The sequence below is a fragment of the Nocardia macrotermitis genome, from assembly GCF_009604405.1.
GTDB lineage: Bacteria > Actinomycetota > Actinomycetes > Mycobacteriales > Mycobacteriaceae > Nocardia > Nocardia macrotermitis.
This window is the reverse complement of the sequence record NZ_WEGK01000004.1, coordinates 230,687-288,357: the sequence shown is the minus strand read 5'-3', so window position 1 is coordinate 288,357 and position 57,671 is coordinate 230,687. Positions and strand designations below refer to the sequence as shown.

Below are 57,671 nucleotides of genomic sequence, written 5' to 3'. Positions count from 1 at the left end.
GGCGCGGGAACCCACCGCCCGCGGCGGGTGAGGTGTGCGGCGGCATCGATGGCGGCGACGGTCCGGCGCTCGATCTCCGCTGGATCGTCGAGCTCGTCCCAGGTGTACCGGACCGGGACCCAGCCCAGGGCGCGCAGCCGGTCCTCCCGCAGTTCGGTGGCGAACGCCGCGCGCCGCGCCGCCTCGGGCCGGTCGGGACCGATCTCCGGGCCGGGGTCGAAATCGATCGCGACGCCGAACTCGGGCAGCAGACAGTCGACGCGGGCCACGAAACCGTTGTCGGGACTGAGTATTCGGGCCTGCACCTCGGGCGCGGGCAACTCGGCCGCGGCCATCACCACGCGCAGCCGGGACTCACCGATGCCCGAACTGCGGCCGTCCAGGAAGGTCAGCACGTGTGCAGCCTGCCGGTAGCCGGGACGCGCGCGGGCCCGACGCACCTGTTCGCGCAGCTGCGAGGTCGTCACCGCGCCGTGGTGCAGCGCCGCGTCGCCCGCCACCACCGCCGGCGCGAACTCCTCGGTGCGGGCGATATCGATGATCGTGCGCGCCGCGCTGGTGTAGCGGATGCCCGCCACCGTGACGATCTCGTCGGCCGCGAGCTGCCCGGCGTGCAATACCAGCAGGCGGCCGATCCGCGCGCCGTTGCGGCGGGTGCGGGTGAGATGGGCGCGGTCCAGCCGGATTCGCCAGGTGGGTAGCTCGTGCCCGACCAACGCCGAAACATGGCTCACCACCGCGACATCGGCGGTCGCGGCGATCGTTGCCCGGACGAGCGCGCGATGCCGGTCGACGGCGCTGAGCGACTCGGCCGGGGTGCTGAGATAGTGGCCGGTCCGGACGCGATGCCACAGCCCATGCCGGCACAGTCTGCGCAGATCGGCATCCGACAGTCCGGTGGCGAGGGCATCGCGGCGCGAGATCGGTTGCTGGGTTCTCATCCCTCGATCATGTGTGCGCCCATGCCCTTTCGGGCCCGCCCGGACACGAATGTGGATAACTCGGGGGGTGTGGATAATTCACCGTCTCACGGTCCGTTTCGCCACGCCCACACAACGGGTGCGGGAACGGGATACGCGCCCGGATTTCAGCCCAGATGCGTCATCCCCGCGGCCACGACCCGCGAGATGCTCAGGATCTCCTCGGCGGTCGGCAGACTCAGACCGTCCAGGGTGTGCAGCCGGTCGGTGGTCGCGATGGCCAGCATCGCCGACACCCACGCGCCCGCGCACGCGCGCAACGTGCCCGGCTGCACCGGACCCGGCGCACTGGCCGCCAGCACCCGCGCGGTGATGTCGAGCAGCTGATCGCGCATGCGCCGCAACTGTTTCCGCACATCGGGATGGGTATCGGCCTCGCGCCACATGATGACGCGCAGCACCGAGGAGTGATGATCGCGCAGATTCAACGCGGCATCCAGCGCGATCAGGCTCTGCGCGGGATCCCCCGGCGACACCACCGCATCGATGTCATCGATCGGATTGGCCGGAATCCGCTCGGCCATCAGCGCCGACAGGATCGAATCCTTGGTCGGGAAGTAGTAGAAGACCAACCCCTTGGGCACACCGGCGGTCGCGGCGATCGCCGCGGTCGCGGTGGCGTCGAATCCGTGTGTCGCGAAAAGACTTTCGGCGGCGTCGAGGATGAGCTGGCGGGCGTCGCCGTCGACCTTCTTGCTCCGGCGACGCCCCGCTCGATGGGGTTTGGGCATCTGCATCAGTGAGCAGTATGCATCCGCGCCGTGACTTGCGGAAGTGCCGCGACGGCGACCACGACGGTCAGTACGCCCACGATCCAGGACGTCCAGGACGCGCCGTTGAAGGAGCTGTAGTTCATGACCCACGGGGCGATGAACAGCAGTACGCCGAGCACACCCATGGCGTAGTCCATACCGGACATCGCCGGGCGCGCCATCTGTGCCAGACCGGTCAGCGCGATGAGCACACCGAGCACGATCAACGTCCACATGGCTCGATCACTGTGATCTACCCAGATCGGCGACAGCGCAGTGTAGACACCGAGCACGACTGCTACGAAGTCCTGCGCACGGGATTCGGTGAACATGTTTTGCCTCCTCAGGGCGGTGATTGGTGTTCAATTTCCGGTATAACTCTGATTGACCGCCCGATCAATACCTGTCCCGGCACGATTGGGGCGCAATATCCGGTGCGTATGGACGTGTCGGTCGTCACAGTGATGAAATTGGAACAGGTTCTAGAATAAGTTGGATACCGTGCACCTTTCGATAGCTGAGATCACCGTTGCCCGCGTCGCGTCCGGGGTGACCCGATGACCGGCCGCCCGATCGTGATCGTCGGTGCGGGGCTGTCCGGCCTGCGCGCCGCGGAGGAGCTGCGGCGCGCCGGATACGAGGGCGGGCTGATCCTGGTCGGCGACGAGGCGCGGCTGCCCTACGACCGGCCGCCGCTGTCCAAGCAGTTCGTGCGCGGCGATATCGACGACACCACTCTGCGTCCGGCGGAGTTCTTCGCCGAGAACGCCATCGAACTCCGGCTCGGCGTCACGGCCACGGGTGTGGACACCGCCGGCCGGCGACTGCTGCTGGACGACGGGACCGCGCTGGACTACGACCGGCTGATCATCGCGACGGGCCTGCGCCCCAGGCGAATTCCCGGACTGCCCGAGGCGTCGGGCGTGCACGTGCTGCGCAGTCACGACGACGCGATCGGCCTGCGCGACGGACTGTCCACCGCGTCGCGCGCGCTGGTCGTCGGCGCGGGCTTCATCGGCTGCGAACTCGCGGCCAGTTTCCGTTCGCGCGGCGTCGAGGTCGTACTGGTGGAACCGCAGCCGACGCCGCTGGCCGCCTCACTGGGCGAACAGGTCGGCGAGTTGGTCGCGCGCCTGCACCGGTCCGAGGGCGTGGATCTGCGCTGCGGCATCGGCCTGGAATCGCTTGTCGTGGCAGCGGATGCGGTCCGCGGCGCGCGGCTCTCGGACGGTTCGACCGTCGAGGCGGATCTCGTGGTGATCGGCGTCGGTTCGGCCCCCGCGACGGACTGGCTCACCGAATCCGGTATCCCGTTGGCGGATCGGTCCGTGGGCGGCGGCGTGCTGGCCGACGCGACGGGCCGCACCTCGATCGAGCACGTCTGGGCGCTGGGCGATGTCGCGGCCTGGCACAGGGGCGACGCGCATCGGCGCGTGGAGCACTGGACCAACGCCGGCGAACAGGCCCAGCTGCTGGCCGCCGCGCTGCTGGGCGCCGAGGGGCCCGCGGCCGGGGTGCCGTACGTGTGGAGCGATCAGTACGAGGTGAAGATCCAGGTGCTCGGTTCCACGCGCGGCGCCGACGAGATCCGGATCGTCGAGGACGACGGCCGCAAATTCCTCGCCCACTACCTCACCGACGGCGTGCTCACGGGCGTGGTCGGCGCGGGTAAGGCGGGCAAGGTGATGAAGATGCGCGCCGAACTCGCCGCGAACACCCGTCCCGGCGAGCGGGTCGGATAGCCCCACCGACGAGCAGGGCGCGGCGCGAGGTTCCGCAGGTCACGAATACAGTGACGGGTGTGATTGTCGCGCTGATCGATTCGGGCCTCGGACTGTTGACCACCGGCGCGTGGTTGCGCAGACTGCGGCCCGATCTCGATCTGCTGCTGCAACTGGATCCCGACGGCGCGCCGTGGGGTCCCAAACCCGAATCCTGGCTCGTGGAGCGGGTGCTGAACGCGGCCCGGCGATCGCTTGAGCTGGGTGCGGAGGTGCTGGTCCTGCCGTGCAACACCGCGAGCGTCTCGGCCCTGGAACAGGTGCGTGCCGAGGTCGGGCCGGGGGTGCCGGTGATCGGGACGGTTCCGGCGATCAAACCCGCGGCCGCGGCGTGCGCGACGGTGGCCGTGTGGGCGACCGCCGCGACGACCGCGAGCCGCTATCAGGCCGATCTGATCGCGCGTTTCGGCGGTGACGCCGCGGTGACCGGTGTGGCCTGTCACGGCCTGGCCGATTCCATCGATCGCGGCGATCGGGCCGGTATCGAGGAGGCCATCGCGCAGGCCGCCGCGCTGACCCCGCCCGGCACCGAGGGCGTCGTGCTGGGTTGCACCCACTATCCGCTGGTCATGGATGCGATTCTGGCCGCGCTCCCGCCCGGGGTGCGGCTGTTCGACAGCGCCGAGGCCGTCGCGGTGCAAACCCTGCGCCGCATCGACGCCCTCGGCCGCCCGACCGCCGGCTCCGGCGCGGTCACCGTCTACAACAGCGCCCGCCTCGGCGAATTGCCCAGCAGCGCATCGGCTTTCGAGGCCGGTCGAATCCTGGGCGCGCCCGCCGAGGTCATCACCGCCTGAGCGACATTGCGTCCGGCGGTCGGTTCCGGTGCGGTGACTGTCCGCGACGGTGCCCACTCCAGCGAATTGCCCGGCAGCGCATCGGTTTTCGATGCCGGGTCGCCGTTCGCATCGCGACGCGCGGAGGCGAAGCCCGAGTCTCGAATGCTGAACGGCGAGCCTCGGGCCGCGAACACCGCCGGAGTGGATGCCGATGATTCAGAACTGGATCTTGAGGTGGTCCGTCACCGGGTGGGCCTGGCAGCCCAGGATGTAGCCGGCCTCGATGTCCTCCGGGTCCAGGATCTCGGAGTTGTCCATCTCGACCTTGCCCTCGAGCACGGTGCAGGCGCAGGAGCCGCATTCGCCCTCCTGGCAGGAGTAGGGGACGTCCAGGCCCTTGCTTAGCATGATGTCGACGAGGGTCTGGCTGCGCGGCCACTGGAGGTTGTGCACCTCGCCGTCGAGTTCCACGTCGACGGTGGCGGCGTCGGCGGCCTCCGCCTCGCTGATCTCCTCGGGTTCCACATCCGCGAACGGGTCTCCGGCGAGGGAATTGAAGACCTCGGCGTGGGTGCGGTTGCGCGGGACGCCGAGCTGGGCCAGTGCGTCGTGCACGCCGTCCATGAAGGGCTTGGGTCCGCACATGAACGCGCGGTGCTCGGCGAAGGGGCGGGCCAGCGCGGCCAGCTTCTCCACGTTCGGCAGGCCCTGGAGGGTTTCGAGCCAGTGCACGATCACCAGTCGCTGCGGATGCTTGTCGGCGAGTTCGCGCAGTTCCTCGGCGAAGATGACCGAATCGCCGTCCCGGTTCGCGTAGATCAGCGTGATCCGGCCGCTGCCGCCGGCCAGCGCCGACTTCAGGATCGACATGATCGGCGTGATGCCGCTGCCCGCGCCGAACAGCAGCAGGTCCTCGTCCAGATCCTTCGGGGTGAACACGCCCGACGGCGGCAGCACCTCGATGGTGTCCCCGGCGCGGACGTTGTCGCACACCCAGTTCGACGCGTACCCCTCGGGCGTGCGCTTGACGGTGACCTTGGGCGCGTCGTTGGTGTGCGGCGAACTGGCCAGCGAGTAGCAGCGCGCCACCGAACCGGTCAGCTCGCTGGGGATGCGCAGGGTGAGGAATTGACCGGGCTGGTATTCGAACCGCTCACGCAGGTCCGCGGGCACCTCGAAGACCAGCGAGCAGGCATCGGCCGTCTCGGTGATGACCTCGGATACCCGCAGCAGCACCGAGCGTGAGCTGTGCGGTGCTGCGGGGTCGGGTCGAGGGTCGGCGGTGGTCATAACGTCCTCTCGGGCCGGGCGTTCACGCGAAGAGATCAAACTAGAACGTGTTCTAGTTTCATGATACGCAGCCCTCCTGTCGGCGGACAAGCTGGGCTTCCAGTCCGGAGATCAGCACGTCCATACCGAAGTCGTAGGAGTATCGGCCGCGTAGGTCACCCATGTGCTTGACCGCGCGGGCCATCGCATCGGGCAGAGTCGCATCGGCCAGGCCACCGCGGTCGCGCGGGTTGACCCGGCTGCGCCCGAACAGATACGTATGGATCGTCGCATAGGCCGAGAGCACATTGCGGTCGTCGAATCCGGCATCGGACAGGATTTCCATCACAGCGCCGATCAGATCCAGCTGTTTGCCCAGCATCTGTTCGATGAGCACGTCGCCGAGGCCGGGATGTTTACGCAATTTCTCATCGATCTGATCGACGAGTTCGCGTAGCCGCTGCTGCCACGGGCCCGAATCGCGATCGGGTTTGCGCACGCCGGTCAATGCGGCCGTCGCCACCAGATCGAGCAGTTCGCTCTTGTCGGCGACGTAGTAGTAGGGGGCCATCGGAGAGACGCCGAGTTCGCGGGACAACCGCCGCATCGACAACTTCTCCACGCCGTCCTGCCGTACGACGCGCAATGCCGCCGCCACGATCTCCGATTCCGACAGCGTCTGATTGGCGGCGCCTCCGGTATTACGGCCCCCGCTGGTCTGCATCCGTCCGACTCCCATAGCACCTCGAGACTGTGCCGGTGGTCTGCTCATACTCGGGCGTGCGTGATCGCCTGCCGCTGCCGCTTCCGGCCGTGATAATCGGCGGCGTACCCGTCGTGTAGCTGTTCACCGTGCTTTCTCTCCGAAGTCTAGAGCGCGTGGCTCGGCAGAGGTCCGGATGTGTGTCACTCACCGGTCGGGCACATTCGTGCGGGCGCACAATTGCATTAGCCAGCCGTGAACTGATCGATGCGGCACTGTGATCCGGCGCGCCGACGGGATTGTTTGCGGTTCGATAGCCATTGATCTAGATCGGCGGTGTGGCCGCGGGGCGGCGGTCGGCGCGGCCGCGCCGGGGTATTCGCGCGGAATGCGATCCGTTTTTCTCGACACCGTGCACCGGAACGGCTGTCAGCGCATAACATTTCCGGAATGCGCCATGAGCGACTGCCCGACGGGTTCGGGGTGCGGATCGATCCCAGGGTGCGTGCGTATTCCGGTGGGAGGTTCCTGGTCGGCGATTCGCCGACGAGGTTGCTGCGACTCGCGCCGGATGCCGCGGCCCTGATCGGCGACGGGTACCTCGAGGTGACCGATCCCCGGTCCGCAGTGGTTGCCAGACGGCTGCTCGACGCCGGGATCGGCAATCCGCGACCGCGTCTGCTGCCGCGTCCGGAGGAGGTGACCGTGGTGGTGCCGCTGCACAACGACACCGATGGTCTCGGGCGGCTGCTGCGCACCCTGCGCGGGCACAGCGTGGTGATCGTGGACGACGGTTCGGACAAGCCGGTGGCCATCCCGCGCACCGGCGGCCGCTGCCGGGTGACGGTGCTGCGGCACGATCGCCGCCAGGGCCCCGCCGCCGCGCGGAACTCCGGATTGCGTGCGGCCACAACCGAATTCGTCGCATTCCTGGATTCGAACGTGGTGCCCCGGGCCGGCTGGCTGGAGGTGATGCTCGGACATTTCAGCGATCCCGAGGTGGCGCTGGTCGCGCCGCGCATCGTCACGCGGGAACCGGCCGCCACCGTACTGGGCCGCTACGAGCAGGCGCGTTCGTCGCTGGATCGGGGGCGGCGCGAGGCCGAGGTGAGTTCGCGGGGCGCGGTGTCCTATGTGCCGGGGGCGGCGCTGCTGGTGCGGCGGCGCGCGGTGCTGGCCGAGGGCGGATTCGACGAGGAGATGTTCTCCGCGGTCGAGATCGATCTGTGTCGCCGGTTGGAGCGGGGCGGGTGGCGGCTGCGGTACGAACCGGCCGCGCACGTCGCCTGCGATCATCCGGTCTCGTTCGGAAAGTGGTTCGCGCGCAAGGTATCCCACGGTACGGGCGTCGCCCCGCTGGCACGTCGGCATCCCGGGACCGCCGCGCCGCGTTCGGTGCCGCTGTGGGCGGTCGTCGCGACGGTGCTGCTCGGGATCGCCTCGCGGATCAGCGTGCTGGGCGCGGTGCTGACCCTCGCCGCCGCGCTGGTCCGGTTGCGCCGGGTCTTCGCCGAACTCGATCATCCGACCAGAGTCGCCGCGCTGGCCCTGGCGCGCGGCTACTCCGGTGGGGTGTGGCGCATCGTATCGGCGATGTGTCGTGACTATTGGCCGGTGACCCTGGTGGCCATGGTGTTCTCCGCGCGGCTGCGGCGCTTCGCCCTGACCATGGCCGCCGCCGACGGGCTCGCCGACTGGTTCACCCATCGGGACTCCGGCGGCCTGGATCCCGTGCGGTATCTGCTGTGCAAGCGACTCGACGACCTCGCCTACGGCACCGGCCTGTGGATGGGCTGGCTGCGGTGCCGGGCGTAGGGCTATCCGTGGTCGAGTAGGCCCAGGTCACGCAGGCTTTCGGCGGTCTGCACGATCGTGGTCTCCGCCGGGCGGGGTGACCAGCCGAGTTCGGCCTTCGCCCGGTCGTTGTGGATGATCAGGTTCGGTGGTTCGACGCCGGGGACTTCCTCGGTCGGCACCCGGGCGGCCAGGGGGCCGAGATGCTTGCTCAGGATTTGTGCCATGTCCAGGAAACTGATCGTCGGGCCGTCGGCCAGGGCCAGATAGCGTTTGCCCGCGGCCTCGGGGGCGGCCATCGCGCGGATGTGCAGATCGGCGACATCGCGGACGTCGGCGACGCCGAAACGTTGGCGTGGTGCGGCGGTCATCGTTCCGTCGAGCATCGCCTTGGTCAGGCCCAGGGACGAGCGGATCTGGGTGAGCAGGGTCGGGCCGAGGATGAAAGTCGGGTTGACCGTGACCAATTCGGTGTCGCCGCCCTCGCGTTCGGCGAAGTCCCACGCGGCGCGCTCGGCGATCGCCTTGGATCGCGGGTAGAGGGCCAGACCGGGCGTATCGGGATCGGTCCAATCCTGTTCGGTGTATTCCGCGCCGGGTTTGGGCGTGTAGCCGATCGCGGCGAACGAGGAGGTCAGCACGACGCGGCGGGCACCCGAATCGCGTGCGGCCCGCAATATCCGCAGGGTGCCGTCACGGGCCGGGACGAGCACAGCGTCCGGGTCCTCGGACAGGATCATCGGCGTCGCGGTGTGGTGCACCTCCTCGCATTCCGCGACCGCCGCCTTCCAGCCGTCGTCCGTGGTCAGTTCGGCGGCGACGATTTCGAGATCGCCGTCGTCGGCGCCGCCCCGGCGGACGGCCTCGCGCACCAGGGCCTCGCTGTCCAGCGAACGCACGGTGGTGCGGACCGCGCGACCCTCGCGCAGCAGCGCGGCGATCAGTTGGGTGCCCAGATAACCGGTTCCGCCGGTCACCAGTACTCGATTCATTTCAGGACCATTGCTTCCAGTCGGGGGTACATCGCCTGCACCCGTTCGTTCGCCGCCGCCTCCGCGACGTCGTCGTCTTGCGCGCGGGCATCCCACAGCGCGGCCTTGGCATTCAGGTATTCGAGGTGGACGCGCAGTGCCACGATCTCGGCCTCGACCCGTTCGGCGTGGCGCAGCAGCAGATCGCGCTGCTCACCGGCCGCGGCCCGGCCGCGGGCGCGGTTCGCCTGATAGACGCGCATTTCCGCGATGCCCAGGCCGACCGCGCGCAGACAGGACAGGATCTGCAGGTTGTCGAGGTCTTCCTCGTGATACCGGCGATGCCCGCTGCTGGGATCGCGGTCGATCGGGCCGATCAGCCCGACCTGTTCGTAGTAGCGCAGGGTCGGTTCGCTCAGACCACTGCGCCGGGCGGCGTCCTGGATCGTGAATGGCATATATGCAGGAAAGCAGACTTGAAGCGCTTGAAGTCAAGGGCTGCGGACCGGATATCCCGCTCGGATGTCTGATGGGCCGGGTGCGACGTTCCGGATACGGCCGACCACGACGTGGGTGAGAGTGCCTGTGCGGGACGCGGTTCGAGGCGGTGCCGCCCGAGACGATCTTGGAGTCCGTGCGGAAGGGCATGGCTGGTTCGGTGTTTCGGCAGTTGAGTGGCGGTGCCGGACAGGGGCCACGAGTTGCGGTGCGCGCGTAGGCTGGTTGTTGCGGTGGTCCGGGTGTGCTCGCGGGGCGCGAGTGGGGTCACCGAATGCTTCGCCGGTGCCGCTCCCGGGGAAGGTGCGGCACCGGCGGAGGTTCGTGAATTCGTGGGGGGTCCACGCTACGAGTGCAACTGTTCGATCACCCAGGCCGTGGTGGCGGGGCTCGATCGCAGTGTGGAGTGATCGACCGCGGGTGATGTCGGAAAACGGTCCTCGTACACGACATTCACCACGCCGGGCTCCGTGAGCAGCGAGCAGGTGACCGCGGGGGTGGCGATGTGGTCGTTGCGGGTGGCCAGGACCGAATAGTGCACGCCGGGTTGGGTGACCGGGCTGTCGAAGACCGCCTTGTACACCTCGGAGGTGGGCGACATCTGCATGGCCGGGGCCATGCCCGGGAACATGATCGTCAACGCGGACACCAGATATGGTGCGACCTCGGCCGCCTGGACCGGTGTCATCGGCGGATTCGTGATGCCGTACTGGGTGAGCAGGCCGGTGCCGTCGCAGCCGCGTGATTCGGGCGCGAGCAGTACCGCGTCGCGCACGAAAGGCGCGCCGTGCAGCACCTTCAGGTAGTACTGGGTGACGAAGGCGCCCGCCGAATGCGCGACGATGTCGACCTTGTCCGCGCCGGTGGCCGCGCGGACCCTGGTGACGAAATCGGCGACCTGCCGCGCCTCGCTGGGCACATCACCGGCCCAGCGCTGGCCCTTGATGATGCCGCCCTGGAACAGGAACGCGCAGCCGCCGTCGGCGCGCAACGCGGTGAGCATCGGATTCCATTGCGCCGCAGTGTGATCGGTGGTGCCGTCGGCTCCGGGGAGGACGACCACGGGGTGCGGATGGCCCGGGCCGGGCGTGCAGTCCAGCGCGGGCTCGATCACCGTGCCCGCCGGGATCGATGACGTGTCGATCCGGATCGGCGCGGCGGCGGCCGGTGTGGCCACGATCGCCAGCACCCCCGCCAACGCGATGCCCAGCAGCGCGATTCGAGCACGCAACGTTGTCCTCATCTGCGGCACAGCCTTTCGATACTGTCCGAACCATCCCTGGTCCGGTGGTCGACGCACCGGTGGCGTCGGCGCCGGACTTCGTGTGGGATGGGCCCCCTGATACCCGTGCATCGGGCCACCCCCCGAAAACTTGTTCCATCGCACCAGCGTCATCGGCCCATGTCAATGGGTATCCGGCGTGGTGACGCAAACGCGCCGCTGGAACGGGTGCGGGTGGCATCTCGGGTGCGGGCGGCGCGCGGTTGTCACAGCGCGGTGGCGGCCCGGCCGCGCGGTGGCCCATTCGGACCGGCGAATATCCGCGGTGCATGCCATATGGTTGCTGAATATTTATGAAAACGTAATTCTTCAATAGACTTACAACTCTGTGAGTCGTGCGGGTAATCGAGCGACCGAAACCGACTCGCGGACTTGTTGTCGTGTCACCCCGGCCGGTCATGCCCGCATTCGGGCAAATCGCCCCACGTGGGCCATTAGTCATTTGTCTTCGGCAAAGCTTCCGATCGGTGTCCGGCGAAGGGCTGTATCTCGAACGTAACCCAAGGTGCGAGCATGTTTTGTTAATGTCGGCATACGCTGTTGGTCCTGAGTTGAAGGTTGGCATCAATTCGATCGGAAGACGTTCGAAAGAGAGTGTCTCGGAATATGTTCCGAGGTTGTCGTACGAAGGGGTGCGCTGTAATGAGCCAGAGCTGTAACCGGCGGCGGGAGGCCGCGGAGATCCTGGTGGAACAACAGTCAGGAGATGTGCTGGTGTTTAACGACAGTGGATCCGCCGAACCGAGTGCGGCGGGATATTACCTGGATCGTGACGGGGACGTGTGGGAGAAGGAGGCGCAGGGCTGGCGGTTGATCCTCCAGCGCGGCGTCGCGGTGGATCCGGTGTCGCTGTGGGATTGGGTGGAGGGGCATGTGCGTGACTACGCGCCGTTCATGCCCGTCGCGATGAACTGATCGTTCGACCGGAAGCCTGCCCGCACCGACTGTTATCGTCAGGGTGACGATTACAATCTCGGTCATGGGCAATGCTTTTCGCCTCAACGCGGCGGTCGCCGTCGATCTCGTCGTGCTGACCCTCGGCGCTCGGAACGCGCCCAACGACACCCTGTGTGCGCTGCTCGTGCAGCGGCTGTACGCACCGTATCGAGGTAGATGGGCGTTGCCGGGCGGCTTCGTGCAGACCGACGAGAGCCTCTCGACGGCGGCCGTGCGGCTGCTGCGGGAGGAGACCGGGATCCGGGCGGACCGGATGCATCTGGAACAGCTCGCCACCTACGGCGAACCGGGCCGGGATCCGCGCGGCCGGGTGATCAGTACCTCCTATCTCGCGCTGGTGCCGAATCTGCCCGCGCCCACCGCGGGTGGGGACGCCACGGCCGCCGCGATCTGGTCCGCCGAGCAGATCCTGGCCGATCCCGGGCGGCTGGCCTTCGACCATCACCGGATCCTGGCCGACGGGGTCGAGCGTGCCCGCGCCGAATTCGAGCACACGCCGCTGGCGACCGCGTTCTGCGGTCGCGAGTTCACCGTGGCCGAGCTGCGGCGGGTGTACGAGGTGGTGTGGGGGACCGCGATCGATCCGCGCAACTTCCATCGCAAGGTGACCAGTACCGCCGGATTCGTGGAGGCGACCGGGCGGACCAGCACCCGCGACGGCGGTCGTCCCGCCCAGTTGTACCGGGCCGGACCGGCCACCGCGCTGCGCCCGCCGATGATGCGACCGCAGGCCGCCTGAACCGCGTTCGCGCCCGGACCTACCTCCTGCACAGCATGTTCCCAGCCAGGGCACAGCGAGCCTGCCGGACGGCGTTTCTACGCTCTGGCGGACAGCGGGGAGATCCCTGGCGGAAGGCGGGAAGATGGTGTCGATGTCCGGCGTCGACGAGGGTGCGGTGATCGAGGACTACGCGGGCGCCTCCGCGATGCGGTCGGGGCGAGATCCCGGTGAGGCGCGGCCGCGCTGGGTGCGTCCGAGTCTGGCCGCACTGCTGATCGCGACGGCCGTACTGTATCTGTGGGGTCTGAGTTCGGCGGGCTGGGCCAATCCGTTCTACGCGGCGTCGGTGCAGGCGGGGACGCAGGATTGGAAGGCGCTGCTGTTCGCCTCGCTGGATCCGGGGAACGGCATCACCGTCGACAAGCCGCCCGCCGCGATGTGGGTGATGGCGTTGTCGGGGCGGGTGTTCGGGTTCACCTCGTGGTCGATGCTGCTGCCGCAGGCGTTGCTCGGGGTCGCGACAGTCGCGCTGCTGTACGGGGCGGTGCGCCGGTGTGCGGGATACGCCGCGGGGCTGATCGCGGGTGTCGGGTTGGCGCTGACTCCGGTGGCGGCGTTGATGTTCCGGTACGACAATCCCGATGCGCTGATGATGCTGCTGGTCGTCGCGGCGGCCTACTGTGTGGTGCGGGCGCTGCGGTCGCCGGGGACGCGATGGTGGTCGGCGGGGACCGGGTGGCTGGCGTTGTCTGGGGTGGCGATCGGGTTCGGGTTCCTGGCCAAGATGATGCAGGCGTTCCTGGTGTTGCCAGGGTTGGCGCTGGTGGTGCTGGTGGCGATGCCGGGCGGATTCTGGTCCCGGATCGGGAAATTGGCGACCGCGGGGGTGGCGGTGCTGGTGTCGGCGGGGTGGTATGTGGCGCTGGTCCAGGTGTGGCCCGCGGATTCGCGGCCGTACATCGGTGGGTCGACCGACAACAGCCTGTGGGATCTGGCGGTCGGGTACAACGGGCTGGGGCGGGTGCTGGGGAACAAGAATCGGCATCACGCTCCGACCACCGGGACGGGCGGCGCGACGACGCATATCGCGACTGCCGCGCCGCAAGGTTCGACGACCGCCGCGCACGTGCCGTCGATCACGGCCGTCGATCCGGGTGGCGCACATGCCACGACCGCTGCCGCGCACGCGCAGGCGCCGCATTTCGGTGGGATGGCGCACGGTGGCACCGGGCTGACGCGGCTGTTGCAGGATTCGCTGGCGACCGAATTCGCCTGGCTGGTACCGGCGGCGGTGATCGGGTTGCTGGCCGGGTTGTGGCTGACCCGTCGTGCGCCGCGCACCGATCTCGCTCGCGCCGGGCTGATCCTGTGGGGCGGCTGGCTGGTGGGTACCTGGTTGGTGCTCAGTTATATGAGCAGCTCGTTCCACACCTACTACACGATCGAGCTGGCTCCGGCGTTGGCGGCGCTCGGTGGGATCGGCGGGACGTTGCTGTGGGCGCGCCGCGAGCATCTCGCGGCGCGGATCGGGTTGGGGTTGATGTCGGCGGCGACGGGCCTGTGGGTGTTCCATCTGCTCGACGAGACGCCGACGTGGTTGCCCTGGCTGCGCTGGACGCTGGTGATCGCCGGATTCGTGGCGGCGGCGCTGCTGATCCTCGGGCCCGCCCGGTCGCGTCGGTTCGGCGTGGTGGTCGCGGTCGTCGCGGTGATCGCCGGACTGGCCGGTCCCGCCGCCTACGCCGTGGAGACGGTGGCGCTGCCGCACAGTGGCGGGAGTCCGTACAGTGGCCCGGTTCGGTTGCGCGGCAACGGGTCCGGGCACAGTGCGACGGCGAAGAGTACGGCGCGTCTGGATGCGATGCTGTCCGACACCGACAACCGTTGGGCGGCTGCGGCGGTCGGCTCGCAGCAGGTCAGCACGATCGAATTGCGCACGGGCGCATCGCTGTTGGCCATCGGCGGTTTCAGCGGCCGCGACGATTCCCCGACGTTGGCGCAGTTCCGGCAGTACGTCGAGGACGGCGATATCCACTACTTCCTGATGAACGCCCGCCCCCAGGTCCACGGCACCGGAAGCGACACCGCCGCAGACGAATCCGACGTGCACACGACGAGCGCCCACCGCGACTCCACGACAGCCCACCCCGCCGACGCACCCGAGAAGACCAGCACCTCGACCACCAGCGGCGGCCAGATCACGTCCTGGGTCCAAGCCCACTACACCCCCACCACCGTCGACGGCGTTCAGCTCTACAACCTGACCATCCCGCCGCGGCACTGAACAGCGAGATGTGTTGCGGCCGAGGCTGAGTGGGCCTGGGCTGCGGACTACATCCGGTGACTGCGGGTCAGCCTGCCTGTCGAGATGTGTTGCGGCAGCGGTCTGATGACCGGAGGTGATGTCGTATGGGCAGGTGACCTAGGGCCTCGTCGAGGGCCGGAGGTCTCGGGGCTGACTCTGAGGTGGTCGGACGGGATGCCCGTCGACGGAGTGTGGGTGAGCTGCCGGGAGGTCCGTGCGTCGGGGCGGATTTCGAGATGTGTTGCGGCCGAGTCCTGTGTTGTCGGGGCTCGGCCGCAATGGGTTCGGGGGCGGGAGGTTGCGGGGTGGTGTCGGTGTGGCATCCGATGTGGGTGGGGTGGTGTGGTCGGGGGTGGGCGGTGGTACACCGGGGGTATGAGTGAGGTTGGGGTCGATGTGCCGGCTGTTCGGGGGTGGTCGGCGGAGTATTGGGGGTATCTGATGTGGGGGTTGGCGGCGCTGGCCATCGCGGGGCCGGAGTTGGCTTCGGTGTTCGGGGTGGGGGATTGGCCGACGATCTCGGCGACGGTCGGGCATCTCGAGGCGGCGCATTCGTGGGTGCGGCTGGTGGTGGTGTTCGTGATCGTCGTGCTCGGGTATTACGCGGTGCCGCAGTTGCTTTCGCATCCGGCGCGGCCGCGGATCGTGCCGGGGCAGCAGACGACGGTCAACGGGCGGGCCACCCGGGACGCCGAGGCGGTGCGGTCCGCCGGGATGGGGTGGTATCTGGTGGTGGCGATCGCCGGACTCGTGGTCGGGCTGGTCGTGGCGGCCGGGGCCCGGCCGCTGCATCCGGGTACCTACGCCGGCGCGTACGTGCTCTACGGGCTCATCGCGGTGCTGTGGGTGATCGTGCCCAGCGTGCTGGCGATGTTCTTTGCGCGAGAAGTGCCGTTCCCCACGCTGTTTCGCACCATCGGCTATCTGGAACGCCGCGCGCACCCGGTCGCCGCGATCATCCTCGCGCTGCTGGTGATCCTGCTGCTGCACCTAGCGTTCTACCCCTGGCCGCGCTACGGATCCTGAACGCGCGCAAGGGAATCAGCGCGCCGCGCCGAACAGCACGACCTCGAGCAGGCTGATCACCCGATCCTTCGGGCAGATCCGATCGTCCTCGCCGAAGACGCGGCCCAGGTCGACCACGAGGCTGAACGCGGCCTGCACCAGGATCCGGGCCTGGCCCTGGGACAGCTCCGGCCGGACCTCCACCAGCAGGTTCACCCATTCGGCCACGATCAGCCGCTGGACGTTGCGCAACATCGTGCGCTCCTCGGCGGGCACGTGCCCGAATTCCGCGTAGTACACGAAGGTCAGGTCCCGCTCGGCGAAACAGCCCGCGACGTACAGATCGATCAGTTTCGAGAGCGTCTCGGCCGGAGTGGTCGAGGACGCGGTCGCCGGACCGATCGCGCTCGCCATCCGATCGGCCGCCCGCCGGAACGCCGCCGCCAGCAGATCGCTCTTGCTGCGGTAGTAGCGGTACACCGCCGAGGCCGCCGACAGTTCCGCGGCCGTCGCGATGTCCTCGACGCTGACGTTCGGATAGCCGCGTTCGTGGAACAGCTCGACCGCTTTGCGCAGCAGCACTTCGTGTTTGAACGACTGCGGGATCTCCACCGCGCGCGGGGTGCGCGGATCCAGTTGGGGCTCGGGCAGATCCGCGCGCACCACCGCCCACGCGGCCGAATTCAGCACGGCCGTCAGCGGTTTCATCGGCAGCGCGGCGTGATGGTCGCCGATACTGCTGATCAGGCTGAACAGCGTCACCGAGCGGACCAGGCTGTCGCGGCTGCCCAACTCCGGGCGGAGCTCGTCGATCAACCGGCGCACCACCGCGATCGAGGTGCGGAACTGCTCGTCGAGGGTTTCGCGGTCGGTGTCGTCCAGATAGCGCCGTTCCCAGCGGGTCAGCGCGACCGTGGGGCGATTGGCGATGGCGTCGGCGATCATCGAATCGATGACGTGGCCCAGCCGCCGCTCCGCACTCCAGTCCACCGCCTCCTCGGGCAGCGTGACGGTGACGACGGTGGCCGCGCTCAGCCGCAGCAACTCCTCGCGGAACAGCGCGTATTTGCTCGGGTAGTGCCGGTACAGGGCCGCGGAGGAGATGCCCAGGCGCGAGGCGATGTCCTCCATGCTGACGCCGTGGTAGCCGAGGGAACCGAAGGCAGCGGCCGAGGTCGCCGCGATCTGCGCGCGGCGATTCTTCGGGCGACGGCGGATCACCCGGTCGGGCTTTCCGGTCGTCGATACCTCTGCTGAGTGCGCGGTATCGCGCTGACCTCGGCTCACAGTGCTGGCCTGTCTTTCGGTGACGGCGTGCGCGCGCCGGATTTCGGTGTGCGCACGCGACTGGCGGGATGCCGGTGCGGTGGGTTCACCGCCGTGGCGTTCCCGGAATGTTCATGATCGCCATGGTAGCCAGCAGGCGATTTGCCGCCTTCCTGTGTTACCGACGGTTGCGGTATCGATACCGGGCTAGGGCTGGGAACCGGGCACCGCCGCGAGTGGGGAGCCGACCTTGTTCACCAGCCAGCGGTCGCCGTCCTTCTCCAGCCGCATCGACAGCGACAGCTGTCCCGGTTCGGGTTTGCCCTGCGTACCGAGGCTGGTGATGGTCTGTCCGACCACCACGACGGCCTGCGCGGAGGTGGTGTCGCCGGAGACGATCGCGCACTGGGTGTCGCTCACCGTGGTGGTCACCTCGCCCTTCATCAGCACGTCACGCAGGTCCTTACTGGTCGTGTCGAATTGCTTGCGCCAATCCCCGGTCGCGCCCGCGAGCACGGCCTGGAAATACGTGTCCAGGTGTTTCGAGTCGTACGTGGCCAGTGTCGGGCCGTACTTGCAGGCGACGTCGCGTGCCTGTGCCTGCGCCGTGAGGGTCGCCTCGTTGTGCTCGTTCTGTAGGTAGAAGTAGACACTCGACGCGACCGCCGCAATGAAAAGGATTGCGACGACAGAGGATACCGCGATACGGGTGGTGCGGCCGAACCGCGGAGCGCGGATTCGGCGTGTCCGGGGTGTGTTGCCGTCGGGGTCGGACGGGGAGTCCGCGGTGTCGTCGGTGGGGGTGGATTCGGCTGTCCCGGAGTCCGTTCCGTTGGACGTGGTGGCGTTGGACGCGGTGGTGTCCGATTCGGTGGTGCCCGATGCGGTGGCAGTCGATAAAGCGTCGTTCGATGCGGTGGCAGTCGATACGGCGTCGTTCGATGCGGTGGCGTTCGATTCGGCGGCAGTCGATGCGGTGGCGGATTCCGCTGTGGACTCGGAGTCCGCCGGGGCCGTGGCATCGGAATCCGCCGTGGCAGCGCTGGTTTCGGATGCGTCGACCTGCCCGGTGACCGCCGGTGCGGCGGCGTGGGACTCGGAATCCGCCGTGGCAGCGCTGGTTTCGGACGCACCGACCTGCTCGGTGATCGCCGGTGCGGCGTCGTCGGATTCGGCGTCCGCGGAATCGGTTACCTTGTCGCTCATGGGGTTCGGCTCCTCACTCAGTTGCCGGAGATGGGTCGGGACAGCTCGTTACCGGTGACATCCGGGGGCGGGCCGGAGCCGTTGTTCGGGACGTTGGGGCGCGGAGCGTTGGCCGAACCGCGCACCTGCAGGGCCGGGTTGTCGGTCACGCAGTAGTTGTAGAGCCGGACCCGGGTGTCGGCGACGTTCGTCGGGACCAGCGGGATCGTCTTGTAGTCGCAGGTCGGGCGGGGCCAGGGATCGACGAGGGTGTGGTAGCTGCCGTCGTGCGCCGGGACGCCCAGGGCCGCGATGCCTTGGCGGAGTGCGGGAAACAGCGCCTCGATGGCGGGCTGCCGCAGTTTGGCGGCCTTGGTGATGGCGACGAAGTTGGTCACCAGATCGGTCATCGGATCCTGGTTCTGCGCGACGACCCCGCCCAGGGTGGCCAGCTCGTCCGGACCCTGGTCGAGCAGTTTGCGGATCTCCGCGTCGGCCGCGGTGGCCTGCTGGAACAGCGCGGTGCCGCGGGCGGTGAGGGTGCCCAGATCGGGTTGCGCGTGCTGGGTGGTGTCGGCGATGACCTCGAGGTTCTCGATCAGCTGACGGGTCTGCGGCAGCAGATTGGTCAGGCCGGCCATGGCCTCGCTGAGCCCGGCGATCATATTGCGCATCTTGTCCGGGCCGCCGGCCAGCGCCTTGTCCAGCTCGTTGATCACCACGTCCAGCCGGTCCGGATTCATACCGCTGATCAGGCCGCTCATATCGGTGAGCACGTCCTGGATCGGGACGGGCACGCTGGTGCGGGCGCGTTCGATCCGCGCGCCGTCGGTCAGGTAGGGGCCGGTGTCGGCGTCGGGGCGGAAGTCCAGGTACTGCTCACCGGCCGCGGACAACCGGCCGATGTGCACGACGCCGCCGACCGGGATCTTCGTGCCCGCGTCGATGGCGGCGACCGCGGCGATCCCGTCGCCCGCGACGCGCACCTCGCTCACCTTGCCGACGCGGGTGCCGCGGAAGGTGACGTCGTCACCGGGTAGCAGCCCGCCGGAGTTCGCCAGATCCACGGTCACGTGGAAGTCGCGCGCGAACGGGTTGAACCGCAACACTTCCCGGCCCAGATATCCGCAGCCCAGGATCAGCACCAGGACCAACCCGATATTGGCCAGGGTGATGCGTTTGCGTACCAGCCACTGCCACAGCGGTGGATTCATCGCGCACCTCCCTGCGCGGGCACGCCCGGAATCGGTGCTGGGAGAGCGGGATTCGTCGTGCTCGGCGAGGTTCCGGGTATCGCGGGACTCGTCGTGGCCGAGGGCACCCCGGGGACGAATGCCGGATTCTTTGTGCCGGAAGGTATTCCGGGAACCGGTTGCGGCGGACTGGTGACCCGGCCGAACACCTTCGCCAATACCTGCGCGAGACTGCCGATGAACGCGGGCACATCACCGACCTCGGGCCAGCGGCTGCCCTTCGGATCGGTCAGCGCCCCGACGCTCAGATAGGACACCGTGGCCGCGACCGCCAGCACCGGCCCGCGCAGACTCGCCATCAGCGGCGGATACATGGCGTGCAATTCGCTCAGCGCCTGGGTGAAATTGTCGCCCATCTGGGTGAATCCGTTCATCAATTTCTGAATGCTGTCGAACAGGCTCAGGAATTGCGGTCCGGTGGTGTCGGTGAAATCACCCATCGCGTCCATCGTGGTGGCCACCTTGGTGGTCAGGTCCACGATGCGCTGATTGTTCTCGTTGAACAGCCCGAGCAGTTTCGGGAAGGTATCGGCCGCCGCACCGAGTTCGGTCTTGTGCCTGGCCAATTCGCCGGTGAGCGAATTCATGCCGTTCAGGGTGCTGTCGATATCGCCGGTGCGTTTGTTCAGATCGGTGATCACCGTGGTCAATTCGGTCAGCAGATGCGCCAATTGCGGTGCGCGCCCGCCGAACATGGAATTCAACTCGGCGGTGATCTGCGCGGCCTGATTGATACCGCCGCCGTTGACCAGCATGGCGATCGACATCATCAACTGTTCCACCGAGGCCGCGGTGCCGGTGCGATCCAGGCCGATGGTGGCGCCGGGTTTCAGGTCCGGACCGGCCTGCGCCGCGGTGGGCAGCGTCATCGCGACGAACATGTCACCGAGCGGGGTGGCCTGGCGCAGTTCGACGGTGGTGCCGGTGGGCAGCCGGATATCGTCGCGGATCCGCATCTGCACATCGGCGATGAAATTGGTGGTGCTGATCGCGGTGACGGTGCCGATATCGCTGCCGCCGATCCGCACGTGCGCGTGATCGGGCAGATTGAGCGCATCGCGGAACGTGGCGTGCAGGGTGTAGCCGGGCCCGCCGATGCCGGGTTTGGGCATCGGCAGATTCTGCACGGTGACCGCGCAACTCGACGCGCCGAACAGTGCGGCGACGCTCACCAGCGCGGCCGCGGCCCGGACTCGCATGTGTCGTCTCATTTCCTCGTGATCCCCAGCAGTGCGGCGGTGAGCCCGAAATCCGGGCCGAAATCTTCGATCTTGCCGGTGCGGCAGCCGTCCGAACGCATCTGGATCCGTTCGCAGAACGTCGACAGGGCCTCGCCGTCGAGCAGGGATTTGTCGAGCAGACCGTGCAGGCGCAGGGCCTGGTGTTCGGTACTGGTCGCATTGGCCAGGTTCTGGAACATCAGCGGGCCGACGTCGACGACCTCGGTGAGATTCCTTGCGTTGGTACGCATCTGGTTGCTGATGGCCACGAAGCGGTTCAGCGCGCCGGCCAGTTGATCCTTGTTCTGCCCGACCACGGACGAGGTGTTGGTGACGAAGGCGTCGAGTTGGGCCAGCACGGCCTGCAGACCGGGCGCCTGCTGGCCGAGCAGATTCACCAGTTCGGTGAGTTTGCCGCTGAAATCCCTTACCGTGGTGTCGTTCTGGGCGATCACCTGGGTGATGTCGTTGAGTTTGACGATGGTCTCGGAGATCTGGTCCTTGTTCGCCAGGGTGGTCTGGAAGGCCGAGGACAACGCGTCGAGGGTGGTGTGCAGCTTGTCCCCGTTGCCGTTCAGCAGCGGGAACAGCACCCGGCTGGCCATCGGGCCGGTCTGGTTGTCACCTTTGAGGGCCGAGCCGAGCTGGTCGAAGGTTTGCAGGATGCGATCGAGTTCGACCGGAGTTCTGGTGCGCGGCAACGGAATATGCGCGTTGTCGGCCATGACCGGGCCGGAACCCGAATAGGCGGGCGACAATTCGATGTGCCGGTTGGTGATCAGCTGCGGATTCACCAGTGCGGCCATGGCATCCGCCGGAATCTGCACACCTTGGTCGAGGCTCATCGTCACCTGGACGTAGCTGCCCTTGGCCTCGACCGAATCGACCGTGCCGACCTGGACGCCCAGCACGTCCACCTCGTTACCGGCGTACAGTCCCGCGACGTTCTCGAAATCGGCGCTGATGTGCGTGTGCGAGCCCAGATACTGGCCCGACATCGAGCCCAGACTGCCCGGTAGCAGCGAACATCCCGAGGCCAGTCCGGTCAGCGCGCAGACCGCGGCGAGTTTGACCAGTGCGCGAATTCTCATCACTTGCACCCCTGTACGGCGTGCGCGAAACACAGCCAGTTGTCCGGGAACAGCCACGGCGCGTACACATCTCCGTACGGGCCGTTGCCGAGCACATTGTTGAACTGCCGCAACGTGACCGGCATGATCTCGTAGAGCCGGTCCAGGTTGTCCTTGTTCTTCTGCAGGCCCTCGGACATGGTGTTCAGGTCCCGAATCGTCTGTCCCAGTTGGGCGTTGTTCTCCAGACCCATGTCCTGGAACAGCTTCGACAGCGCCGCGACATTGTCCAGCAGCTTCTTCAGCAGGGCCTGTCGCTTCTGCACGGCCGTGCCGATGGCCTCACCGCGGGTGAGCAGCATCAGGACGCTGTTCTGGTTGTCCGAGGCCAGTTTCGAGACCGTGTCCATGCCTTTGAGCAGCGAATCGACCTCGCCCTTGCGGTCGTTGATCACCTTGGCGAGTTCGCCGATGCTGTCCAGCGCCTGCACAGCCAGCTGCGGGGAGTTGCCCATCTGCTTGTCGAGCGTGTCCAGGGCCGTGCGCAGCTGTTTCGGGTCGATCTGCTCGATGCGGTCGAAGGACTGCTTGTACTGCGGATCGCGGATGACCTTGCCCAGGTTGTACGGGACGCTGGTGTTGTTCAGGTGAATGGTGTTGTCCGGCAGCCCTTTTCCGTCGCCAGGCTTGAGATCCACGTGCAGGCGCCCCAGGATGGTCTCCATCTTGATCGCGGCCTTGGCGTCCGCGCCGAGGCGCAGATCGCCGCGCACCCGCAGATCCGCGACGACCTTGGTCCCGGCGAGCCGGACCGCGCGCACCGAACCCACCTCGATCCCCGAGACGTCCACGGTCGCGCCCGCCCGCAGACCGGCGGCCTGCTGGAATTCGGCGTGAATCGTCTTGTCCCCCAACTTGGTCTGGGTCAGCACACTCGAGCCCACCAGCAGGATCACCACGATCGCCGCGGCCAGCAGGCCCAGCCGCAGATATTTGTTGCCGAGAAAACCGGGCAGCGGCACCGACGGCAGCCGCGACCGCATCGCTCGTATCCGTGCCATCATCGGCACACCTCCGAATGTGAATTGCCGCCGACCTGGGAGAACAGCCCCGGCGGGAGCAGCACGCCCCACAGCGAGACATCCAGTGAGCACAGGTACGCGTTGCCGTACGCGCCGTTACCGGAGAACTGCGCGACCCGGTTGAGGATGTTCGGCAGTTCGACCGCGGCGGTGTCCAGTGCCGCGCCGTTGGTCAGCAGCAGTGCGATACCGCTGGTCGCCTTGTTCTGCGCGGCGGCCACACCCGGCTTGACCTGGGCGATGAGCCCGACCAGGGCATCGGTGGACTTGGCCACCCGATCGACCGAACTCTTCAGTGCCGCGCCCTGCTGGTACAGGCCGTCCATCAGCGAACGGGTCTGGGTGATGAGGGTTTCCAGATCGCCGCTGCGATGCGCCAGGCCCGTGATGACCGAGCTGAGGTTGGTCACCACGTCGCCCAGGATCCTGTCCCGCTGCCCGAACGTCGTGGCCAGTTGCGCGGCCTGGGTGATCAGCTCGCTCATCGACACGTCGTTCCCCTGCAACGCCTGGATCAGCGTCTTGGACAACGAATTCACCTGATCGGGTTGCAGCACCGAGAACAGCGGTTCGAAGCCGGACAGCAGCGCCGAGACGTCGAAGGAGGGTTCGGTGTGCTGGATCGGGATCTGCCCGCCCGGGGCCAGCGGCGTGCCGGGGTCCTGGCCGGGCATCAGCGCGATATACCGCTGACCGATCAGATTCTGGTAGCGCACAAGGGCTTTGGTGGTGTTGGTCGGGTGCTGATTCGATTCGACCCGGAAGTCCACCTTGGCCTGGTAGTCGTCGCCGAAATCGATCTTGTCCACCCGGCCCACCCGGACCCCGGCCATCCGGATGTCGTCGCCGACCCGCAGGCCCAGCACATCGGTGAAGATCGCCGAATAGCTCTGTGTGGCACCGGCGACCGAGCGTTGCAGGGTCGAGTACATGGTGTAGGTGAGCAGTATCGCGACGATCGCGAACAGGCCGAATCCGGCCGCTGCCTTACCGGATCTCATTGCGCCGCACCGCCTTCGCTCACCGTCACGTGTCCACCCGCGAGCACCGGACCCAGCAGTAGCACCTGTGCCACGTTCGGCTTGCCGCCTACCACCGCGCCGACCGCGGCCATCCCGCGCATCGACGCGGGATGCACTGTGCCGGAATCGGTTCCGGTGTGGTCGGCGGCCGGGGCGGTGATGCCCGGGATCTTCGGCAGACCGGGCAGCTGGGACAGTCCCGGCAGCAGCGGCTGCGCGGGCGTCTGCACCGGGGCGGCCGGGGTCGGTGCCGGCAGCGGCTTCGGTCCGGCGGCGTCCAGCCACTGCGGTTGCAGCGAGGACGGATACTGTTGCGGCGGCGCGACATTCGGAACGGTAGGACCACCGCAGCGCGGACCGCGCAGCGTGCCGTAACGCGGGCAGTCCTTGGCCGTGTACTGCTGGAACGGGGTGAAGGTGACGTCCATCGTCCACACCATCTGTTTCTGCGGGCCGTAGCGGAATACCGACTGCAACCGCCGCAGCGCGGTGTTGAGGTTGGCGGCGGTGAACGGGATGGCCTGGGGATCCTGGGCGAGGCCGCCGAACAGTCCGTCCAGACCCGAGACGAGATATTTGCCGGAGTTCGGATTCCGGGCGAACAGGGCGTTCACCGAATCGACCGCACCGGACGCATTCGTCAGCAGCGCAACGAGATTCGACCGCTTCTCGGTGAGGGTGCGCGCGGTGGTGACGGACTGCGCCAGCACCCCGACCAGATCCGGCGCGGATTCGCTCAGCGCCTGCGAGGCCCGGCCCAGATTGCCGAGCAGATCGCCGATGTGCGGAATGTCGTGCACCTGGGTGAGCCACAGATCCAGGCGCTCGATCGTGGAACCCGGGACGCGCGAGGAGGAGTCCAGCGCCGCGGACAATGTGCCCAGCACCCGGCCCAGCTTCTCCGGCTGGATCCGGTCCAGCACCGTGCGCAGGGTGTTCAGGGTGGTCTGCAAGGCGATGGTGGGCGCGCCGGTGTCCTCGGCGATGGTCATCCCGCTGTGCAGGGTGGCCGCGTCCGGGCCGTTGTCGACCAGTTCGATCGCGGTCACGCCGAAGATGTTGCTGGGCACCGCGCGGGCGGTGACGTTGGCCGGGATCGTCTCCGCGACAGCGGGTTTCAGGGCGATCTCGGCACGTTGGCGGGCCCCCGCGGCGACCACGTCCACCGAATCGACGGTGCCGACGACCATGCCGCGGAACTTCACGTCGGCGTGCGCGGGCAGCCCGTCCCCGGTGCTGGTGAGCTGCGCGGTGACCGGGACCTTCTCGGTGAAATGCCCGGTGTAGCGCAACATCAGCAGGTACAGCAGTGCGGCGATGGCCAGGATCATCGCGATGCCCGCCAGGCCGAGCTGGCGCGCGGTGGCCCCTCTGCCACTGGGATCGAGGATCACGTGCGCCCCCTATCCCGAGATCCGGAATCCGGGGTCGATACCCCAGATCGACAGTGTCAGAAACAGATCCGCGAAGACCGTCACGACGATGACCATCTTGATCGCACGTCCGGCCGCGGTGCCCACACCCTCCGGGCCGCCGGTGGCGACGAATCCGTAGTAGCACTGGATGAACGTGGCCAGCAGCGTGAACAGCACCACCTTCAGCAGCGAGTAGAACAGGTCGTGCCCGATCAGGAACTGATAGAAGTAGTGGTCGTAGGTGCCCGCGGTGGTGCCGCCCAGGAACAGCACGGTGAGTTTGGTGGCGACGTAGGCCGCGGCCAACCCGACCGTGTACAGCGGGATGATCGTCACCGTCGCGGCGATCATCCGGGTGCTCACCAGATACGGAAGTGGCCGGATGGCAATGGATTCCAGCGCGTCGATCTCCTCGGAGATGCGCATCGACCCCAGTTGCGCGGTGAATCGGCAGCCGGACTGGATCGCGAACGCCAGGGTGGCCAGGATCGGCGCGAGCTCGCGGGTGGTGGCGAATCCGGAGATCGCGCCGGTCAGCGGGCTCATGGTGAGCAGGTTCAGCGCCGTGAACGACTCCATCCCGACGATGATCCCGCCGAACGCGCACAGGATGAACACCACGCCGACGGTGCCGCCGCCGACGATCAGCGAGCCGTTGCCCCAGCCCACGTCTGCGGTCAACCGCGCCACTTCACGCCGATAATGCTCGAGCACGAACGGAATTCCTGCCAGCGCCCGGAAGAACGTGATCGCCTGATGGCCGAGCCGCTGATTCGCCTCGACCGGCGCCATCGCGACCGCGCCGACCGCGCGCAGCGGTCGCACGGCCGGTGGGATGTAGCTACTGGCCATCTCAGACCACCTTCGAGGGGAGCAGCGTGTTGTCGAGCTGGGTGAGAATGATGTTGGTGGCGAACAACATCAGCGCCGAACTCACGACCGCGGAGTTGACCGCGTTGGCCACCCCGCCGGGGCCACCGTGGGCATGCAATCCGATGTCGCAGGCGATGATCGCGGTCAGCACCCCGAAGATCGCGGCCTTGGTCAGCGCGACCAGCAGATCGTCCGCGACCGCGAACGAGGCGAACGAGCCGATGAACGAGCCCGGCGTACCGGACTGCGCGTAGACGTTGAACATGTAGGCGGTGGCGAAGCCGACGAAGACCACGAACCCGCACAGCAGGATGCTGACCAGCACCGCCGCGGCCATCCGCGGCGCGACCAGGCGTCGCACCGGATCCACGCCCATCACCATCATCGCGTCGATCTCCTCGCGGATGGTGCGCGAGCCCAGATCGGCGCAGATGGCCGAGCCGACCGCGCCCGCGATCATCAGCGCGGACACCAGCGGCGCGCCCTGCCGGATGATGCCCAGGCCCGCCACCGCGCCGATGAACGTGGTCGCGCCGACCTGATTGACCAGCGCGCCGACCTGGATGGAGACCACCACAGCGATCGGGATCGCGACGAAAACCGTTGGCGCGGCGGACACATTGGCCATGAACGCGCACTGCTTGATGAACTCCCGGTACGGGAATCGCCGCTGCACCAGCGAGAGCACCAGTCCGATGAACGCGTCGCGGCCCAGCATCACCTGGCGGCCGAGGGTTTCCAGGGATTGCTGCGGATGGCCGCGCCACAGCCCGCGCACCGATTCGGTGATCCGCGCCAGCTCGCCCTCCGCGGGTGGGTAGGGGCGCTGTGAGGGCGGCAGCGACTGTTCGGGAACCGGGGTCCGGGTCACGGGTGCCGATCCTTTCTCCATGGCCGATCGGCTCGGTACGACTTAGTTCAGGGATGTCAGATAGTGGTCCAGCAGGACCAGACCCGCGCCGATCGCCGCGATCACCGCCGCGAGGCCGAGCAGCACGATCAGCCAGAGTGCCAGGCGCACAACGGGATTGACCTTCGTTCGGCCACCGAGAATCCGGATCGCGATGACCAGGAGATCGATGAGCCACACCAGCGCCAGCATTACGTCATACACACATTCGCGAAGGTGAGCACGGGCCAGCACACGATGGATCCGAGGAACGAGATCACGACATCGATGCCGTGCATGTTCCGCAGGTGGGAGGTGTGGGTGAGGCTCCAGATCAACCCGATGATCCCGTACGGGATGCCGATCAGGATCAGCGTGCCCAGGAACTCCGAGACCCGCATCTCGTAGCTGAGCACCCGGTCGAGCCGTTTCAACATGGTGGTATCCGTCCTTTCGGATGCGGGCGGCTCGATCAGGAGAACAACTGCCCGCGGCTGCGTATGTTACGTACGATTCCTCTCTCAACGGAAGGGGTTGCGTCAGAATATTTTCGTCTCGAGCGCAGGTCTGCACGTCGATGTCTCGTCATGAAGTCCTCGCCTACAAATTAAGTTATGGATGATTCATAGATCAATTTGGCCGAATCCGTTTCGTTCGGGGACCGTTCGGCGCTATGCTCGGCGACTGAGCCGGTAGTTTCGAGCGCAGCGACGGCAGCTGCGAGAAGGGCGGGGTGGCGATGACCGCTGCACGGGCCGTGGAGCCTTCCGACGACATCGAACCGTTGACCGTCGAGCAGACCCGCATCCACATTCCGGACGGGCATCGGCTGGGCTCCAAACGTCCACCGCGCCTGGGGGATGCGCTGGACTTCTGGCAATTCGCCGGCGCCGCGGCCAATGTCGCGATGCAGATGGCGCGGCCGGGCGTCGGGCACGGCGTCGCGGACAGCAAGGTCGAATCCGGCGCGCTGATGGTGCGGCCGTGGAAACGCTTGCGTACCACCGCTTCCTACCTCGCGGTGGCCATTCTCGGGTCGGAGGAGGAGAAGACCGCGTTCCGCGAGGCGGTGAACGTCGCGCATCGGCAGGTGAAATCCGAGCCGGGGGCGGCGGTCAAGTACAACGCGTTCGACCGCAACCTACAGCTGTGGGTGGCGGCGTGCCTGTACATCGGATTCGAGGATTCGTATCAACTGCTGCACGGCAGGATGAGTCCCGAGGAGGCCGAGGCGTTCTACCGGACGGCCGCGCCGCTGGGCACGACTTTGCAAGTGCCGCTGGATATGTGGCCCGCCACGCGCGTCGAATTCGATGTGTACTGGAACGAGGCGTGCCGGTTGGCGGTGCTGGACGACAAGGTCGCCGCCTACGTCGACGATCTGCTGCATCTGCGGATGATCCACTGGTATTTCCGGGTGTTCTTCGGCGGGCTGCTGCGTTTCCTCACCGCGGGATTCCTCGGGCCGTACTTCCGCGAGCAGATGGGTGTGCAGTGGCGGCCGATCGATCAGCGCCGGTTCGAGAACCTGTTCGTCTTCGTGGGATTCGTCAATCGGTTCATTCCCCGATTCGTCCGGTATCTGCCCACCTATGTGCTGATGAGCGATGTCCGCAAGCGGATGCGCAAGCATCGGGCTATGATCTGAAAAGCGTGCTGTCACAATATTTTACGTGAACACGCGGGTCGCGGGCCGGTCTCGAAACCGCATCGATTCGGTCCGCTCGCCTGGCTCGCCGGGGGTGACGCGTCATAGGCTGCGCTGCGAGTCTCGCACCCCTGATGAACGGAGTCCTGATCGATGCGCACGGTGAAGCTGGAGCGCACCATTCGGGCACCCCTGGCCGATGTATTCGAATGGTGCACCGACGCAACGAATTTCCAGCGTGTGCCGATCATCCGGCGGGTGACGCTGGTGCGGCCCGGCGATCTCGTCGAACACGGCGTCGGCGCGGTGCGGCTGCTGGTGACACCGCTGGTCCGGGTCACCGAGGAGATCGTCGAATACGAACCGCCGCGGCTGATCCGCTACAAGTTGCTCAGCTCCTATCCGCCGATGCGCACCCAGGACGGCTGCCTGGAATTCAAGGAGACCGAGGACGGGGCCTGGATTCGCTGGACGGCGCATTTCGAGGTCGCCGCACCGCTCTTCGCGGATCTGTGGACCGCGGCGATGGCGCCCATGGTGCTCGGGGGGATTCGCAGTGTGTTGACCACCGCCGAGAAGGAGTTGCGGCGGGAGTGAGTGTGTTCCTGGTCGAGATATGTTGTGGCTGAACAGGTGTGGTCGCGGATTCGATCGGGGGCGGACAGGTTCGAGCGGGGGATCGGGTGGACCTCGGTGATCCGGAGGGGGCGGCCGCGATCCGGCGGAGTCTGCGCCGCACCGGCGATCATGCCGGGCAGATAGGTCAGATAGTTCGCGTCGGCGTACGCGGCTTGCGGTGTCTTCACTGGGGTGTCGGCATCGGGTGAGAGGCCGGTGCCGGGTGGGTTGCGGCGTGTTCGTGGCCGGGGGGTCGTAGGGTGGACGGGCCGATCGGTCCGCATGTCGCAGGTGTTCCGCGGCGGGTGTGGGTCCGCGGGCGGACAATAACTGGTGCACGCGAGGCGATCGCCGGGTAGGACACGGTCGGGCGTGCGATGGATTCTCCTGGGCAGGAAGGTGGAGGATGATGCAGCCGCAGTGGGTGCCCGAGGAGAGTGCCGTCGCGCGGGCGCGGATCACCGATTTCGCTCGGTTCGCGAGTAGTCGTACGGGGATCGAGTTCGCGGACTATCACGCGTTGTGGGAGTGGTCGGTTCGGGATCTCGATGGTTTCTGGGGTGCGGTGTGGGAGTACTTCGAGCTGGGGCCGGTGCCCGCGCAGGTGCTCGTGGGGTCGGATATGCCTGGGGCGCAGTGGTTTCCGGGGATTCGGGTGAATTATGTCGACCAGATCGTGCGGCAGGCGCGGTCGGATCGACCGGCCGTGCTCTCGGTCGCCGAGGGTGGTGCGGTCATCGAGCTGTCCTGGGCCGAATTGCTCAGCCGGACAGCGGCATTCGCGCGCACGCTGCGGGAGCAGGGGGTCGCGCCCGGCGATCGGGTGGTCGGCTATCTGCCCGATATCCCCGAGACGGTGATCGCCTTCCTGGCCACGGCATCGATCGGCGCGGTGTGGAGCGCGTGCGGGCAGGACTATTCGGCGAAGGCCGCGCTGGATCGGCTCGGCCAGCTCGAACCCGTGGTGCTGGTGACCGCCGACGGCTACCGGTACGGCGGTAAGACGCACGACAAGCGGGCGGATATCGCCGCGTTGCGGGCAGGACTGCCGGGACTGCGGGCGACGGTCGTGGTGTCGCGGCTGGGAGATGAGGTGCCCGACGCGCTGGACTGGGCGACGGTCAGCGCGCCCGGAGATGACGAGATCGTCACGGAGGCGGTCGAATTCGATCACCCGCTGTGGATCCTGTTCTCCTCCGGCACCACCGGCCTGCCCAAGGGGATCGTGCACGGACACGGCGGTGTGCTGGTCGAACATCTGAAAGCCACTGCGCTGCAATCGGATATCGGTCCGGACGACGTATTCTTCTGGTACACCAGCCCGTCCTGGATGATGTGGAACTTCCAGGTCGCCGGGCTGCTGGCCGGCGCCACCATCGTCTGCTACGACGGCAGTCCCGGATATCCGACGCCGGATGCGTTGTGGGACATCGCCGCTCGGACCCGCACCACCGTGCTGGGGACGAGTCCCGGATATGTGCTGGCCTGCATGAAAGCCGGTGCGCGACCCGGGCTGGAGCATGATCTTACGGCGTTGCGCACGGTCGGGATCACCGGGGCCTCGCTGCCGGAATCCTCGGCACTGTGGTTGGGGGAGCACGTCGGTGCGCGGGTGCAGGTCGCCTCGATCAGCGGTGGGACCGACGTGGTGTCGGCGTTCATCGGCGCCGCGCCGAACGTTCCGGTGTGGCCGGGCGAGCTGTCGGTGCCGTTCCTGGGCGTCGCGATGGATGCCTGGGACGAATCCGGACAGCCGGTGCGCGGTGCGGTCGGCGAACTGGTGATCACCGCGGCGATGCCGTCGATGCCGCTGCGGTTCTGGCACGATGCGGACGGAACACGGTATCGCGCAGCGTATTTCGAGATGTTTCCGGGCGTCTGGCGGCACGGCGACTGGATCACGATCACCGAGCGCGGGAGCGTCGTGGTGCACGGCCGGTCGGATTCGACGTTGAATCGGCACGGGATCCGGATGGGTTCGGCCGATATCTATCAGGCCGTGGAATCGCTGCCGGAGATCGCCGAGGCGCTGGTGATCGGCGTCGAACAGCCCGGCGGCGGCTACTGGATGCCGCTGTTCGTGGTTCTGGCGGCCGGTGCCGAACTCACCGATGACCTGCGCGATCGCATCGCCTCCGTCATCCGCGCCGAGGTGTCGCCGCGTCACGTACCCGACGAGATCATCCCCGCGCCGGGCGTCCCGCACACCCGCACCGGCAAGAAACTCGAGGTGCCGATCAAGAAGCTCTTCCAAGGTGCCGAGACCGATCGCGTCGTCGAGCGGACCGCCGTGGACGATCCGGATCTGCTGGATTGGTATGCGGCGATCCGGGTGCCGAAGACCGACGAGTAGCTTCCCGGACTTCGGCAAATAGCCGGTGTAATCGCTTGTCAGGCAACGAGTTCGGCTTCCTCGGCGGTGAGTTTGCCATCGACCATGCGGTATACGGCATCCATGCGGTGTAGGTGGGTGTGGTCGTGGGTGACCAGGAGGGTTGGGGCGGCGTGGGCGTGGACGATGCGCAGGATGAGGTCCATGACGGCGGTGCTGCGTTCGGAGTCCAGGGCGCTGGTGGGTTCGTCGATGACCAGCAGGGCGGGGGTGTTCATCAGGGCTCGGGCGATGTCGATGCGTTGACGTTGGCCGCCGGAGAGTTGGTGCGGGTGTTTGTGTTCGTGACCGGAGAGACCTACCGCGTCGAGGAGATCTCTTGCCCGGGAATGGGTTTCGCGGTGGTTGCGAGAGGTGGTGGTGCGGCCCAGGTGGGCCATGACCTCGAGCTGTTCGAGGGCGGTGAGGGCGGGGATGAGATTGGGCTGTTGGAAGACGATGCCGATCCGTTCGCGACGCATCGTTGCTGCCTCGCGGCGGTTCAGGGCGGCCAGATCGACTGTGCCGCTGTCGGTTTCCAGGAGTACTCGGCCGGAATCGGGGCGAAGCAGGGTGGAGGTGACCGCCAGCAGGCTGGATTTGCCGGAGCCGGACGGTCCGGTGATGGCGGCGATCCGGCCGCCGTGCACGCGCAGGCTCACCGAATCCAGGGCGGTGATGCGGTCGCCGCCGTCGGGGTAGGTCAGGGTGACATCGTCCAGGGTCAGTGTGGTCATCGAGAACTCCTGTGGCTCAGCGTGTCCGGTTGAGTGCGGTGAGGGGGTCGGCGGTGGTCAGGAAGCGCAGGGCGAGGGCCGCGCCGAGCAGGCCCAGCCCGATCAGCGCCGCGCCGGGGACGAGAGTTGTCGCGGCGCTGAGCACGAACGGCACCGACGAACCCAGTGCGGTCCCGGCCAGCGACGTGATCGCCAGGCCGATGCCGACGCCGGTCAGCAGCACGATCAGCGCTTGGCCGAGCGCGTCGGCGATGAGGGAGGCGGTGGTCGCGCCCAGGGCCTTCAGGGTGGCGATGTCGGGGGTGCGCTGGATCGTCCAGACGGTGAAGAAAGCGCCTATGACCAGCGCGGATATCGCGTACAGCAGGATCGTCATCAGGGTGAGTGAGCTGTTCTCGGCTTTATAGGAGCCGATCGCCTGGAGTGCGCCGGAGGCGGTGGTGGTGACGGTGTGGGCGGCGGCGTTCAGCGCGCCGGCGTCGGGCACGTTCGAGGCGACCAGGATGGTGGCGGCACCGCCTCGCGGCGTGACGGACTGCCAGTCCGGGAGCGTCATCCAGACGACCGGGGTGTGTGCGTACCAGTCGTCGCCGCTGATGGCGGCGACAGTGAAGGTGCTGGTACCGAGCGTGATGCGGTCGCCGGTCGCGGCGGACAGTGCGCGTGCGGCGGGCGCGCTCAGGACGACCGATCCGGGTACGGTTGCCCGCGGATTGCCCTCGGTGCCGAACAGTGCCACCCGTGCGGGCGGACCGTCCGCGCGAGCGGCCTGCGCGTGTGCGATGCCGACCGGATCGGCGTGCGCGTCCCGCTGCCAGGTCCGCACCTGATCGGTGGTCAGCGCGGAGGAGTCGAAGGACGGCGAGGTTCCGGCGTCCGCGAACACGACCGTATCGCCGGTCAGCGTCCGCAGCGCGGAGATGTTCTGGTGGGACAGACCGGCGGTCAGCCCACTCAGGAAGCTGACCAGTACCGCGACCATGACCACGACCAGCGTGATGAGCGCGAAACGACCGCGGGCGGCCCGCAGATCTCTCAGTGCGACGAACATACCGACCACCGTGCCCGGCTTCGGGCCGCCGGTCATCGACGGTGCGATCGAACCCGTGACCAGCCGAGGATGGGTGTGCGATTCCATCTTTCGATGGATGCCGGTCGGATGACCCCGCATAAGCTGGCAGGGTGCACCGGTCTCCGCTGACTCCCGTTTTCGCCGCGTTGCAGGTTGCGCTGCATGTGCTGATGGTGGCGTTGACGGTGTACGTGATGGTGCGGGCGCTGGTTCCCGGTGGGCAGTATCGGGTGGCGGTGACGGCGCTGGCCGTGGTGTTCCTGCTCATCTATTTCGGGGGTGTGCTGCTGCGTTCGCGGCCCGTCGCCGCGCGGGTGTGGTTGGGCGCGTTGACGGTGCTGTGGCTGGGGCTGGTGGCGTTGGCGCCCGAGGCGATCTATCTGGTGTTCGGGTTGTTCTTCCTGTATCTGCACCTGCTGCCGCGGGTGTGGGGGTTGCTCGCGGTGCTGGCCGCGACCATCTGCTCGGTCGTGGGATTCGCGCTGCACGAGGGCTGGACGGCGGGCGGGGTGATCGGGCCGGTGCTGGGTGCGGCCGTCGCGCTCGCGATCGGATTCGGATATCGGGCGCTGTATCGGGAGGCCGCGGATCGGCAGCAGCTCATCGACGAATTGCTCGACACCCGAGCCGCACTCGCCGAACGCGAGCGCACCGCCGGGAAGCTCGCCGAGCGGCAGCGGTTGGCCCAGGAGATCCACGACACGGTCGCGCAGGGGTTGTCCAGTATCCAGATGCTGCTGCACGCCGCGGAGGGGGTAGCGCCGGATCATCCTGCGCTGCAAAAGATTCGGCTGGCGCGCGAGACCGCCGCGGACAATCTCGCCGAAACCCGGCAGCTCATCGGCGATCTCACTCCGGCGGCCCTCGAAGGACAGTCGCTGGCCGGCGCGCTCGAGCGAATCGCCCAGCGGGCCAGTGCACCCGGAGTCGACGCGCACGTGTTGGTCGAGGGGGAACCCGAGCGGTTGCCCATGCCCGTGGAGGCGGCGTTGGTGCGGGTGGCGCAGGGCGCGGTGTCCAATGTGGTGCGGCACGCGCGGGCGCAACGGATGCGGATCACCCTCACCTACGGTGAGGACGGCGTGCACCTGGACGTGGTCGACGACGGAATCGGTATCGCCCCCGAGGTTTTCGCGCAGGGGACGTTCGGTCTGAACGCGATGCGCAGTCGCGTCGAACAGCAGGGCGGCCGGATGGATGTGGAGTCCGAATCCGGGCACACCGCCGTCACCGTCTCCTTCCCGTCTCCGGTGGCGTGATGAATACCGTTGCCGGAGAGCGGATTCGGTTGCTGCTCGCCGACGACCACGCGATCGTCCGCGCCGGACTGCGGGCGCTGCTGGACGCGGCGGCCGATATGGAGATCGCCGGTGAGGCCGCGACCGCTGAGGAGGCCGTATCCGCCTGTGCCACAAAGGCTGTCGACCTGGTGCTGATGGATCTGCGGTTCGGCGCCGGGAAGTCCGGGGTGGAGGCCACGTCGGCACTGCGCGCGTTACCGGATCCGCCGAACGTCCTGGTGGTCACCAACTACGACACCGACGCCGATATTCTCGGCGCGATCGAGGCCGGGGCCTGCGGTTACATCCTCAAGGACACGCCGCCGGGGGAGTTGCTGGCCGCGGTGCGCGCGGCCGCGGCGGGGGAGAGCGTGTTGTCGCCGTCGGTCGCCTCGCGCCTGATGACCCGGGTGCGCAAACCGGATACGACGTTGAGCCCCAGGGAGATCGAGGTGTTGCGGCTGGTCGCCGAGGGGCATTCGAATCGGGAGATCGGCCGCGGCCTGTTCCTGAGCGAGACGACCGTGAAATCCCATCTGGTGCACATCTACGCGAAGCTCGGCGTGAAGTCCCGCACCTCGGCGGTGGCGCGGGCCCGCGAGCGTGGCGCGATCTGAGTACGCGGTTGCCGCGGATCGCCCGCCGCCGCCCGTACGCTGAGGCCATGGCCCTCACACTCGCCGATCCGATGGTCCGTGAATTCCTCTCGCACGGCACCCGCACCGGAAAACTCGCCTTCACCGCGACCGACGGCCGCCCCGTCATCAACCCCGTCTGGTTCATCCTCGAGGGCGACGACCTGATCTTCAACACCGGCCGGAACACCGCCAAGGGCCGCGCCATCCTCCGCGATCCCCGCCTGGCCCTGTGCGTCGACCTCGAGGAACCGCCTTTCGGCTACCTCCAGGTCCAGGGCGCCGCCTCGATCTCCGAGGACCCCGAAGACCTCCTCCGCACCGCCACCGCCATAGCCGCCCGCTACATGGGCCCCGCCCGAGCCGAGGAATTCGGCACCCGCAACGCCGTCCCCGGCGAACTGGTGGTCCGCCTGCGCCCCACCAAACTCCTGGGCGGTTTCGACATGACCGCCTGACGGTAGCTGTAGCTGTTGGCGCAGTTGAGACGTCGCATATCCAGCACGTCTGTGCGGGTCGGTAGCCGGTCGACCCGGGGGTTGCGGTCCGCCTACACTCGCCCGCATGACCGTGCACTTCATCGGGGCTGGACCCGGGGCCGCTGATCTGCTGACGCTGCGTGCGGCGCGGCTGATCCGGGAGTCGCCGGTCTGCCTGTACGCGGGCACGTATCTGGATCCGGAGGTGCTGGCGCAGTGTTCACCGGAGGCCGAGTTGATCGATACGCAGGGTCTGGATCTGGATCGGATCATCGAGCACTGCGCGCGAGCCGATGCCGCGGGGCGGGATGTGGCGCGGTTGTGTTCGGGGGATCCGTCCTTGTATTCGGCCCTCACCGAGCAGACCCGGCGGCTGGACGCGCTGGGGATCGCCTGGGATGTGACGCCCGGTGTGCCCGCGTACGCGGGGGCGGCCGCGGTGCTGGGTGCGGAGCTGACCGTTCCCGAGCTGGTGCAATCGGTGGTGCTCACCCGGACACAGGCCCGTTCCACCGCCATGCCCGAATCCGAGGCGCTGGCCGGTTTCGCCCGCACCCGCGCCACGCTGGTGCTGCATCTGGCGATCACCCGGATCGGCCCGATCGCCGCGGAGTTGATCGCGGAATACGGTGCGGACTGCCCGGTCGCGGTGGTTTATCGCGCGAGTCAGCCCGAGCAGTTGGTGCTGCGCGGGACTCTGGCCGATATCGCGGATCGGGTCGTCGAGGCCGGGTTGCGGCAGGCCGCGGTGATTCTGGTCGGCGGTGCGGTGGGCGTTCCGGCGGAGTGCGCGCAGTCGCATCTGTACGACCCAGCTCGGGATCGCAGCGTGTCGGCATCGGGCGTGTCGGACTCGTCGGGCGCGGCGGTCCGGCTGTGAACGCGCCGGGACATCGGCCGCGTCACACCGGGCCGGATCGAGCGATGACGGGCCACAATCGTGAGCGTTACCATCGCCCGACCCCGATCCCCGTGGGGGCGAACACCATGAGCTGAACTGATGTTTTGCGGCTATGAACCTTTTTGGTCCTACACGGGATGCGGACGGTAGATTGGTTCGGTGTTCATCAGTGAGGTTCGACGGAGGGCCGTGCCGTGGCCGGCGAGCGTGGTCGGGTCGATGTAACAAGATCGGCCCGAGCGACGGATAACTCCTTTGAACACGTATGTCTGATTCAGATTCGAAGTGAGCCCCGACCGCTGGACGCCATGCTGGGATAGATGTGCGTTCGCGTCGGTGTGCCATTGGGGAGCACTGCAAGGTGTTCCGGAAGTGAGGTTGCGGGTTGGACCGGCGGGATTTCGGCGGGAACGGCGAAGCTGGCAGCGAGATCGCGGCCGCGCCGGACTCCGGGGAGGCGCTCTTCCCGTTGTCGCCGGCGCAGCTGGGTATCTGGTATGCCCAGCATCTGGACCCGCAGGTGCCGATCACCATCGCCCAGTACGTCGACCTGCACGGCGATCTGGACGTCGACGTGCTCGAACGCGCCAGCATCGATGCCTCCCGTGAACTCGGGTCGGGCTTCCTGCGCATCGTCGAACGCGACGGCGAGCCGTTGCAGTGGATCGACCACGCCATCGCCGACCACGACAAGGTCACCTACGTCGACCTGCGCGACGAGGCCGATCCCGAGGCCGCCGCGCACGCCTGGATGCGCGCGGAGTACAGCCGCCCGCTGAATCCGATCACCGACCGCCTCGTCGCGGTCGCCGCCCTGCGCCTGGCCGACGACCACTGGTTCTGGTACTCCCGCGCCCACCACATCACGCTCGACGGCTTCGGTGCGATGACCAACCAGAGCCGCATCGCCGAGCTGTACACCGCGTACCTCGCCGGCGTCGAACCCAAGCCCGCCAAGGCCGCGGACCTGCGCTCCCTGGTCGAATCCGAATTCGCCTACCGGGACAGCACGCGCTTCCGATCGGACAAGGAGCACTGGGCGCAGCGGGTGGCCGGACTCGAGGAGGGTTCGAGCCTGACCGGCCGCTCGGCCCCGCCCGCCCCGCTGAACGGCGTGGTGTCCGAGGCGCTGTCCGACGAGCGCAACGAGCTGCTGGACGCGGCCGTGCGCGGCTACGACTCCTCGCCCGCGGCCCTGCTGATCGCGGGATTCGCGGCGTATCTGGCGCAGTGGAACGGCGCCGAGGACGTCATCCTGAGCCTGCCGGTGACCGCCCGCACCACCGCGCTGATGCGTCGCTCGGGCGGTGTGACCTCGAATATCGTGCCGTTGCGCCTGCACGTCGGGCACGAGACCACGGTCGCGGAGCTGCTGCGTTCGGTGACCGTGGAGGTCTCCGGCGCGCTGCGGCATCAGCGCTACCGGCACGAGGACATCCGCCGCGACAGCGCGGGCGAGGGCGCCGCGGTCACGAAGGAGTTCTTCGGGCCCTGGGTCAACATCATGCTGTTCCAGGACGAGCTGGCCCTGGGCGAGCTGGTCGGGCAGCTGCACGTGCTCTCCACCGGATCCATCGAGGATCTGGGCGTCAACTTCTATCAGACCGAGGGCGGTGCGCGCTCCCGCATCGACTTCGAGACCAACCCGAATCTGTATTCGGAAGATGAAGCGCGACAGCATCATTCGCGTTTCCTGGAATTCTTCGACCGGTTCCTGGCGGCTGCGTCCGACCAGTCGGTGTGGGCGCTGCCGATCACCACCGCGGCCGAGTTGGACCGCACGCTGGTCGAGTGGAACGAGTCCACGCACCAGGTCCCCGAGACGACGCTCGCGGCCCTGTTGGACGCGCAGATGCGCCGCACCCCGGACAACGTCGCGCTCGAATACGAGGGCGAGACCCTCACCTACGCCGAGTTCGCCGCGCGGGTCAACCGCCTGGCCCGGTACCTGATCGCCGACGGCGTCGGCCCGGAATCGCTTGTGGCCCTTGGGATGCGGCGTTCGCTGGACCTGGTGGTCGGCATGCATGCCGTGCTGCGGGCCGGTGGCGCGTACGTGCCGATCGATCCCGATCATCCGGCCGAGCGCACGGCCTACATCCTGGATTCCGCGGCACCGGTCTGTGTGCTGACCGTGTCCGGTGACGAGGTGGAGCTGCCGGATTCGGTGCGGCAGTTGCCGATCGACACCCTGGACGCCTCGGAGTTCTCCGCCGATCCGGTCACCGACGCGGATCGTGTTGCGCCGCTGCGTGATTCGAACACCGCGTACGTCATCTACACCTCGGGTTCCACCGGTCGTCCCAAAGGTGTCGCGGTCACCCACCGCGCGATCGTCAACCAGCAGCTGTGGATGCTCGAGCAGTACGCCTTCACCGCCGCGGACGTGTACCTGCAGAAGACGGCGACCACGTTCGACGTCTCGCTGTGGGGTTACTTCCTGCCGCTGCTGTCCGGCGCGAAACTGGTCGTGGCCACCCCGGACGGGCATCGCGACCCGGTCTACGTCGCGGAGATGATCCGCCGCCACGGGGTCACCGTCACCGACTTCGTGCCCTCGATGCTGACCGTCTTCGTGACCTCGGCCTCCCGCGCCGACTGTGCCACGCTGCGTGCGGTTTTCGTCATCGGTGAGGCGCTGCCGCCGGAGACCGCCGCCGGTTTCCGCGCGATCAGCGACGCCGGTCTGCACAACCTCTACGGTCCCACCGAGGCCGCGGTCTCGGTGACGCACCGGACCGCCGCCGAGACCGACACCACCGTCGTGCCGATCGGCGTGCCGGAGTGGAATGTCGAAGTGTACGTGCTGGATTCGCGGCTGCGCCCGGTCGCGATCGACGCGCCGGGCGAGCTGTATCTGGGTGGCCGGCAGCTGGCGCGCGGGTACCGCGGCCGCGCCGATCTGACCTCGGACCGGTTCGTCGCGAACCCCTACGGCCTGCCCGGCGACCGCATGTACCGCACCGGCGACCTGGTGCGCTGGAATACTGCCGGTGAGCTGGAGTACATCGGCCGCACCGACTTCCAGGTGAAGTTCCGCGGCCAGCGCATCGAACTCGGCGAGATCGAGACCGATCTGCTCGCGCATCCGGCGGTCAGCCAGGCCGTGGTGCTGGTGGCCGACACCGCGACCGGTCAGCAGCTGGTGGCGTATGTGGTTGCCGCGCCGGGACTTTCGATCGATCCGGTGGAGCTGAGCCGGTTCGCCGCCGAGCAGCTGCCCGCCTACATGGTGCCCGCCGCGATCATGGTGCTGGACGCGTTCCCGCTCAACACCTCCGGCAAGCTGGACCGAAAGGCGTTGCCGGAACCGGTGTTCAGCGCCGACGCCGCCGGATACCGCGCCCCGCGCACCCAGGCCGAGGAGATCGTCGCCGGGATCTTCGCCGATGTGCTGAGCCAGGAACGCGTCGGCATCGACGACGACTTCTTCGATCTGGGCGGCAACTCGCTGGTCGCCACCCAGGTCGTCTCGCGCATCTCCGCCGCGTTCGGGATCACCCTGGGTGTGCGCGCGCTGTTCGAGACGCCCACCGTCGCCGCGATCGCCGCGCGCGCCGAATCCGCCACGCCCGCACAGATTTCCAGGCCGCCGCTGGTCGCCCAGCACACCGGCGAGAACGGTGAGCCGGTCACGCTGTCGCTGGCCCAGCAGCGGATGTGGTTCATCAACCAGTTCGATCCGACCGTCCCGACCTACAACCTGCCGTTCGTGGTGCGGTTGCGCGGCGCGGTCGACATCGACGCGCTGACCTCGGCGCTGCTGGACGTGATGACGCGTCAGCAGTCGCTGCGCACGCTGTTCCCCGAGGCCCCCGACGGCGGCGGTTACCAGCAGGTGCTGCCGGTCGAGGAGATCGATCTCGGCATCGCGGTGCTGCCGATCGCGCAGGCCCGCCTGACCGCCGCCCTGGCCGAATTCGCCTCCACCGGTTTCGATGTGACGAGCGAACTGCCGATCCGGGTGCGGGTCTACAAGGTCTCGGGCGGGTCCGGCGCGCGCGGCGTGGCCGATTACGCGATGGCCTTCGTGGTGCACCACATTGCCGCGGACGGTTTCTCGTTCGGTCCGCTGGCCCGCGATGTGACCGCGGCCTACCTCGCGCGCGCGAGCGGTCAGCCGCCCGCGTGGACGCCACTTCCGGTGCAGTACACCGACTTCAGCGTCTGGCAGCGCGAGGTGCTCGGCTCCGAGGACGACCCGGATTCGATGGCCGCCCGCGAGATCGCGTACTGGCAGGGCGCGTTGGCCGGTCTGCCCGATCAGCTGGATCTGCCGACCGATCGCCCGCGTCCGCCGGTGCAGAGTTTCCACGGCAACCGGGTGAACTTCGAGATCGATCCGGACCTGCACATTCTGTTGTCGAGATTGGCTCGGGCACAGGGTGTTTCGCTGTTCATGGTGTTGCACGCCGCGCTGGCGGTGCTGCTGGCCCGGTTGTCGGGCACCGAGGACATCGCGATCGGCACCCCGATCGCCGGTCGCGGCGAGCAGGCGCTGGACGACCTGATCGGCATGTTCGTCAACACCCTGGTGCTGCGCTCGCAGATCGACGGCGACGAGACGTTCACCGAATTGCTCTCCCGCACAAGGGAAGTCGATCTCGCCGGATTCGCGCACGCCGACGTCCCGTTCGAGCGCCTGGTCGAGGTGCTCAACCCGGCGCGCTCGCAGGCGCGTCACCCGCTGTTCCAGGTGATGCTCTCCTTCCAGGAGCTCTCGCACGCCACCATGGAGATGGACGGGCTGACGGTCACCGCCGACGAGCTCGACGTCGACATCGCCAAATTCGATCTGCAATGGACCCTGACCGAGCAGCGCGGCGCGGACGGCGCCCCGGCCGGTGTGTCCGCGGTGATCTCGTACGCCACCGATCTGTTCGACGAGAGCACCGTCGCCGCGTTCGCCGATCGTTTCCTGCGCACCCTGCACGCGGCGGTGTCCGATCCGGCGCGGTCGGTCGGCGATATCGAGCTCCTCGACAATGCCGAGCGTGCGCTGGTGCTGCGTGACCACAACGCCACCGCCAGCCCGGTGCCCGAGACGGCCACGCTGGCCTCGCTGTTCGCCGAACAGGTCGAGCGCACCCCCGACGCCGACGCCCTCACCTTCGAGCGCACGACGCTGTCCTACGCCGAGTTCGCCGCCCGGGTCAACCGCCTCGCGCGGCACCTGACCGGACTGGGCGTCGGACCGGATTCCTATGTGGCACTGGGTATGCGGCGTTCGATCGATCTGGTCGTGGGCATGTACGCGGTGACCGTCGCCGGTGGCGCGTATGTGCCGTTGGACCCGGATCATCCGGCCGAACGCACCCGCTACGTGCTGGAGACCGCGCGTCCGGTGTGTGTGCTGAGCACCGTCGAGGACGAATTCGAGACCGGCACCGATGTGCCGCTGCTGGAGATCGACGAGCTCGACCTGTCGGAGTACTCCGACGCGCCGCTGACCGACGCGGATCGTGTTGCGCCGCTGCGTCCTTCGAATATCGCGTACGTCATCTTCACCTCCGGTTCGACCGGCCGCCCGAAGGGTGTGGCGGTATCGCACGGCGCGATCGTGAACCGGCTGCTGTGGATGCAGCGCGAATACCGGCTGGACGACACCGATGTCGTGGTGCAGAAGACCCCGGCCACCTTCGACGTGTCGGTGTGGGAGTTCTTCTGGCCCTTGCAAGTTGGCGCCCGGCTCGTGGTCGCCAAGCCCGACGGGCATCGCGATCCGGCCTATCTGGTGCGGCTGATCACCGGCGAGCAGGTCACCACGGCGCACTTCGTGCCGTCCATGCTCGCGATGTTCGTCACCGAGATCGGCGCGAGTTCGGCGCAGGAACTGGCCGGGCTCGGTCTGCGGCAGGTGTTCGCCTCCGGCGAGGCGCTGCCCGCGGTCACCGCGCAGCGATTGATCGAGCTGACCGGTGCGCGTCTGCACAACCTGTACGGCCCGACCGAGGCCGCGGTCGACGTCACCTATCACCAGGTGAACGAGCTCGACACGGTCTCGGTGCCGATCGGTCGTCCGGTCGCCAATACCGCTGTGTACGTGCTGGATTCGCGGCTGCGGCCGGTTCCGGTGGGTGTCGCGGGTGAGCTGTATCTGGCGGGCGTGCAACTGGCGCGCGCGTACGTGACCCGGCCCGATCTGACCTTCGAGCGCTTCGTGTCCGACCCGTTCGCGGGTGCGGCCGGTGAGCGCATGTACCGCACCGGTGACCTGGTCAAGTGGACCGTCGCCGGCGAGCTGGAATACCTGGGCCGCACCGACTTCCAGGTGAAACTGCGCGGTCTGCGCATCGAACTCGGCGAGGTCGAATCGGCGCTGACCGCCATCGATGCGGTCGATCAGGCCGTGGCGGTGGTGCGTTCGGACGGTCACCTGGGCGATCAGCTGGTCGGCTATCTCGTGCCCGCGCCCGGCCATGAGGTCGACACCGACGCGGTGCGCGCCGAACTGACCGAGGCGCTGCCCGGTTACATGGTGCCCTCGGCGCTGGTGGTGCTGGATGCGTTGCCGCTCAACGCTTCCGGCAAGCTGGATCGCCGCGCGCTGCCCGCGCCGGTGTTCGAGCTACGCGAATTCCGCGCCCCCACCACGCCGATCGAGGAGATCGTCGCGCAGACCTTCGGCGAGGTGCTCGGCCTGGCCCGGGTCGGCGTCGACGACGACTTCTTCGATCTGGGCGGCAACTCGCTGATCGCGACGCAGGTCGCCTCCCGCCTGGGCATCGCGCTGGACACCCGGGTGCCGGTGCGCATGCTGTTCGACGCGAGCACCGTGGCCGCCCTCGCGGCCCGCATCGAATCGCACGTCGGCGACGGCGGACGCGAGGCGCTGGTCGCCCGCGAACGGCCCGAGCAGGTGCCGTTGTCGCTGGCCCAGCAGCGGATGTGGTTCCTGAACCGCTACGACACCGCGTCCTCGGTGAACAACATTCCGGTGGCCATCCGGCTGTCGGGCGAACTCGACGTCGCGGCGTTGCAGGTCGCGGTCATCGACGTGATCGACCGGCACGAATCGCTGCGCACGGTGTTCCCGGAGACCGGCAGCGCGCCGGTGCAGGTGGTGCTGGACGCGGCGCAGATCGTGCCCGACCTGACCCCGATCCCGGTGACCGAGACCAATATCGTCGAGCACCTCATCGAGCTGGCCTCGATGGCGTTCGACGTCACCAGCGAAGTGCCTTTGCACGCAAGGCTTTTCGAGATCAGCGAGACCGAGTACGTACTCGGCATGGTGGTGCACCACATCTCCGCCGACGGCTGGTCGATGGGCCCGCTGGCCCGCGACGTGATGGTCGCCTACGCCGCGCGCACCACCTGGGAGCCCCCGGCCTGGGCGCATCTGCCGGTGCAGTACGCCGATTACGCGCTGTGGCAGCGCGAGGTGCTGGGCTCGGAGGACGATCAGAACTCGTTGATCTCCAACCAGATTCGCTACTGGACGCGCGAGCTGGCCGACCTGCCCGACGAACTCGTGCTGCCCGCGGATCGGCCGCGCCCGGCCGTGGCGACCTATCGCGGTGGCACCCACACCTTCGTCGTCTCGCCCGAGATCCAGTCCCGGCTGGTGGATCTGGGCCGCCGGCACAATGCCTCGCTGTTCATGGTGATGCACAGCGCGCTGGCCGTGCTGCTGGCCCGGCTCTCCGGATCCACCGATATCGCCATCGGTACGCCGGTGGCGGGTCGTGGTGAGGCCGCGCTGGACGATCTGATCGGCATGTTCGTCAATACGCTCGTGCTGCGCAGCGAGGTGAGCGATACCGCGAGCTTCGCCGAACTGCTGGGCCGTTCGCGCAATACCGATCTGCAGGCGTTCGCCCACGCCGACGTGCCGTTCGAGCGGCTGGTCGAGGTGCTCAACCCGGCCCGTTCGCAGGCGCGGCACCCGCTGTTCCAGGTCGCGCTGTCGTTCGAGAATCTGCCCGAGCGCAATTTCGAGCTGCCCGGATTGCGGGTCAGCACGGTCGATTTCGATGTGGAGACCGCGAAATTCGATCTGGCGCTGACGTTGCGCGAGACCGGCGCGGACAATTCCGGCATGCTGGGCGAATTCTCCTTCGCCCGCGACCTGTTCGACGAGCCGACCGTCGCGGTCTTCGCCGAACGTTTCATGCGCCTGCTCGAGCAGATCACCGTGCGCCCCGAGCTGGCGGTGGGCGATCTGGACATCCTCGCTGAGACCGAGCGCGCCGAATTGCTCACTCGCCGTGGTGATGTCGCGATCGAACCGGCCACGTTGCCGGAGATCATGGCCGCCGCGGTGGCGGCCAACCCCGACGGTCAGGCGGTGGTCTTCCGCGGTCGCTCGCTGACCTACACCGAACTGGATGAAGCGGCCAACCGCCTCGCGCGGGTGTTGATCGCGCGTGGCGCGGGCCCCGAAGTCCTTGTGGCCGTGGCGGTTCCACGATCCATCGAATCGGTGCTCGCGATCTGGGCGGTGACTCGTACGGGTGCGGCGTATCTGCCGGTCGACCCGGCCTACCCGGCCGACCGCATCGCGCACATGATCTCCGATTCCGGTGCGCGACTGGGTATCACACTGCTGGACGAGATCGACGCGCTGCCGCGGATGGCGGGTGCGGGCTGGCTCGCGCTGGACGATCCGGAACTGACCGACGCGGTCGAGGCCGCCTCGCCCGCGTCGCTCACCGACGCCGATCGCCGCAGCCCGCTGCGCGCGCAGAACGTCGCGTACGTCATCTACACCTCGGGTTCCACCGGTCTGCCCAAGGGTGTCGTGGTCACCCACGCGGGCCTGGCGAACTTCAGTGCCTTGCAGGTGGAACGGTATGGCCTGGACCGTGATTCGCGCGCGCTGGCCTTCGCCTCACCGTCCTTCGACGCGTCGGTGCTGGAAATGCTGCTGGCCGTCGGATCGGCCGGCGCCCTGGTGGTCGTGCCGCCTGGCACCTACGGTGGCGAGGAACTCGGTGAGTTGATCGCGCGCGAGCGCGTCACGGTCGGCCTGATCACGCCCTCGGTGCTGGCCTCGCTGGATCCGGCGGCGTTGGCCCGGATGGCGGTCATCATCGCCGGTGGTGAGGCCGTCTCGGCCGATCTGGTCGCGAAATGGTCTGCCGCGCCCAGTGATTCGGGTACCGATCGACGGTTCCACAATGCCTACGGTCCGACCGAGGCGACCGTGGCGACCAATATCAGCGCGCGGCTGCGGCCGGGCGATCCGGTCACCATCGGTGGTCCGGTCCGGGGCATGCGTGCCCTGGTGTTGGACAGCCGCCTGCATCCGGTGCCCGAGGGTGTCGCCGGTGAGCTGTACGTCGGCGGAATCCAGTTGGCCCGAGGCTATTTCGCGCGCAGCGAGCTGACCGCCGCGCGGTTCGTGGCCGATCCGTACGGTGGCGAGGGCGGGGCTGGGGGCGCTGGCGGAGCGCGGTTGTACCGCACCGGTGACGTGGTGCGCTGGCGGCGCACCGGCCGCAACGCGACCCCGGTCGTGGAATACGTGGGCCGCAACGACTTCCAGGTCAAGATCCGCGGTTTCCGCATCGAGCTCGGCGAGATCGACGCCACGCTGACCACGCACCCGGACGTCGATTTCGCGGTCACCCTCGGCCACACCGCCGAGAACGGCTCGACCGTGCTGGTCTCCTACGTGCGCGCGGTGCCCGGACACGCGGTCGACGTCGCCGCGGTCACCACCCATGTCGCGGACCGGCTGCCGGGCTACATGGTCCCCACCTCGATCATGGTGCTGGACGAGATCCCGCTGACCCCGGTCGGCAAGCTCGATCGCCGTGCCCTGCCCACGCCCGAGCTGAGCACCCGCGAGTTCCGCGCCCCCTCGACCCCGCTCGAGGAACTGGTCGCGGGCATCTTCGTGGAGCTGCTGGGTACCGAGCGGATCGGCGCGGACGACGATTTCTTCGCCCTCGGCGGTAACTCGCTGATCGCGACCCAGGTGACCGCGCGCCTGAGCGCCGCGCTGGACGCCCAGGTCGGCGTGCGCACGCTGTTCGAGGCCCCGACCGTGGCCGGACTGGCCGCGCGGGTGAGCACCCAGACCGGATCCGGTGAACGGCACGCGCTGACCGCCCGGCCGCGGCCCGAACGGCCGCCGCTGTCCCCGGCGCAGCAGCGGATGTGGTTCCTGAACCGGTTCGACACCGAATCCGCGGCCAACAACATCCCGGTCGCGGTGCAGTTGCGCGGTGAACTGGATCTGGCCGCGTTGCGCGGTGCGGTGGCCGATATCGTCGCGCGGCACGAGTCGCTGCGCACGGTGTATCCCTCGCACGAGGGCGTCGGCTATCAGCAGGTATTGCCTGCGGCACAGGCGTTCCCGGGCATCGATCTGATCGACGTGATCGACGCCGGTGAACTGCACGCCGCGCTGGCCGAATTCGCCGGACGCGGTTTCGACGTGACGGTCGAACCGCCGGTGCGGCTGCGGCTGTTCCGCAGCGGCCCGACCGATCACGTGCTGGCCGTCGTCGCGCATCACATTGCCGCGGACGGCTTCTCGATGCGGCCGCTGGTGCGGGATCTGATGATCGCGTACGTCGCGCGCAGCGCGGGCCATGCCCCGGAGTGGACTCCGCTGCCGATCCAGTACGTGGATTACGCACTGTGGCAACGGGGTCAGCTCGGTTCGGAGGACGATCCGCGCTCGGTGGTCTCCACCCAGCTCGACTACTGGCGCACCACACTGTCCGGACTGCCCGAGGAACTGCGGCTGTCCACCCGCCCGCGTCCGCCGATCGCGTCGTACGCGGCCGGTACGCACCGGTTCCAGGTGCCCGGTTACCTGGTCGACGCGCTCAACGAGGTGGCGCGCAGCCACGGCAGCACGCTGTTCATGGTGGTGCACAGCGCGTTCGCGGCGTTGCTGGCCCGGTTGAGCGGCACCGACGACATCGCGGTCGGCATCCCGGTCGCGGGACGTGGCGAGGCGGCCCTGGACGATCTGGTCGGCATGGTGGTCAACACGCTGGTGCTGCGCACTCCGGTGGAGTCCGGCACGGCGTTCACCGACCTGCTGGCCGATGTGCGGGAACGGGATCTGGGTGCGTTCGCGCACGCGGGCGTGCCGTTCGAGCGGCTGGTCGAGGTGGTCGATCCGGCCCGTTCGCAGGGGCGGCACCCGCTGTTCCAGGTCATGCTGACCTTCCAGAACATGGGCCCGACCATGCTGGACCTGCCTGGGCTGACCGTATCCGAGTTGCGCGCCGATGCGCCGATGGCCAAGTTCGATCTGCAACTGACGTTGTCCGAGACCGTCGCGGGTGAGGGTTCGGACACCGCGATGGATGCCGAACTCGTCTATGCGGCAGACCTTTTCGACTCCGCCTACGCCCGGACATTCGGCGCCCGGTTCGTGCGCGTACTCGAGGCCGTGGTGGCCGATCCGTCCGCCGCGGTGGGCGATCTGGAACTGCTCGACCCCACCGAGCGGGTCCGGGTGCTGCGCCGCTGGAACGAGACCGATTTCGAGATCGCCGCGGCCCTGCCGAGCACCTCGGACGACCCCGCGGACACGCTGATCTCGCTGTTCGAGGCGCAGGCCGCTCGCACCCCCGACGCGCCCGCGCTGACGTTCGAGGGGACAACCCTGTCCTACGGCGAGTTCGCCGACCGCGTCCGGCGGCTCGCGCGCTGGCTCGTCACCCAGGGCGTCGGCCCGGAATCCGTTGTCGCCCTTGGCATGCGACGTTCGATCGAACTGGTCGTGGGCATCTACGCGGTGAGCGCCGCCGGTGGCGCGTACCTGCCGCTGGATCCCGATCACCCGATCGAGCGCAACGAGTACATCCTCGAGACCGCCCGCCCGGCCTGCGTGCTGACCAGCGACACCGATTTCGTGGATCTGCCCGGTGGCCGTGCCGGTGCGGACGCGCCGACGGTGGTCGAGGATCTGGATCTGTCGGTGTTCTCCGGCGCTCCGCTCACCGACTCCGATCGTGTTGCGCCACTGCACTCTTCGAATACCGCGTACGTGATCTTCACCTCCGGGTCGACCGGTCGGCCGAAGGGCGTCGCGGTACCGCACGGGGCGATCGTGAACCGTCTGGTGTGGATGCACGCGCAGTACGGACTGGCCCCCGACGACGTCGTGTTGCAGAAGACGCCGTCGACGTTCGATGTGTCGGTGTGGGAGTTCTTCTGGCCCTTGCAGATCGGTGCGCGGTTGGTGGTCGCGAAGCCGGACGGGCATCGTGATCCGGCGTATCTGGCCGAGTTGATCGCGGCCGAGGGCGTGACGGTCGCGCACTTCGTCCCGTCGATGCTGGCCGTGTTCGTCGCCGCGCTCGCGAACGATCGTGGGGCCGTGGCGATTTCGGGTGACGCGCGGGCGGTGCGGCTGCGCAACGTCTTCGCCTCCGGTGAGGCGCTGCCGGGTCCGATCGCGCAGCAGCTGCGCACGCTGACCGGCGCGCGCCTGCACAACCTGTACGGTCCTACCGAGGCCGCGGTCGACGTCACCTATCACGAGGTGAACGCCGCCGACACCATCGCCGTGCCGATCGGCGCGCCGGTGTTCAACACCCGGGTGTACGTGCTGGATTCGCGGCTGCGGCCGGTGCCGGTGGGTGTCGCGGGTGAGCTGTATCTGGCGGGCGCGCAGCTCGCGCGCGGCTATGTGGCGCGCGCGGATCTGTCCGCGGACCGGTTCGTGGCCAACCCGTTCGGCGACGGCGAGCGGATGTACCGCACCGGTGACCTGGTCGTCTGGACGCCCGGCGGTGAGCTGGAATACCTGGGCCGCACCGACTTCCAGGTCAAGCTGCGTGGTCTGCGCATCGAACTCGGCGAGATCGAATCCGCGCTCACGGCCATCGACACGGTCGCGCAGTCGGTGGTGCTGGTGCGCGCCGACGAGCGCCTGGGCGATCAGCTGGTGGCCTACGTGGTCGCCGCGCCCGGTGCCCGCATCTCCGTCGATGTGGTGAAGGTCGAACTGGCACAGCGTGTTCCGGCCTACATGGTGCCGACCGCGTTCGTGGTGCTGGACGAGTTCCCGCTCAACGCCTCGGGCAAGCTGGACCGGCGGGCGCTGCCCGAGCCGACCTTCGAGGCCCGGGTGTTCCGGGCCCCGGGCACCTCGGTCGAGCAGGCCGTGGCCGACACCCTCGCCGAGGTGCTCGGCGTGGAGCGGGTCGGCCTGGACGACGACTTCTTCGCCCTCGGCGGTAACTCGCTGCTGGCCACGCAGGTCGCCGCGCGCCTCGGCGCGGCGCTGGACACCGAGGTTCCGGTGCGCGTGCTGTTCGAGGCGTCGAGCGTGGCGGCGCTGGCCGCGCGCGTGGAATCGCATGCGGGACAGGGCGGTCGCACGCCGCTGACCCCGCGGCCGCGGCCCGAACTGGTGCCGCTCTCGCCCGCGCAGCAGCGGATGTGGTTCCTCAACCGCTTCGACCACCGCACCGCGGTCAACAACATCCCGGTCGCCATCCGGCTGACCGGTGAGCTGGATCGGGACGCCTTCGCCGCCGCCGTGCGCGATGTGCAGATCCGGCACGAGGCGCTGCGGACCATCTATCCGGAGATCGAGGGCGTCGGCTACCAGCAGGTGCTGCCCGCGCCGTCGGTGGAATTCGAGCTGACCGCCGAACCGGTGACCGCGGCGCAGCTGCCCGCGCGCATCGTGGAACTGGCCGGCGTGCACTTCGACGTCACCGCCGAGATCCCGTTCCGCGCAAGCCTTCTCGAAGTCACCCGCGCGGGTGCGCCCAGCGGCAACGGCAACCGTCGCCCGCTGCCCGACGAGCATGTCGTGGTGCTGGTGATGCATCACATCAGCGGTGACGGCTTCTCGCTGCGGCCGCTGCTGCGCGATGTGGTGGCCGCCTACTCCGAGCGTTCGCGCGGCGAGGCTCCCGCCTGGACGCCGCTGCCGGTGCAGTACGCCGACTACGCGCTGTGGCAGCACGAATTGCTCGGCGCGCCGGACGATTCCGCCTCGGCGGCCGCGCGTCAGATCACCTACTGGGCCGAGCAGTTGCGCGATCTGCCCGAGCAGATCGACCTGCCCGCGGATCGCCCGCGCCCGGAGGTGGCCACCAATTCCGGTGGTACGCACAACTTCTCGATCGACGCCGAACTGCACGGCGCGCTGACCGAACTGGCCCGCGCGCACGGTGTCACGCTGTTCATGCTGATGCACGCGGTGCTGGCGACCTGGGCGGCGCGGCTGTCCGGCACCCGGGACATCGCCATCGGCACCCCGATCGCGGGCCGCGGTGAACGCGCGCTCGACGACATGGTCGGCATGTTCGTCAACACCCTGGTGCTGCGCACCGAGGTCCGCCCCGACGCGCGGTTCGCCGAACTGCTCGACGCGGTGCGCCGCACGGATCTGGCCGCGTTCGGCCACGCCGACGTGCCGTTCGAACATCTGGTGGACGTGCTGAGCCCGGTCCGCTCGCAGGCGCACCACCCACTGTTCCAGGTGGCGCTGACCTTCGAGGCCACCGGCCAGCGCGACGCCGCCTCGGTGAGCCTGCCCGGCCTGGACCTCGAGGTCGTCGAATTCGACGCTGCCACAGCCAAATTCGACATCCAGCTGACCGTCGGCGAGGCCGTGCCGGAGGACCCGTCGATCACCGCCGGTGGGCTGTCACTGTCCTGGAATTACGCCACCGATCTGTTCGATCCCGCCACGGTCGCGGCGTTCTCGGACCGGCTGCTGCGCATTCTGCACGCCGTCGTCGAGGATCCGGCCGCGGTGCTGGGCGATATCGATCTGCTCGGCGAGGCCGAGCGGCTCGATGTCACCAACCGCTGGGTGAGTTCCGGAATCGACAGCACCACAGGGCGTTTCGCCGATCCCGAGCTGACGCTGTCGAGCCTGTTCGGCGAGATGGTTCGCGCCCACTCGGATCGGATCGCGGTGAAGTTCGGTGACGACCGGCTCACCTACGCATCCCTGGACCAGCGCGCGAATCAGTTGGCGCGCAGGCTGATCGAGCAGGGGGCCGGACCGGGTGCGCTGGTCGCGGTGATCCTGCCGCGGTCGGCCGATCTGGTGGTCGCGATGCTCGCGGTGGTCAAATCCGGTGCGGGCTACGTGCCGATCGATCCGAGCTACCCGGCCGAGCGGATCGCCTACGTGCTGGGCGACGCCGATCCGGCGGTGGCGATCATCGACAGCACCGTCGAGATCGATCTCGGCATGCGCGCGGACGGTTCCGTGCTGCCGGTGGTGCTGATGGATCACTACGGCATCGACGTACCCGATCTGCTGGATTCCGGTGAGCATCCGGTCACCGACGCGGATCGGCTCGCGCCGCTGCGCGCGGAGGACGTCGCGTACGTCATCTACACCTCCGGGTCGACCGGCCGCCCCAAGGGCGTCGCGGTCGAGCATCGAAATGTGGTGCGGCTGTTCGCGAATACCGATCGGGACTTCGGTTTCGGCCCGGACGACGTGTGGACGCTGTTCCACTCCTTCGCCTTCGACTTCTCGGTGTGGGAGCTGTGGGGTCCGCTGCTGTTCGGCGGCACCCTGATCGTGGTCGACTACTACGTCTCGCGCTCGCCCGAGCAGTTCCTGGAACTGCTGCGGCACGAGCGGGTCACGGTGCTCAACCAGACTCCGTCGGCGTTCTATCAGCTCGCCGAGGCGGACCGTAACGCCGTATCCGCGCCGCGCACCGCGGCCCGGCCGTTGTCGTTGCGGTACATCGTGTTCGGTGGCGAGGCGCTCGAGTTGCGGCGGCTCGCCGACTGGGTCGCGCGCTACGGCGCGGGTGCGGACGGCAGCACGCCGGGTAATCCGCAGCTGGTCAACATGTACGGCATCACCGAGACCACGGTGCACGTGTCGTACCGGCCGATCGACGCCGAAACCGTCGCCGCCGCAACGGGTTCGGTGGTCGGCCGGGCCATCGCCGGACTGCGCGTGCACGTGCTGGACGATCGCCTGCACCCGGTGCCGGTGGGTGTGGCCGGTGAGATGTACGTCTCGGGCCGGCAGCTCTCGCGCGGCTATCTGGGCCGCGCGGATCTGAGCGCGGCGCGGTTCGTCGCGGATCCGTTGGGGGACAGCGGTTCCCGCATGTACCGCACCGGTGACGTGGCCCGCTGGAACCGGCACGGTGAGCTGGAGTACCTGGGCCGCGCCGACGATCAGGTCAAGGTGCGCGGTTTCCGCATCGAACTCGGCGAGATCGAGGCCGCGGTACTGGCGCAGCCGGGTATCGCGCAGACCGCCGTGATCGTGCGCGAGGACCAGCCCGGTGATCAGCGCATCGTCGCCTACGTGGTGCCCGAACCGGATACCGCGCCCGCGCTGGACGCCGTGCGCGACGGTGCGGCCGAGCGGCTGCCGTCGTACATGGTGCCCACCGCCTTCGTGGTGCTGGACCGAATCCCGTTGACCGTCAACGGAAAACTGGACCGTCGCGCACTGCCCGCACCCGCCGTGCAGGCCCGCGCCTACCGCGCCCCGGAGACGCCGGTGCAGGAGGCGGTGGCCGCGGTCTTCGCCGAGGTGCTCGGCATCGAGCGTGCCGCCGGACGCGGCGTCGGCCTGGACGACGACTTCTTCGATCTGGGCGGTAACTCGCTGATCGCGACCCGCGTGGTCGCCCGCATCGGCGCGGCACTGGGTACCACGGTGGCCGTGCGCGCGCTGTTCGAGGCGCCCACGGTCGAGGCGCTGGCCGCCCGGGTGGAGTCGCACACCGGCGACGACGCCGGGCCGCGCCTGGCCCCGCGCCCGCGCGACAGCACCGATCTGGTGCCGCTGTCGTTCGCGCAGCAGCGCATGTGGTTCCTGAACCAGTACGACAAGTCCTCGGCGGCCTACAACCTGCCGCTGGCGATCCGACTGTCCGGTGAACTCGACACCGCCGCACTGCAATTGGCGATCTTCGACGTGGTCCGGCGGCACGAGTCGCTGCGCACCCGCTATCCCGAGCACGGCGGCGCGCCGACCCAGCTGGTCGTCGCGGCCGAGCAGATCGCGCTGGACCTGCGCGCCTACCCGATCGGCGCGGACGAGCTGGCCGCCGCACTCGCGGAGTTCGCGTCCATCGGATTCGATGTGGCCGAACAGGTTCCGTTGCGCGCCCGGCTGTTCCGGGTGCATCCCGACGAGCACGTGCTGGTCGTGGTGGTGCACCACATCGCCGGTGACGCCATCTCGATGACGCCGCTGGCCCGCGACCTGATGACCGCCTACACCGCCCGCACCCAGGGCAGCGCCCCGGGCTGGGCGCCGCTGCCGGTGCAGTACGCCGATTTCGCGATCTGGCAGCGCGAGGCGCTGGGCACCGAGGACGATCCGGAGTCGCTGCTCTCGCGTCAGCTCGGCTACTGGCAGGGCGCGCTGGCCGGAATCCCGGACGAGCTGACCCTGCCCGCGGATCGCCCGCGCCCCGCGATCGCCTCGCATCGCGGCGCCACACTGTGGCGGACGCTGCCCTCGGAACTGGTCGCGAAGCTGGAAGAGGTTGCGCGCCAGCGTGGTTCGTCGCTGTTCATGGTGATGCACGGCGCGTTGTCGGTGCTGCTGGCCCGGCTGTCCGGCGGCGACGACATCGCCGTGGGCACCCCGGTCGCCGGCCGCGGTGAGGCCGCGCTGGACGATCTGGTCGGCATGTTCGTCAACACGCTGGTGTTGCGCACCGAGATCGACCGCGGCGAATCCTTCGGCACGCTGCTTGAGCGGGTGCGGCACACCGATCTGGAGGCGTTCGGCAATGCCGACGTCCCATTCGAGCGGCTGGTCGAACTGCTCTCGCCCGAGCGGTCGCAGGCGCGCAACCCGCTGTTCCAGGTCGCGCTGTCGTTCCAGAACATGGAGCGCGCCGGACTCGAGCTGCCCGGCCTGACGGTCTCGGCGCTGGATCTGGACGAGAACATCGCCCGGTTCGACCTGCAATTCACGCTGTCCGAGCGGGACGCGTCCGGCATGTCGCTGGCGCTGACCTATGCCACCGATCTGTTCGACGAGGCCACCGCCGCCGAGTTCGTCACCCGCTGGCAGTGGGTGCTCGAGGCGATCGCCGCCGATCCGGAGGTGGTCGTCGGGACCATCGAGATCCTGGAACCGGCCGAACGCGCCGAAATCGTTTCGCGCACAGGCGGTCCCGGACTCGCGCCGAGCACGCTGCCCGCGCTGCTGGCTGCGGCGGTCTCGCGTGATCCGTCCGCGCCCGCGGTGGTGTTCCGCGATATCCGCCTGACCTACGGCGAACTCGATGAGCGCTCGAACCGCTTGGCGCGCTTGCTGATCGAGCGTGGCCTGGGTACCGAGGATCTGATCGCGATCGCGATCCCGCGTTCGGCGGATTCGTATTTCGCCGAATGGGGCGTGACCAAGTCGGGTGCGGCCTTCGTGCCGATCGACCCGTCCTATCCGGCCGACCGCATCGAGCACATGATCACCGATTCGGGCACCCCGATCGGCCTGACCGTGGCCTCGGTGCGCGACGATCTGCCCGATTCGGTGCAGTGGCTCGTGCTGGACGAGCTGGACCTGGACGCGTTCGACGGCGCGGAGGTCACCGACGCGGACCGGGTGCGCCCGCTGCGGCCGTACAACCTCGCGTATGTCATCTACACCTCCGGTTCCACCGGTGTGCCCAAGGGCGTGGTGGTACCGCACGCGGGTCTGGCCAACTTCAGCGCCGAGCAGGTCGCGCGCTACCGGCTCGACTCCGATTCGCGCACACTGCATTTCTCCTCGCCGAGCTTCGACGCCTCGCTGATGGAACTGCTGTTCGCGGTCGGCCCCGGCGGCACGCTGGTGATCGTGCCGACCGGCGTGTTCGGCGGTGAGGAGCTGTACGAGCTGATCCGGCGCGAGCAGGTCAGTCATCTGTTCATCACCCCGGCCGCGCTCGCGACGCTGGACCCGGCCGGGCTGGACAGCCTGCGGGTGCTGGCGGTCGGCGGTGAGGCGTATTCGCCTGAGCTGCTTGCCAAGTGGGCGATCCCGCTGGGCGGCCCGGACGGTCCGATCCGCCGGTTCCACAACATCTACGGCCCGACCGAGACCCAGATCGTGGTCAATATCGGCGAGCCGCTGCTGCCCGGCGACGCGCTGACCATGGGTGGTCCGAACCGCGGCGTGGGTTCGCTGGTGCTGGACAACCGGTTGCAGCCGGTGCCCGACGGTGTGGCCGGTGAGCTTTACGTCTCGGGTATCCAGGTCACCCGCGGTTATCACGAGCGGGCGAGCCTGAGCGCGGACAAGTTCGTCGCGAACCCGTTCGCACCGGGTGAGCGCATGTACCGCACCGGTGACGTGGTGCGGTGGACCTCGCGCCGGCTGGCGGACGGCGAGCGGGAATTCCGCCTGGAATACGTGGGCCGCTCGGACTTCCAGGTGAAGGTCCGCGGTTTCCGTATCGAACTCGGCGAGATCGACGCCGCGCTGACCTCGCACGAGAGTGTCGACTTCGCGCAGACGATCGGCCACCGCAGTGCCGCGGGCGCGACCTCGCTGGTGTCGTATGTCGTTGCCACACAGGGGCATACGATCGACGTCGCCGCCCTCACCGAACACATCGGCAAGCGGCTGCCCACCTACATGGTGCCCGCGTCGGTGATGGTGCTGGATCACATCCCGCTGACCCCGGTCGGCAAGCTGGACCGCCGGGCGCTGCCCGAACCGGTCTTCGCCTCCGAGGCCGCCTTCACCGCGCCGCGCACCCCGCTCGAGCACACACTCGCCGAGGTGTTCGCCGAGGTCCTGGGCATCGAGCGGGTCGGTATCGAGGATTCGTTCTTCGCGCTGGGCGGCGACAGTATCGTGTCGATCCAGCTGGTCGCCCGGGCCAAGGCGCGCGGGGTGGTGTTCTCCCCGCGCGACGTCTTCGAACAGCGCACGGTGGCCGCCCTCGCCGCGGTCGCGACCACCACCGACGCGGTCGGTGACGCGCCCGCGCGCCTGGCCGAACTGCCCGGCGGCGGTGTGGGCACCATGCCGCTGACCCCGGTGGTGCGGTTCATGGTGGAGCGGTCCGGCGGCATCGGACGCTTCAATCAGACACTGGCACTGGAACTTCCGATCGGCATCGACCGCGCGGGTATCGCCGCGACGGTGGCCGCGGTCATCGACCGGCACGACATGCTGCGCGCGCGGCTGCGTCGGCACGCCGGTGCGGAATGGATCATCGAAACCGCCGAACCCGGCACGGTCGACGCCGACGCGCTGATCGGCCACGTCGAATTCGACGCCGCCGCCGACGAGGACGCGGTCTTCGAGATCGCCCGTGCCGCACTGGATTCCACGCTGGACAAGCTGGATCCCGAAGCGGGCGTGGTGATCCGGTTCGTCTGGCTGCAACCGGTCAGCGAGTCCGGCGCCGAGCGTGCCGGGCGACTCGTCGTCGCCGCGCACCACATGATCATCGACGGTGTGTCCTGGCGAATCCTGGTGCCGGACTTCGTGACCGCGTGGGGACAGCTGTCTGCCGGGCAGGCTCCCGAACTGTCCGAACCGGGTACCAGCATGCGCACCTGGTCGCACGCGCTCGAGAAGGTCGCGGGGGAGCGGGTCGGTGAGCTGGAGCGGTGGCGTTCGGTCGTCGGGGGTCCGGATCCGCTGCTGACCAGGCGTCCGATGGATCCGGCGATCGACGTGTCGGGTGTCATCGCCCGTCATCACGTCGAGGTGTCGGCCGAGGCCACCCGCGCACTGCTGACCACGGTGCCCGCGCTGTTCCACGGCGGCGTCAACGATGCCCTGGTGACCGCGCTGGTGCTGGCCACGGCCGCGTGGCGCGCCGAGCGGATCGGTGACCTCGCCGAAGGCGCCGATTCACTGCTCATCCGGATGGAAGGCCACGGTCGCGAAGAGGATCTGGTGCCGGGCGCGGATCTGTCCCGCACGGTCGGCTGGTTCACCGCGATCTATCCGGTCCGGGTGGACCTGTCGCGGA

At 68.3% G+C, this 57,671-nt stretch carries 37 protein-coding genes (2 of these 37 running past the window's edge); 15 read left to right on the top strand and 22 right to left on the bottom strand.

The annotated features are described in order from the left end of the window. The 3 genes from NRB20_RS11300 to NRB20_RS11290 all read right to left on the bottom strand — a co-directional run. On the bottom strand, positions 1–941 hold the 5' portion of the coding sequence (locus tag NRB20_RS11300; RefSeq protein ID WP_153410029.1) for a type IV toxin-antitoxin system AbiEi family antitoxin domain-containing protein. The gene continues 13 nt to the left of window position 1, outside the view; 941 of the gene's 954 nt are visible here — the first part of the coding sequence; its start codon is at positions 939–941; its stop codon lies off the left edge, out of view. 146 nt (positions 942–1,087) lie between these two features. Next, complete coding sequence (locus tag NRB20_RS11295) at positions 1,088–1,717, bottom strand: TetR/AcrR family transcriptional regulator (RefSeq protein WP_153410028.1); 630 nt, start codon at positions 1,715–1,717, stop codon at positions 1,088–1,090. Continuing rightward, positions 1,717–2,064: an SPW repeat domain-containing protein gene (locus NRB20_RS11290; protein ID WP_153410027.1), complete on the bottom strand. Its 348-nt coding sequence runs from the start codon at positions 2,062–2,064 to the stop codon at positions 1,717–1,719. The genes NRB20_RS11295 and NRB20_RS11290 overlap by 1 nt, the downstream gene beginning before the upstream one ends. A 225-nt stretch (positions 2,065–2,289) precedes the next feature. Between NRB20_RS11290 and NRB20_RS11285 the strand changes: the two genes are divergently transcribed. Both NRB20_RS11285 and NRB20_RS11280 read left to right on the top strand, forming a co-directional pair. Continuing rightward, entirely contained in the window at positions 2,290–3,474 is a 1,185-nt protein-coding gene (locus tag NRB20_RS11285) for an NAD(P)/FAD-dependent oxidoreductase (protein ID WP_153410026.1), read from the top strand. Between the two features lie 59 nt (positions 3,475–3,533). Further along, complete coding sequence (locus tag NRB20_RS11280; protein WP_319944749.1) at positions 3,534–4,310, top strand: glutamate racemase; 777 nt, start codon at positions 3,534–3,536, stop codon at positions 4,308–4,310. A gap of 198 nt (positions 4,311–4,508) precedes the next feature. Here NRB20_RS11280 and NRB20_RS11275 read toward each other — a convergent pair whose 3' ends face one another. Both NRB20_RS11275 and mftR2 read right to left on the bottom strand, forming a co-directional pair. Beyond that, on the bottom strand, positions 4,509–5,582 hold the full coding sequence (locus tag NRB20_RS11275; RefSeq protein WP_153410025.1) for a ferredoxin--NADP reductase: 1,074 nt from the start codon (positions 5,580–5,582) through the stop codon (positions 4,509–4,511). 58 nt (positions 5,583–5,640) lie between these two features. Next, on the bottom strand, positions 5,641–6,285 hold the full coding sequence (mftR2, locus tag NRB20_RS11270) for a mycofactocin system transcriptional regulator MftR2 (protein ID WP_153410024.1): 645 nt from the start codon (positions 6,283–6,285) through the stop codon (positions 5,641–5,643). Between the two features lie 429 nt (positions 6,286–6,714). Here mftR2 and mftF point away from each other — a divergent pair, with 429 nt between their 5' ends. Continuing rightward, on the top strand, positions 6,715–8,079 hold the full coding sequence (gene mftF, locus NRB20_RS11265; RefSeq protein ID WP_153410023.1) for a mycofactocin biosynthesis glycosyltransferase MftF: 1,365 nt from the start codon (positions 6,715–6,717) through the stop codon (positions 8,077–8,079). Positions 8,080–8,081: 2 nt separating this feature from the next. Here the strand turns inward: mftF and NRB20_RS11260 are convergent, their stop codons facing one another. From NRB20_RS11260 to NRB20_RS11250, 3 genes are all read right to left on the bottom strand, one after another. Then, the gene (locus NRB20_RS11260; RefSeq protein ID WP_153410022.1) at positions 8,082–9,050 is read right to left on the bottom strand and encodes an NAD-dependent epimerase/dehydratase family protein; all 969 of its coding nucleotides are present in this window, start codon (positions 9,048–9,050) and stop codon (positions 8,082–8,084) included. Beyond that, positions 9,047–9,487, bottom strand: a complete 441-nt coding sequence (locus NRB20_RS11255) for a MerR family transcriptional regulator (RefSeq protein ID WP_153410021.1) — start codon at positions 9,485–9,487, stop codon at positions 9,047–9,049. The genes NRB20_RS11260 and NRB20_RS11255 overlap by 4 nt, the downstream gene beginning before the upstream one ends. A gap of 386 nt (positions 9,488–9,873) precedes the next feature. Then, positions 9,874–10,770: an esterase/lipase family protein gene (locus NRB20_RS11250; protein ID WP_227833446.1), complete on the bottom strand. Its 897-nt coding sequence runs from the start codon at positions 10,768–10,770 to the stop codon at positions 9,874–9,876. Between the two features lie 681 nt (positions 10,771–11,451). Between NRB20_RS11250 and NRB20_RS11245 the strand changes: the two genes are divergently transcribed. The 4 genes from NRB20_RS11245 to NRB20_RS11230 all read left to right on the top strand — a co-directional run bounded on the left by NRB20_RS11245 (position 11,452) and on the right by NRB20_RS11230 (position 15,818). Continuing rightward, a complete protein-coding gene (locus NRB20_RS11245; protein WP_153410019.1) occupies positions 11,452–11,724 on the top strand; it encodes a hypothetical protein in 273 nt (90 codons plus the stop codon). A gap of 64 nt (positions 11,725–11,788) precedes the next feature. Continuing rightward, complete coding sequence (locus NRB20_RS11240; protein ID WP_153410018.1) at positions 11,789–12,505, top strand: NUDIX hydrolase; 717 nt, start codon at positions 11,789–11,791, stop codon at positions 12,503–12,505. 124 nt (positions 12,506–12,629) lie between these two features. Further along, entirely contained in the window at positions 12,630–14,771 is a 2,142-nt protein-coding gene (locus NRB20_RS11235) for a glycosyltransferase family 39 protein (protein ID WP_319944748.1), read from the top strand. A 396-nt stretch (positions 14,772–15,167) separates the two neighbouring features. Continuing rightward, positions 15,168–15,818, top strand: a complete 651-nt coding sequence (locus NRB20_RS11230) for a hypothetical protein (RefSeq protein WP_153410017.1) — start codon at positions 15,168–15,170, stop codon at positions 15,816–15,818. 15 nt (positions 15,819–15,833) lie between these two features. Here the strand turns inward: NRB20_RS11230 and NRB20_RS11225 are convergent, their stop codons facing one another. The 12 genes from NRB20_RS11225 to NRB20_RS11170 form a co-directional block, all read right to left on the bottom strand. Beyond that, on the bottom strand, positions 15,834–17,084 hold the full coding sequence (locus NRB20_RS11225) for a TetR/AcrR family transcriptional regulator (protein ID WP_319944747.1): 1,251 nt from the start codon (positions 17,082–17,084) through the stop codon (positions 15,834–15,836). Positions 17,085–17,270: 186 nt separating this feature from the next. Beyond that, positions 17,271–18,269: a hypothetical protein gene (locus NRB20_RS37515; RefSeq protein WP_194289803.1), complete on the bottom strand. Its 999-nt coding sequence runs from the start codon at positions 18,267–18,269 to the stop codon at positions 17,271–17,273. Positions 18,270–18,286: 17 nt separating this feature from the next. After that, positions 18,287–19,462, bottom strand: coding sequence for an MlaD family protein (locus NRB20_RS11215; protein ID WP_153410016.1), 1,176 nt, complete (start codon positions 19,460–19,462; stop codon positions 18,287–18,289). Further along, positions 19,459–20,700 (bottom strand): MCE family protein, encoded by a 1,242-nt coding sequence (locus NRB20_RS11210; protein WP_153410015.1) that lies wholly within the window; start codon positions 20,698–20,700, stop codon positions 19,459–19,461. The genes NRB20_RS11215 and NRB20_RS11210 overlap by 4 nt, the downstream gene beginning before the upstream one ends. Positions 20,701–20,708: 8 nt before the next feature. Next, positions 20,709–21,812, bottom strand: a complete 1,104-nt coding sequence (locus NRB20_RS11205) for an MCE family protein (protein ID WP_153410014.1) — start codon at positions 21,810–21,812, stop codon at positions 20,709–20,711. Beyond that, positions 21,812–22,855, bottom strand: a complete 1,044-nt coding sequence (locus tag NRB20_RS11200) for an MCE family protein (protein ID WP_194289802.1) — start codon at positions 22,853–22,855, stop codon at positions 21,812–21,814. The genes NRB20_RS11205 and NRB20_RS11200 overlap by 1 nt, the downstream gene beginning before the upstream one ends. Next, on the bottom strand, positions 22,852–23,874 hold the full coding sequence (locus NRB20_RS11195; RefSeq protein ID WP_153410013.1) for an MlaD family protein: 1,023 nt from the start codon (positions 23,872–23,874) through the stop codon (positions 22,852–22,854). Before NRB20_RS11195 ends, NRB20_RS11200 begins: the two co-directional genes overlap by 4 nt. Continuing rightward, positions 23,871–25,289, bottom strand: a complete 1,419-nt coding sequence (locus NRB20_RS11190) for an MlaD family protein (RefSeq protein WP_319944746.1) — start codon at positions 25,287–25,289, stop codon at positions 23,871–23,873. The genes NRB20_RS11195 and NRB20_RS11190 overlap by 4 nt, the downstream gene beginning before the upstream one ends. Before the next feature lie 9 nt (positions 25,290–25,298). Next, entirely contained in the window at positions 25,299–26,162 is an 864-nt protein-coding gene (locus NRB20_RS11185; RefSeq protein WP_153410012.1) for an ABC transporter permease, read from the bottom strand. Position 26,163: 1 nt separating this feature from the next. After that, positions 26,164–27,054 (bottom strand): MlaE family ABC transporter permease, encoded by an 891-nt coding sequence (locus tag NRB20_RS11180; protein ID WP_406603809.1) that lies wholly within the window; start codon positions 27,052–27,054, stop codon positions 26,164–26,166. A gap of 42 nt (positions 27,055–27,096) precedes the next feature. Further along, on the bottom strand, positions 27,097–27,285 hold the full coding sequence (locus NRB20_RS11175; protein ID WP_153410010.1) for a hypothetical protein: 189 nt from the start codon (positions 27,283–27,285) through the stop codon (positions 27,097–27,099). Beyond that, on the bottom strand, positions 27,285–27,509 hold the full coding sequence (locus NRB20_RS11170; RefSeq protein WP_153410009.1) for a hypothetical protein: 225 nt from the start codon (positions 27,507–27,509) through the stop codon (positions 27,285–27,287). Before NRB20_RS11170 ends, NRB20_RS11175 begins: the two co-directional genes overlap by 1 nt. A 302-nt stretch (positions 27,510–27,811) precedes the next feature. On the opposite strand from NRB20_RS11170, the gene NRB20_RS11165 reads away from it, so the two are divergent. From NRB20_RS11165 to NRB20_RS11155, 3 genes are all read left to right on the top strand, one after another. After that, positions 27,812–28,720, top strand: coding sequence for an oxygenase MpaB family protein (locus tag NRB20_RS11165; RefSeq protein WP_153410008.1), 909 nt, complete (start codon positions 27,812–27,814; stop codon positions 28,718–28,720). A 153-nt stretch (positions 28,721–28,873) separates the two neighbouring features. Then, entirely contained in the window at positions 28,874–29,317 is a 444-nt protein-coding gene (locus tag NRB20_RS11160; RefSeq protein ID WP_153410007.1) for an SRPBCC family protein, read from the top strand. 427 nt (positions 29,318–29,744) lie between these two features. Next, the gene (locus NRB20_RS11155) at positions 29,745–31,691 is read left to right on the top strand and encodes an acetoacetate--CoA ligase (protein WP_153410006.1); all 1,947 of its coding nucleotides are present in this window, start codon (positions 29,745–29,747) and stop codon (positions 31,689–31,691) included. Positions 31,692–31,729: 38 nt separating this feature from the next. On the opposite strand, the gene NRB20_RS11150 is transcribed toward NRB20_RS11155, so the two are convergent. Next, complete coding sequence (locus tag NRB20_RS11150; RefSeq protein WP_153410005.1) at positions 31,730–32,446, bottom strand: ABC transporter ATP-binding protein; 717 nt, start codon at positions 32,444–32,446, stop codon at positions 31,730–31,732. A gap of 16 nt (positions 32,447–32,462) precedes the next feature. Next, positions 32,463–33,497 (bottom strand): ABC transporter permease, encoded by a 1,035-nt coding sequence (locus NRB20_RS11145; protein ID WP_153410288.1) that lies wholly within the window; start codon positions 33,495–33,497, stop codon positions 32,463–32,465. 131 nt (positions 33,498–33,628) lie between these two features. Between NRB20_RS11145 and NRB20_RS11140 the strand changes: the two genes are divergently transcribed. From NRB20_RS11140 to NRB20_RS11120, 5 genes are all read left to right on the top strand, one after another. Then, positions 33,629–34,777 carry a sensor histidine kinase gene (locus NRB20_RS11140; RefSeq protein WP_319944745.1) on the top strand — a complete coding sequence of 383 codons (1,149 nt, stop codon included), beginning with the start codon at positions 33,629–33,631 and terminating at the stop codon, positions 34,775–34,777. After that, entirely contained in the window at positions 34,777–35,415 is a 639-nt protein-coding gene (locus NRB20_RS11135; protein ID WP_153410004.1) for a response regulator, read from the top strand. Before NRB20_RS11140 ends, NRB20_RS11135 begins: the two co-directional genes overlap by 1 nt. 47 nt (positions 35,416–35,462) lie before the next feature. After that, positions 35,463–35,891 carry a PPOX class F420-dependent oxidoreductase gene (locus tag NRB20_RS11130; protein ID WP_153410003.1) on the top strand — a complete coding sequence of 143 codons (429 nt, stop codon included), beginning with the start codon at positions 35,463–35,465 and terminating at the stop codon, positions 35,889–35,891. Positions 35,892–35,997: 106 nt separating this feature from the next. Beyond that, positions 35,998–36,792 (top strand): precorrin-4 C(11)-methyltransferase, encoded by a 795-nt coding sequence (gene cobM / locus NRB20_RS11125; protein WP_153410002.1) that lies wholly within the window; start codon positions 35,998–36,000, stop codon positions 36,790–36,792. A gap of 406 nt (positions 36,793–37,198) precedes the next feature. After that, positions 37,199–57,671, top strand: partial view of a non-ribosomal peptide synthase/polyketide synthase gene (locus tag NRB20_RS11120; RefSeq protein ID WP_153410001.1) — the start only. 30,014 nt of this gene lie beyond the right edge of the window; the window shows 20,473 of its 50,487 coding nt (coding positions 1–20,473); its start codon is at positions 37,199–37,201; the stop codon falls past the right edge of the window.

Bases quoted from the DNA above. Each gene is read 5' to 3' on its own strand.
- NRB20_RS11295 (WP_153410028.1), bottom strand. From the start codon at position 1,717: ATGCAGATGCCCAAACCCCATCGAGCGGGGCGTCGCCGGAGCAAGAAG.
- NRB20_RS11290 (WP_153410027.1), bottom strand. From the start codon at position 2,064: ATGTTCACCGAATCCCGTGCGCAGGACTTCGTAGCAGTCGTGCTCGGT.
- NRB20_RS11285 (WP_153410026.1), top strand. From the start codon at position 2,290: ATGACCGGCCGCCCGATCGTGATCGTCGGTGCGGGGCTGTCCGGCCTG.
- NRB20_RS11275 (WP_153410025.1), bottom strand. From the start codon at position 5,582: ATGACCACCGCCGACCCTCGACCCGACCCCGCAGCACCGCACAGCTCA.
- mftR2 (WP_153410024.1), bottom strand. From the start codon at position 6,285: ATGCAGACCAGCGGGGGCCGTAATACCGGAGGCGCCGCCAATCAGACG.
- mftF (WP_153410023.1), top strand. From the start codon at position 6,715: ATGCGCCATGAGCGACTGCCCGACGGGTTCGGGGTGCGGATCGATCCC.
- NRB20_RS11260 (WP_153410022.1), bottom strand. From the start codon at position 9,050: ATGAATCGAGTACTGGTGACCGGCGGAACCGGTTATCTGGGCACCCAA.
- NRB20_RS11255 (WP_153410021.1), bottom strand. From the start codon at position 9,487: ATGCCATTCACGATCCAGGACGCCGCCCGGCGCAGTGGTCTGAGCGAA.
- NRB20_RS11250 (WP_227833446.1), bottom strand. From the start codon at position 10,770: ATGAGGACAACGTTGCGTGCTCGAATCGCGCTGCTGGGCATCGCGTTG.
- NRB20_RS11245 (WP_153410019.1), top strand. From the start codon at position 11,452: ATGAGCCAGAGCTGTAACCGGCGGCGGGAGGCCGCGGAGATCCTGGTG.
- NRB20_RS11240 (WP_153410018.1), top strand. From the start codon at position 11,789: ATGGGCAATGCTTTTCGCCTCAACGCGGCGGTCGCCGTCGATCTCGTC.
- NRB20_RS11235 (WP_319944748.1), top strand. From the start codon at position 12,630: ATGGTGTCGATGTCCGGCGTCGACGAGGGTGCGGTGATCGAGGACTAC.
- NRB20_RS11230 (WP_153410017.1), top strand. From the start codon at position 15,168: ATGAGTGAGGTTGGGGTCGATGTGCCGGCTGTTCGGGGGTGGTCGGCG.
- NRB20_RS37515 (WP_194289803.1), bottom strand. From the start codon at position 18,269: ATGAGCGACAAGGTAACCGATTCCGCGGACGCCGAATCCGACGACGCC.
- NRB20_RS11215 (WP_153410016.1), bottom strand. From the start codon at position 19,462: ATGAATCCACCGCTGTGGCAGTGGCTGGTACGCAAACGCATCACCCTG.
- NRB20_RS11210 (WP_153410015.1), bottom strand. From the start codon at position 20,700: ATGCGAGTCCGGGCCGCGGCCGCGCTGGTGAGCGTCGCCGCACTGTTC.
- NRB20_RS11205 (WP_153410014.1), bottom strand. From the start codon at position 21,812: ATGAGAATTCGCGCACTGGTCAAACTCGCCGCGGTCTGCGCGCTGACC.
- NRB20_RS11200 (WP_194289802.1), bottom strand. From the start codon at position 22,855: ATGATGGCACGGATACGAGCGATGCGGTCGCGGCTGCCGTCGGTGCCG.
- NRB20_RS11195 (WP_153410013.1), bottom strand. From the start codon at position 23,874: ATGAGATCCGGTAAGGCAGCGGCCGGATTCGGCCTGTTCGCGATCGTC.
- NRB20_RS11185 (WP_153410012.1), bottom strand. From the start codon at position 26,162: ATGGCCAGTAGCTACATCCCACCGGCCGTGCGACCGCTGCGCGCGGTC.
- NRB20_RS11175 (WP_153410010.1), bottom strand. From the start codon at position 27,285: ATGCTGGCGCTGGTGTGGCTCATCGATCTCCTGGTCATCGCGATCCGG.
- NRB20_RS11170 (WP_153410009.1), bottom strand. From the start codon at position 27,509: ATGTTGAAACGGCTCGACCGGGTGCTCAGCTACGAGATGCGGGTCTCG.
- NRB20_RS11165 (WP_153410008.1), top strand. From the start codon at position 27,812: ATGACCGCTGCACGGGCCGTGGAGCCTTCCGACGACATCGAACCGTTG.
- NRB20_RS11160 (WP_153410007.1), top strand. From the start codon at position 28,874: ATGCGCACGGTGAAGCTGGAGCGCACCATTCGGGCACCCCTGGCCGAT.
- NRB20_RS11155 (WP_153410006.1), top strand. From the start codon at position 29,745: ATGATGCAGCCGCAGTGGGTGCCCGAGGAGAGTGCCGTCGCGCGGGCG.
- NRB20_RS11150 (WP_153410005.1), bottom strand. From the start codon at position 32,446: ATGACCACACTGACCCTGGACGATGTCACCCTGACCTACCCCGACGGC.
- NRB20_RS11145 (WP_153410288.1), bottom strand. From the start codon at position 33,497: ATGTTCGTCGCACTGAGAGATCTGCGGGCCGCCCGCGGTCGTTTCGCG.
- NRB20_RS11135 (WP_153410004.1), top strand. From the start codon at position 34,777: ATGAATACCGTTGCCGGAGAGCGGATTCGGTTGCTGCTCGCCGACGAC.
- NRB20_RS11130 (WP_153410003.1), top strand. From the start codon at position 35,463: ATGGCCCTCACACTCGCCGATCCGATGGTCCGTGAATTCCTCTCGCAC.
- cobM (WP_153410002.1), top strand. From the start codon at position 35,998: ATGACCGTGCACTTCATCGGGGCTGGACCCGGGGCCGCTGATCTGCTG.